Raw genomic sequence first — 53,177 nt, 5'->3', positions numbered from 1 at the left:
GCAGGGGAAAAGGTGGAGATAATATCAAATCCTTACCTATTGCTATAGATTTTAAGAAGCACCGGGGAGATGCTTAAAAACAACGGTTATAATGTTAAGGTCATCAATCTTATAGATATGGAACAGTCGGACTGTTACAATCCGTTTTCATATATCAGGGAAGAAACAGATGTGATAAAACTGATAACAAATCTTATTGCAAACACAACGCCAAAAGGAACATCCTCGGCAGATCCGTTCTGGGAAAAAGCTGAGGGAATGTTTTTACAGGCATTGTTTTATTATGTATGGCTTGAGGTACCGAAGAATGAGAGGAATTTTGAAACAGTGCTTAAACTTATGGGAAAAGCTGAGGTAAAGGAGCAGGGAAAACCGTCACAACTTGATGCCATAATGAGTGTGCTTGAAGAAACAAGTCCGTTAGGTGCAAACCATCCTGCCGTAAAGCAGTACAAAAAATGTATGAGGGGTGCAGGAGATACGGTGCGTTCCATTATTATTAGTGCCAATTCAAGACTTGCATTTCTTGAAAACAGGAAAATATTAAGGATTTTGTCAAAGGATGAAATGAATCTTGCAGATATAGGAATCGGTGTAAACGGAGACTGTGAAACAAAAACAGCATTGTTCTGTGTAATTCCTGACTCAGATAAATCTTACAATTTCATTATTGGTATGTTGTATACTCAGATTTTTCAGGAACTTTATTATCAGGCAGATTTTAATTTCGGTGGAAGACTACCAATACACGTTACATTTATGCTTGATGAGTTTGCAAATGTGGCACTTCCGGATGATTTCTGTTCCTTGTTATCAACAATGCGAAGCAGGGAAATAAGTTCTGTTATTATTATACAGAATCTTGCGCAGATTAAAGCATTGTTTAAAGACACATGGGAGACAATTCCGGGGAATTGTGACAGCCTTATATATCTTGGCGGAAACGAACAAAGTACGCACAAATATATTTCAGAGCTTCTTGGAAAAGGAACAATTGACAAAAAATCAAGCGGTGAAACAAGAGGCAGACAGGGAAGCAGTTCAAGAAACTTCGATGTTCTTGGCAGAGAACTTATGACACCTGATGAGGCAAGAAAGTTAGACAATAAAAAATGCCTGATATTTATAAGGGGATTTGATCCCATTGTGGATAATAAATTTATTCCGTTTAAACATCCTGCATTTGCATGGACTGCCGATGGTAAAGGAAAAGCATATATACACACCAAAAAGGAGGATTCGGTCGTTATCGGTCCTCCTTTTGAAATCCTGAACACACAGTCGCTTGCATATTTTGAAAGGTTAAAAGATAAGGGAGAAAATGTCTACATTGACAAACTTGATTATGACGAATTGATGATGATTGAAGATAATGAGCTTGGAAAAAGATTTACAATGCTTGATGAAAAAGAGCAGAAAGCAAAATTCAATATGGAGCAGCAAAAAGAACTTGAGTATGCAGATGATGAAGAACAAAGCAGTTCAACTGATGGAAATGGTGGCAACAATATGGTAATAATCAAAGACAGGAAGAAACCAGATTGGGAGGACACAATTGCAAACCGTGTTCTGCATTGGAATTATTCTGAGGAGCATAAGGCAGAAATGAAGAAGGCAATGGCTGACGGTATACCAAGAGAAAGAATCATGGAATATTTTTATCCGGAGATGTCGGCGGAACAGTTTAGAAAGATAATAAGAAGGCAGTAAAAAGCAATCGTATAAGCACATTTGGTATGATATAATGTGCTTATGTGAAATAAAGATTTAGAATTTATTAAAATGTACTAAATCGCGTATTTAGGAAGGAAGAGAATTTGATTAATTGCTATTTTACGAATTTAGAAAGTATTGCTATATGTGAACTAAGAAAAGCTGAAATAAGCATTAAAGCAGCAGTAGCGTGGATTATTTAATCATTATGGGTATGTTTTAGAAGAATTACTCAATCGAGGTGTGAAAATAGAAATCTTGTTAAATAATGATTGTAATAATTTACGTTATATAAAGCATATAGAGCATTTGAATGAGAGAGGTGCTGATATAAGGTTAGTTAGCTTTGCTGGAATCATGCATCATAAATTTTGCGTTATAGATAAACATTTATGTATGTTTGGTTCATTTAATTGGACTCAAAATGCCAATATTAGAAATATTGAGGATTTAAATATATGTGATGAGGTATCCTTTGTAAATAATTATTTACTCGAATTCAAGGCACTTTGGAATTTGAGTAAAACTGATATCCAATTACTTCTCCATCCGTCATATTGTAGTATTTGCAAGAATCCAATTATAAATATTTTATTTATGGAAGTAGAGGGTAATTATCAAACAAAAATTGATATAGTACAACAATGTGGTTGTCAGCAAAAAATAGTTTATACGGACTATTATGATGCTAGTGTTTATAACGAATATGTAGGAAGTATTCATCAATTTGAAGATGATATTTGGGCAGCTAAAGAAAGTGGTGATGAAACTACATATTATCAACTGATAGCACAACAAGATTTTGTGGTTGCAAATTATTTATCACTTGTTAGAAACAATAGAATGGGAATGCCAATTATTCATGCTGTTGGTGTGAAAGAATGGAAGTGGTTCAATAAACATGACGGAGAATTTATTTATAAGGTTATTTGGAAAGAAAGGGGAACCAATTCATATGTTCAGGATGAATATGAAATTATGTGACAGACTAAAGGAACCAACTTAATTGACTGAATTATATAGTGGAAAGAACTTTTGTTGGAAAGAAAGACGATGGGGATTAGCCATTCGATAATTGTGATAAAAGTATTGATGAATATTTAGTATCAGATTTTTTGTTAGAAGATACTTCAATATCTAAATTTTTTAAAAAGCATAACGTAACATTTGAAAAAGGAGAGGGTCATATTAATATGTTTTATAAGGGGGAGTTACAACCATTAGATAATGAATTTAAGTATGATGGTGGTAACATATATTATGTAAGATCTAGGCTAGGATATAATACTGCTCAGGATTATTGTGTAAATGGATTTGCTTTTAGGTCATATTTAGAAAAAAACAATTATTATAATGTATTATCCAGTGGTCCTGAAATAATGCAAAACATTGAATGGCTTCTTGGTATTAATGGAATGATTTCTGATTATTGTAATAATAGTAAATATTATTGTATGGAGTATTTAATTCCTTTGTCAGAAGTGATTTTTGATATAAATAATCCACCAAAAACTGATTGCGAAAAGACAGTAGAATTTTTGAAGCAGGTAATATTAAGATTATATGATGAATGGATTGAAAGTAGTTTTATATGTGATGAGAATCTCATATTAAGACTTTCGGATGATGCACACATTAAGTCGGAGTGGTTTGTGGAGATAGAAGAGCTATAATGAAAACATAATGATATTGAAAAAAATTTTTTAATGAAAAAAATAAAGGTATAATGATAATGTTTATTTAAAAGATTTTTTAGTGATATCAAATTTGAATTAGTGAGGGCGAGAATATGAGAAATAATATAGATTTTACAACAATTACTGCTTGTGGAGAATGCTGTGTAGGGTGTAAGAAAAAAGAAAATGGCAGTTGTCAAGGTTGTATAGAGTCTGATGGGCATTGTATGGAATGGACATTATCCGACGGCTGTCCAATACATAAATGTGCAAGAGAACATAATGTCCAATTCTGTGGATTATGTGAAGAATTTCCTTGTGAGTGGCTTATTCAAAAAGTAATTTGGAGGGAAAATATGGTAGAAGAATTAACTGAATTGGCAAACTTATATTCTAAAAAGAAATAGACAAATTTCGGTTTGTGATTAATTTCATTTAAAAGTAGATAAAGATATTCAAGAGCACTTTAGCCATAGGGTTGAGGTGCTTTTTTCGTGCCATAAAGAGGGGGTGGTTACAGCATAAACACATCGGGGAAAGCCCTACTAATCAATACAACAGGCATTGCCTGATTATTATATATTTACTACTAACAGCCGGTATGAGGGAGACCTTGTATCGGCTTATTTTATGAAGAAGGAGCAAAATGATATGGAAAAAGAAAATATTTTAACACCAGATAACAGAGTGGTGGAGAAGAACAGAATGAAAAGATTTATAAACAGAGTAAGGAAGAACATCATACCTGCAGTATCGGGTGTGATAACAATGACAGCGATTGAATGTACAAATGTAATGGCAGCAGACACAAGTTCCGTTACAAAACCGCTTGATAACCTGAAAACACTTGTCATCGCGATTATTGGGGCGATAGGTGTAATTATTCTTGCAAAAAATGTAATGGAGTTTGCACAGGCTTATCAGCAGCAGGATTCCTCCACAATGAACTCGGCACTGAAAGGAATTGTGGCAGGAGTAATGATGGCAGGTATATCATCCGTTCTTGGAATTTTGGGATTTTAGTATGGAAATGTCGGAGAAAGAGAGGTGATGAAAGTTGGACATATTTAAACTTGGACAGCAGATACTTGATCTTTTGGAGATGGTATTTGGGTTCTGGAACAATCAGGTATCACTAGTGTTCTCACTTTTAGGTCAGTCACCTGAATCGTTTAAGGGCGGAGGACCGTGGAGTGCAGTGGAGAGCATTGAGCCGATATTTGTCGGGGTAGGTTCTTCACTTGTGGTTCTTTTCTTTGTTATCGGTTTCTGTTCGGAAAGTGTGGACATTAAAGAGGACATGAGATTTGAAGTGATATTAAGAATGCTTATGAGAGTAGGAATTGCTGAGTGGCTGGTTGCCAATAACGTAACCATCATGAAAGCATTTTTCAGTTCAGCAGGTAATCTGGTAAAGCTGCTCAGTGCAGGAAACATGACTGAACTTACGATAAACAGCACGCAGGCAGAAGTAATTAAGAATCTTGGATTTGGTGCCAGCCTTGTAATGCTGATACTCGCATCAATACTGTCAATCGTTATTATTGTCTGCGGTTTTTTCCTGATATACACGGTATATTTCAGATTTTTAAAAATACTGATAATTGTTCCGTTTGGAGCAATTGCATTTTCCACTGTAAGCGGAAATAGAATGGTAAGCCATACGGCAGCATCTTATGCAAGGTATTTTCTGTCTGTGGTTTTTGAAGCAGTCACAATGGCACTTGCAATTATTGTATGCAATGCAGTCATTAATTCGGGACTGCCATCGTTTACGGGAGAATATGCAGACTGGACGCAGACACTTATTTATCTGTGCGAAATGACGTTTTCCATTGCACTTACGGTAGGAACGGTCAAAGGAGCACAGGGATTAACAGGCAAAGCATTAGGATTATAAGAGGAGGAAGCAGATAATGGCAAAACAGATGATATATGAATCAAAATGGGGAGAAGAAACAGTAGAGCTTACAATGAGTCAATATGCGGATAATGGCAATATATTTCTTGAACTGATAAATACACAGGGAGAATATCCAGAACCGTATGGAAACGTAACCGTAAATCTGGTTGATGTTCCAAAATACTGCGGTTATGTTGATACCAACAATATGCCGGAGATGGAAAAATTCATAAAGGATAATGATTTAGGGGAGTTTACAGGGCTTACACTTAGAAGCGGCTTTTGTGAATATCCCCTTTATGTTTTTAATGTGGATAAATTGAGGGAACTCTGTCCCAAGCAGATGGAGAAATATGAGAGCGGCATAGACGCTAACAGAGAAAAACAGGAAGAAAAGACAAGGTAGGTGATTAACGTGTCAGTAGAAATAAACAGGGACATAGATAAGTTTCAGGAATCGGTAGTTTTAGGTCTTACCGCAAAACAGCTGATTGATTCGGTGTTAAGTGTACTGGTTGGAGGTGCAATCGTTTTGATTTCTTATAAAAAAGTGGGACTTACGGTATCAGCATATATTGCAATACCTGTCGTTGCCCCGATTGCACTCAGCGGATTTTATTCGTTTAACGGAATGAGCTTTATGCAGATGATGAAAAAAAGAATACATTTCATGTTTAAGGTAAAACCGTTAATATACAGGTCAACGGAAAACGTATCGGAGTTAAAAGATGTGGCGTTGGAGATGGAGGCAGAAAAGAAGAAAACCGAAATAGGAACAGAAGGAAAAAGCACCGGAACTGAAACAGATAAAAAGGACAGTTTTGAAAAATCAAAAAAGAAAATGATAAAAGTGCTGATATTAAGCACAGCAGTAGTGATTGCAGCCATAGGCATTGCCTGTGGCTGTAAATTTTTATAGAAGAGGAGGATAAGAATGGGCATATTTTCAGATGGCTTCAGGGAACTAAAAAAAGCATCAGAACCGCTTTACAAAAGCCCGAAGTCCATACAGGAAACAATAGAAATAATGGAAGTATCGGAAAACGGTATTTTTAAGGTTTTGGATAATAAGTATTCAAAGACATATAAGTTTATGGATATCAATTATACGACAGCAACCTATGATGAGCAGGAAGACATTTTGCAGAGATACTGTAAGTTTTTAAATTCATTTGACTGTTGCTTTAAGATAACAATTAACAATAAAAACAAGGATATGCAGGATTTGAGAAGATATATACTGCTTCCTTACTTAAATGATGAATTTGATGATTTCAGAAAGATTTACAATGACATTATCGAGGAAAAGATTAAGGAGGGCAGACAGGGAATTGAGCAGGAAAAGTATCTGACAATTACTGTGGAAAGAAAGACTTTTGAAGAAGCAAAGGCACAGTTTGCAACGATTGAGGTAAATGTCAGAAAGGCATTTAATGAACTTGGAACAGATATTCAGCCTTTAAGCGGAAATGAAAGACTCCGTATTCTTCATGATTTTTATAATCTTGGAAAGGAAGATGAATTTGACTTTGACATCAGGAAGGCAAAACGTATCGGAAGGGATTTCAGAAATGATTTGTGCAATGGAATGATAAAGTTTCATCAGGATTATTTCGAGGATGAAAACAAAGTGTGCAGGGCACTTTTCTTTAAGAAATATCCAAAGAGTCTTTCAGAGGAGTTACTTAATACGATAACAATGCTTCCGGTGCACATGATTACAAGCATAGATGTTGTACCGGTTCCAAAGGACATGACAATAAGGTTATTACAGAAGAAATATCTTGGAGTTGAATCGGATATTATAAAACAGCAGAGGGTAAGAAACAAAAATAATGACTTTTCCACGGAGATTTCATATACAAAGAGAATGGAGAAAAAGGACATTGAGGATATGATGACCAATGTCAGGGAAAATGATGAGAGCATGTTTTATACCGCAGTAAATATTATTGTAATGGCAGATGATAAGGCAGAGCTTGACAGTATATGCGAAACTATTGTAACAATCGGAAAAAGTAACGGAATTGCTATTGATACACATCAGTTTATGCAGAGGGAGGCATTAAATACGGTGCTTCCGATTGGTGTAAGACAGGTGGAAACAATGAGAACAATGCTTACAAATTCCCTTGCAGGTCTTGTACCTTTTAACGTACAGGAATTAAGGGATGATGGAGGTAATTATTACGGTATCAATCAGGTTTCAAAGAACATAAATGTGGGAAACAGAAAGAAGCTGATAAACGGAAACGGATTCGTATTCGGTGTTCCGGGTTCAGGAAAATCATTTTTCAGCAAGATGGAAATGGGTAGTGTATTCCTAAAAGGTGAAGATGATGTAATTGTTATCGATCCGATGATGGAATATTTTGACATTGCAAAAACATATGGGGGTACGGTTGTAAATCTGTCCACATATACTGATAACTATGTAAATCCTTTGGATATGGATGTGTGGAATCTTGATGCAAGGGATTCTAAGGGATGGATAAGGGAAAAATGTTCTTTTATGTTCGGACTGTGTGAGCAGTGTCTGAATCAGCCTTTAACACCACAGCAGCGTTCCATCATTGACAGATGTTTGACGGAAATGTATCTGGAGATTGCAAGAAGCAGGGAGAAGTATATTCCGGTAATGTCAGATTTTTATGAACAGCTGTTAATACAGAGTGATGCAGAGGAGAAGAAAATAGCAAAGGATATTGCATTATCGCTTGAGATATTTGTAAAAGGCTCCCTTAATATTTTTAACCATCAGACAAACGTGGATATGGATAACAGATTTACGGTATACGGTATCAGGGATTTAGGACAGGACCTGGCACCGATATCAATGCTTATTATGATGGAGGCAATACAGCAGAGAATTGTTGAGAACGGTCAGAAAGGCAGGGCAACTTGGCTTTATATTGATGAAATACATGTGCTGCTCAATTCAGAATACAGTGCAAAGTATTTACAGCAGTTGTGGAAGAAAGTAAGAAAACAGGGCGGTCTTTGTACTGGAATTACTCAGAATGTGGTTGACCTTTTGCAGAACTATACTGTTACAACGATGCTTGCAAACAGTGAGTTCATTGCAATATTAAAACAGGCAAATACAGACGCAGAAAAAATAGCAGATGTAGTCGGGGTATCGGAATCGCAACTTGAATTTGTAAGCAATGTTCCGTCGGGGATGGGACTAATAAAGTGCGGAAATGTGATAATACCTTTTGATAATACGATTAGGAAAGATACAGGATTATATAAGTTATACAATACAAATATTCATGAGAAATGAAGGATAAAGAACAGATATCTGTAGGATACTGTGTGTGGATAAATATTAAATCATATGTTAATATTTAATCAAACAGTATAATAGTAAATGCAATACTATAATTATCTTATTTTAGTTAGTATTTTTTTTAAGGATTCCAGAGCATATGTAATGAAATATTATGCATATTATTTTATGTTTGTTATTGTGTGATTAGTGCAAAGATAATAAAATTATGTCTAATTATTGAAAGATACAAATATGAAAACTACAATGAGGAGGATGATAAAATGCCTAGATTACTTTCTATAGAAGAAACAATAAATATAATTAGAGAATATATTGAAGATGATAGAAAAAAACAAGCAATACTTTTAAATGGTGAATGGGGATGTGGGAAAACATTTTTTATTAATAATAAATTGATTCCTCAAATCAATAAAAATAAATTTCAGATATATCAAATATCTTTATATGGTGTTTCTGACATAGAAAAAATACAAGATTTAATTTATGAAAAATGGATAGAAAAAGTAGTAGAAGATAAAACAGAAAAATTTGACATAGTAAGTGATGCACTAATAAAGAGGATCGAATTATTGGGAAAAAATGCCATTAAATTTTTGGAAAACAAGATGGGAACAGATGGTAATGTTGCTGATATGGCAAAAAATATGCTTGAACAGAGCATCGGTAAGGACAAAAAACCACTTCTTATTTTTGATGATATTGAAAGATGTCAAATTGATATTATTGAGTTGATGGGATTTCTTAATAATTTGTCTGAGAATAAGGAATATAAAATTATATTAGTCGCAAATGAACAAGAAATAAATAGAGATGAAGATGAAATTGCAATGGCATTAAAATATGAAATTGCATTGAACAGCAGACTTGATGTAGAAAACTTAATAGAAAGAAAAAATAGAAATGTCATAAATGAAAGTCAAAAAGAATCCGATAATAAAATAAATCGTGAAGAATTAGCCAAGATAACTCGTCATTATTTTGGCAGGAAAACAACATACGAAAGAACTAGAGAAAAATTAATTGGATTAACGGTACCATATAGTATTTCAATTAAGGAGTCATTTGATGAGATAATATCAGAATATATTAAGGATAAAAATGTACAAAAAATAGTTGAAGAAAGCAGCCAAGATATTTTTGATTTATTTGAGCAAGAAGGAAATCGAAATTTAAGAACATTAATTGTTTCATTTATTGCAATTGAGGATATTATTTCCTCAATTGAACAAGACAGAATATCAGATAAAGTAATTCTAAGGGATGAACTAAAAACGATTGTGTTGTATACAGTATATTCTGCTATAAGAAGAACAAATGGGATAGATGAGTACAATTGGCCTAAAAATACTCGTTATGGATGCGTGAACAACAGATTGTTTGCAATACAGCGTACAAAAATATATGGATATGCATTTGTGAATGAGTATTGGAAAACACAATGTATTGATAAGGAAGTAGTCTATGCAGATATTCAAAAAGTTATAAATCAAAAGGTTGAGTCAAAAAAAGCATTAGAACAAACAAATGAACATCGATTATTAGCACTTAACAGTCTATATGAGTGGTATTTATTACAAGATGATGAGGTAAAACAACTTATTTTACAAATGAAGAAAGAGTTAGAACACAAAAAATATTATCCACAAGAATTTAAAGATATAATCCTTACACTGATGCGCATAAACAATCCTAATTTTGGGTTAATTACTAGTGAAAATCAAAAACAAAAAGGCAGACTTTATGATTCTACAGAAAGTGGTCAGTTTGTAGGAATGTCTTTGGGTAAACAAAAGGAAGTCGTAAGGCATCAATATGAAGATTGGGAAATATATGATATTTCAGAATTTATTGATTTAATGGTTGAATATCTTAATGAAAGTGAAAATAAACTTACGAAAGAAATGATATGTGTTTTGTCAGAAGATAAAGAGTTTGCTTATGAGTATAGATGCTTAACAATGCCATTAATTGAAATGATTGAACGAGATGAATTGGATGATGCAATCGTAGATGAAAATGGCACAAAAATATTTGATATGCAATGGAATGAACAATTAGAAGTGTTTTGTAAAAACAATAGCTTAGAGTTTCAGAAACAAGGAAAGTTTTTATCTTTGTTTGAGTATAATAAGTTAATTGAGAAATTTAAACTTGCAAGTCCAAAAGAGATAAGTTTTTTTTGTGATGCTGTAGAAAATGTTTATTCATTTTCAAATCTTGTAGATTTTTATTCTGTAGACTATGAAATAGTAAAAGCTATATGTAAATATAAAATGGAATCACTTAATGAAAATAAAAGTAGAACTAAAGAAATAGCATTAAGAAGATTACAAGCTGATATGTGTAAATATGCGAATTTGCTTAAAAGGAAAGATATAGCGGAGTAAATAATATCTTAAAAATAGACACCTTGATAATTCAAGTATAATAAAAAGTAAGTGAATGAAATAATTGAATAATATCACGAAAAAATTTTAAGCCATTACAAAGCAAAATGTGTAGTGGCTTTCTTTATTTCAGGAGGAAAAATGAAAAAGAAAAATAAGAAGCAGGAAAGGCATATTCACAGCCGTGACATGCCAAATTTCAGAAGAAATGACACCGATAAAAGAAAGGTAATTAAGGATAAGAAAAGCATTTTAAAAACCGGTGTGGAAGTGACAACAAGGAAAGGTGTCAAAGCTACACTTAACCAGTTAGAAGGCAGTGAGGAAGCGGAAAGTGCTTTAATGACCGCAGCAGTTATTACAAGTCCGGTAACAAAAACTGCAAAAAAGACCGGAAAGACTGTAAGGGAACAAATAAAGAAAAGGCATATAAAAGAGACACAGGTAAAAAGTATAAGAGAAAAGAAAAAGCCAGATAAAAAGAAAATCCACAGCGATGACTCAAAAAAATCTGAAAGTCAGGTTAAGGAGAGAAAAATTCATTATCAAAATGGCGGTGTAAAATCCGAATCAAACAGAACAGGAAAGGATAAACCGAAAAGCCATAAAAATAGTGGAAGCAGCAGTAAAGACAAAAACGTAAAAAAAAGAAAACTTGCCCTTGTTATAGAAAAGTTAAAGAGTGCAGGAACAGGAATATCAGGCAAAGCAGGCATAGAGGATACCGGAAGTGGTGTGGGAGATGTTGTAAAAATGATTGCAGTAAAAGTGGGGTTGTTGCTTCTTCCGATTGTATTAGGACTACTTCTGATAATCGGTGTGGCTGCAATAATCATATCACTTGTAGTGGCACTTATATATAACTCACCGTTTTCTATATTTTTCCCACCATTAGAAAGTGGAGATACGGTAATGACGGTCACAAGCCAGTATATGGCTGAATTTAACAGGGACATCAATATTCTTGTGACGGAGCATAAGGACTGTGACATTGGAAAAATCGTATATGTTGACTATGAAGGAACATTATCAGCACCGTCAAATTATTATGATGTCATGAGTGTCTATATGGTGAAGTACGGTGTGGGAAATACTGCGACGGTTATGGATGAAACAGGAAAGGCTAACTTAAAATCCGTATTTGACGATATGTGTACATACACCATATCCACAGGGGAAGAAAAAATCAAAAATGATGAGGGAAAGAAAGTAAAAAAGAAGGTACTGTATGTAAATGTGACGTTCAAAACTTATTATCAGATGGAAACAGAGTACAGTATGAGCGAGGATGAAATAAATCTTCTTAATTCCCTGATGAGTCAGGAAAGCATGGCGGCTCTTGGGATTGCCGGTGGAAATACAGGTACACAGAGCGGAGGCAATAAGAAATCTTCCCTGTCACAGAGTGAAATTGATGCAATTACAGAAAAAATAGCGGATGGAAAAGCAAGGACGGCAGTAACCTTTGCTTTGTCAAAGGTAGGTTATCCATACAGCCAGCCACTTAGAAATTCGGGTACACATTTTGACTGTTCATCTCTTGCCTACTATGCATGGAACAGCGCAGGTATTTCCATAATGACGGGTGGTTCCAATACTGCGGCAGCAGAGGCACAGTGGTGCAGTAATAACAAATGTACCGTAAAAGAGAAAAATCTGAAACCCGGAGATTTAATATTTTACAGTTATTCCAATAATGGAAGATATAAAAATATCAGTCACGTTGGAATTTATGTCGGTGACGGAAAGATAGTGGAAGCGGTTGATGAAGCAACAGGTGTTGTCATTCAGGACTATCATAATGGAGGTCTTGTGATGATTGGAAGACCAGATAAAAAGAAATAGAAACAGTAAAAGAGCAGAGCCAAAAAGGTTCTGCTTTTTGGATTGGAGGAAAGATGAAAGAAACATATATAAAAGACATGGAGTTTTTAATAAGGGAACTTCATAAAGAATGGGGCAGAAGCAAATCTGAAAGAAAGAGTGTTGCACTGTCTTTAAATGATGCAGAGGTATTAAGAAAAAAGATTGCAGAAAGCATAGAAAAGCAGCAGAAGATAATTGACGGTGATAATGATATTGAATTTAAACAAAGCATTAAGATGTCAAAGGATAACTTTGTGATGCTCCGTATTGCAAAAAAGCTGTCAAAGAAAATGAAGAGAGGCGGAAATACATTTATCATTGACCTTGATAATGAGGAATACAGAAAATATACAAATCTTTTAGAACCGGAAGAAGGTGATTAAGATGGGAAAGAAATATAAGATTATTTATGCTGATCCTCCGTGGCAGTACCGTGTTTATTCTAAAAAGGGGAAGAGCAGAAGCGCAGAAAATCATTACCACACGATGAACATTGATGACATACGTTCCCTTCCGGTAGGTGAGATTGCAGATGATGACTGTGTGCTGTTTTTGTGGATTACGTTTCCGTGTCTTAAAGAGGGAATATCCGTTATGGAAAGCTGGGGCTTTACCTATAAGACATGCGGTTTTAACTGGGTAAAAAGAAATAAGAAAAAAGACACATATTTCATGGGACTTGGTTTTTGGACACGTTCTAATTCGGAAGTGTGTCTTATCGGAACCAAAGGACATCCAAAGCGTGTGTCAAAGGCAGTTCCGCAGGTATGCGATGCAAGAGTAATGGAACACAGCAGAAAGCCTTCTGAAATACGAGATCGTATAGTGGAACTTTGCGGTGATGTGCCACGCATTGAACTTTTTGCAAGGGAAACAGTAAAAGGCTGGGACTGTCTTGGAGATGAGATTGATGGAGAGGACATAAGGGATGCTTTAGTGGAGGTAATTAATGATGAGTGCTGATTACAAGGTTCAGAGGCTCTATGATGAATTTATCCGTGATGTTACAAAAAGTGCAGATAACTGGAAGAACTTTCTAAGGATAACCGGGAGAATATACAGGTATGAGTTTGACAATGTTCTTATGGTGTATGCACAAAGACCAAATGCAACACTTGTGGGAGATTATGATTCATGGAAAAAGGTAGGAAGATATGTAAAAAGAGGAAGCAGAGGTATTGCAATTTTTCCGTCAAAGATTTTAAAACCGCATATGCGTTATGTTTTTGACATATCGGATACCGCAGGAAAGAATGTGAAGCTTACATGGGATTTGAATTCTGATAATCTGAAAAGTCTTGTGGATGAGTTGGCAAGTGAAAAAAAAATAGAGCCTTATACCGATAGTGGAAGAAATAATTTAATGAATCTCTTAAAGAACTATACAAAATCGAACATACGATCTATAATGAAAGAGGAATCCCAAATAAGGATTTCTGAACTTAACCGGATTACAGGTGGTGTGATTAAAGGTGAAGATAATGAAACGCAGGGGCTTACGGCAGAAGAAATGTTATATAAGAGCATTTTATATGCAGTAGGTACAAGATGCGGTTTTGACCTGTCCTCTGAAGAACAGGACATGGGTTTTATAACAAATATATCCGATGAAGATGATATTTACCGTTTTGGTTCCCTTGTATGTGACGTATCCTGTAGTGTTCTTAAAGAGTTTAATTACAAAGTTAGGCGGATTGAAAACGAAAGGAGAGTTACAGATGGAAGAAAAGAAATTGACTTATCACGAGGGAGCGGACGGAATGATGTATCCGAATCTGGAAATGCCACAGGAAAAAGTGAGCATGACGCAGGTGGGCAGATACGGAATGATGGCAGCGGAGTATCTGAAAGAAAACGAGAGGATGAGATACAACACACTGTACCGTCTGGGAAGACTGGCGGAGAAAATGAAAGAAGTGGATACGGAGGCGAACAGCCTGATGGACAAACTGATGAAAGATTACCTGAAAAAGCACAAGCCGGAGAACCCGTTCTCCACAATGGAAATGTGGAAGATAAGGGAGCAGGCAAAGATGATGGCAGAGGAAGTGGTACTTCATCAGGTAGTGTACAGATTCCACTAGAAAAATCATCCGGAGAGCCTGATGGGCAGACTGATGAAGAATTTAATAAAGAAATGGATGAAATAAATTCATTTGGAAAATCAGAGGAAGCAGGTTTTGAACAGGCTTCCTTTTTCTTTGACCAAAATACAAATGAAATAGGTTTTGCTGATGATAATAAACTGTCTGACACAAAACTTAAGAATACAGAAAAAGTTAAAGGAAAATACACTTATATAGCACCCAAAATAGAAAAAATCGTGCCGCATGATTATATTGTGAATGTTCTGTTAAGAGGAACGGGTTTTCAAAATGGGAAGAAAAGAGTGTATGACATTTATAAAAGCGTGGACAGTGCGACAGAGCGTGCAAAACTTGTAAAGAAAGAGTTTGGTCTTGGCGGTGCAGGCTGGCCGGTTGAAGGGTACGGACTGCACGGATATGACACATTTAAACCTCAGGGGATGAGATTTCAGTGGAGAGATGCAGAGGGCGAAAAGGAAGGATATATAAGCTGGAAAGCAGTTGAGGAAGAAATAAGAGTTCTGATAAACAAAGGAATTTATTATCAGGAAGTTATAGAAGAAGAAAAGACCATCGGTGATTATGACATTCCGGACGAAGTTCTTGCAATGGATCAAAAGCCTGTTCCTGATATGGAGAAACTAAAGAGCGCCTATGAGGAAGAAAGAGAGCTTACCGATGAAGAAGCTGCAATAGAAGATATGATGGTGACTATGGCAGAGTATGGTGATGAAATAGCAGCAGAGTCACAAAATACCAAACCACATATTACGGATAACAAAAAAGATGGAAAGGAACAGAGTAACATTGAAACTTTCCCAAAGCATAACTTTCATTATAATCTGTGGGAGCTTGAAACCGGAGGTGCGAAGACAAGATATCAGTGGAACGTGGATGCCATAAGGACATTGAAACAGATTGAAGAAGAAAACAGACTTGCCACAATGGCTGAGCAGAAAATTTTGGCTAGATATGCAGGGTGGGGTGGAATCCCGGAAGTATTTGATGAAAAAAATAGTTCATGGGAGAAGCAGTATAAAGAATTAAAGGAACTGCTTTCCCCTTTAGAATATGAGAACGCAAGAGCAAGCGTAAATAATGCTTTTTATACTTCTCCTGAAATTGCCATGTGCATCAATCAGAAACTTGCAGATTTCGGAGTGACAAAGGGAAACATTCTTGAACCGTCTATGGGCATTGGAAACTTTTTTGGAAGTATGCCGATACCCATGCAGAGATGCAGACTGTACGGTGTTGAAATGGATGATGTAACCGGAAGAATTGCAAAGCAGCTATATCAGAGAGCAGATATTACAATATCGGGGTTTGAAGATACAAAGTACCCTGATAACTTTTTTGATGCAGCTGTCGGAAATGTTCCTTTCGGAGATTATAAAATATATGATCCAAAATACAACAAGCTGAATTTCCGTGTGCATGACTATTTTCTAGCAAAGGCACTTGACCAGATAAGACCGGGCGGAGTTGCAGCATTTATTACAACAAAAGGAACAATGGATAAGGCAAATCCAAATGTCAGAAGATATCTTGCACAGAGAGCAGAACTTATCGGTGCGGTAAGACTTCCTAATACAGCATTTAAGGATAATGCAGGAACAGAGGTTACATCGGACATTCTGTTTTTAAAAAAAAGAGAAAGGCAGACAGACATTGAGCCTGACTGGGTTCATCTTGGATATACAAATGATGGGATTCCCATTAATTCTTATTTCGCAGAACACCCGGAAATGATGCTTGGAAAGATGGAATACGATACGGGAAGATATGGAGAAAACAGCAGATATACGGTATGCGTAAATGATGCTAAGGATTTCAATATGTATGAAAGCCTTAGCAGTGCACTGAAAAATCTCGAAGCTTCCATATCAGATTTTGCTGCACCGGAAATAGAAGAAAATTTAGAAGTCATAGCTGCCAGTCCTGACATCAGAAACTATACTTATTCCTTTGTGGATGGAAAACTTTATTACAGGCAGAATTCCCAGATGTATTTAAAAGAATACTCCAAAACGGCAGAAGAAAGAATAAAGGGACTTGATGAGATAAGAAAAATTACAAGGTATATCATAGACATTCAGACAGAAGGATGCAGTGAACAGGAATTAAAAGAAAGCCAGAAGGTACTGAATGAAAAGTATGATGTGTTTGTAAAAAAATATGGTGGGATAACTTCAAAAGGCAATGACAGGGCTTTTCGTGATGATGCAGATTATCCGCTTTTATGCTCTCTTGAAAATGTGGATGAAGAGGGTAAGGTCACAAAGGCAGATATGTTTTATAAGCAGACAATCAAACCGGATATCAGACCTGAAAATGTTGTTACTGCAATAGAGGCTTTAAATATTTCAATCAATGAGTTTGGTTCTGTAAATATTCCGTTTATGCTTTCAATCTATGAGCCGGATATCAGTAAAAAGATAAAGGAACTGGAAGAACAGGCAGGTGAAAGAGTAACCTTATCGGAACAGGCAAGAGCAGAAGTTAAGGGAGCAGCCATATGTGAAGAATTATCGGGAATTATTTTCCTGAATCCTGTTTTATACAATGAAGAAGATTTAAGTGCAGGATGGGAAACAGCGGATGAGTACCTATCAGGAAATGTGCGAAGAAAGTTACAGGAAGCACAGGAATATGCAGAACAATATCCAGAATTGTTTGCAGGAAATGTTGAAGCACTTTTAAAGGTACAGCCAAAAGACCTTGACGCATCGGAGATTGATGTAAGGGTTGGAACAACATGGATTGAGGAGCAGGACTATGAAGAATTTATATATGAGCTTTTAGGAACACCGAGAAGAGCGAGAGCGGTAAGAAGCACATTTTATTCATCAGGCATTATGGTACATCTTAATAAATACAGCATGGAATGGTTTATAGAGAATAAATCAATGGATAAGCATTCTGTGGCAGCTTCCAAAACATATGGAACGGGCCGCATGGATGCTTATTCTATTTTTGAAGCATCACTGAATCTGAAAACGGTGACGGTAAGGGACAGAATTGATGATGGAGATGGCAAATACCATTATGTTGTAAATAAGAACGAAACAATGCTTGCAAGGGAAAAGCAGAATCTTATAAAAGATAAATTCAGGGAATGGATATTTGTAGAGCCGGAGAGAAGAAAAAAATATGTTGATTATTATAACCATACATTTAATAATACAAGACTTCGTGAATATGACGGTTCAGCACTTTCCTTTCCGGGAATGAATCCTGAAATAGAACTCCGACCGCATCAGAAAAATGCCATCGCAAGAATACTGCTTGGAGGTAATACACTTCTTGCCCACTGTGTAGGTGCCGGGAAGTCATTTGAAATGATGGCGGCGTGCATGGAACAGAAAAGATTAGGTCTTGCTAATAAGACGGTAATGGTTGTTCCTAAGCCCTTAATAAATCAGACAGCATCGGAATTTTTAAGACTTTATCCGTCAGCAGATATCCTTGTGGCTACGGAGCGTGACTTTGAAAAGAGCAGAAGACAGCAGTTCATATCAAGAATTGCAACAGGTGATTATGACTGTATTATAATGTCACATTCACAGTTTGAAAAAATTCCGATTTCAGCAGAGAGAAGGGAGAGGATGCTTAACGAACAGATAGAGCAGATATCCTATGCCATAGAGGAAACAAAAGATAAGAACGGTGAACGCTGGACTGTAAAACAGATGGAAGCACAGAAGAAAAAACTGAGTGAGCAGTTAAAAAGTCTTGCCGATGAGGAGAGAAAAGATGACCTCATTACATTTGAAGAACTTGGTATTGACTGTCTTATGGTTGACGAAGCACATAATTACAAGAATCTTGCAATATTTTCAAAGATTAATAATGTATCAGGTATCAGTAATTCAGGTGCAAAAAAGTCAACAGATATGCAGCTAAAATGCCAGTATATCAATGAAATAAATCCAGGAAGGGGAATTATCTTTGCAACTGGAACACCAATCAGCAATACAATGTGTGAAATGTATGTTATGCAGAGTTACCTGCAACAGGATACGTTGGAGCAGATGGGAATATACCATTTTGATTCATGGGCAGCAAACTTCGGTGAAGTTACAACGGCTTTGGAACTGACTGTTGAGGGCAGTGGATTTCGTATGAAAAGCAGATTTAATAAATTTACTAATTTGCCGGAACTTATGAATATGTTTAAGCAGGTGGCAGATGTACAGACGCAGGATATGTTAGACCTTGATGTGCCAAAGTTAAGAGGTGGAAATTACATTATCGTAGAGTCAGAGCCCGACTGGTATGTAAGACAGGTCATGGAAGATTTTGTTGTGAGGGCAGAGCGTATCAGAAATGGCGGTGTGGATTCCAGTGTTGACAATTTCTTGAAAATTACCCATGAGGCAAGACTGCTTGGAACGGATGCGAGACTTCTTGATAAGGATGCACCAAATAATCCTGATGGAAAGCTAAATAAAGTAGTGGATAACGTGGCATTTGAATATGAAAAGGCAGAAGGTGAGGGAAAAATCGGTTGTCAGCTTATATTTTCAGACATAGGAACACCCGGAGGAAAAGATTTTGATGTGTATAATTATGTGAAATCTGAACTGATAAAAAGGGGAATACCTGAGAATGAAATAGCATTTATTCACGATGCCAAGACGGATGCACAAAGAGAAGTATTATTTAAGGAGATGAGGACAGGAAGAAAGAAGGTTCTTATCGGATCAACCGACAAGTGCGGTACCGGTGTAAATGTTCAATCGCACCTTGTGGCACTCCATCATATCGACTGTCCATGGAAGCCTTCAAGCATTGAACAGAGAGAAGGAAGAGGAATCAGACAGGGAAATGAAAATGAGGAAGTTGCAGTATACAGATATGTCACAAAAGAAACATTTGATGCATACTCATGGTCGCTTGTGGAAAACAAGCAGAGGTTTATAAGCCAGATAATGACGAGCCGGACTGTGTCAAGAACCTGTGAAGATATTGACGAGGCAACGTTGTCCTATGCAGAGATTAAGGCGGTTGCTACAGGAAATCCATTGATAAAAGAAAAGATGGAATTGGATAATGACTTGCAGAGATTAAAGTTATTAAAGGCATCTTATGACAGCCAGAGATATACATTTCAGGATGATTTTATGCTCAGATATCCGAAGCTCATTAAGGCAGCTGAAGAAAAGCTGAAATGCGTAAGAACTGATATTGAGGCAAGGGACAAGGAGCTTCTAAAGGGAGATGAATTTGCCATTAAGCTAGGCAATATGACCTATACCGAAAGAAGTGACGGTGGCACGGCAATGCTTGAGATGTTGAGTAGATGTAAGAGCGGAGATACTTATGGGCTGGGCAGTTTCAGAGGTTTTGAACTGTTGATTGAAAAGAATTATATGGGAGTAAATTATATGATTCTTCGTGGAAAAACAGAATATAAGGTTGAAATGTCAACTAGTCCTGTGGGAAATATGATAAAGCTCGATAATCTGTTCAACAGCCTGAATGAAAATGAAGAATTTTTAATAAAGAAGATTGAGCAGTACAAAAGGGATCTTGAATCTTCAAAAGCAGAGTACGAGAAACCGTTTGCTTATGAGAAAGAATTAAAGGATATGTTAAAAAGGCAGGCGGAATTAAATGCGATGCTTGATCTGGAAAAGAGTATCGATACGGATTCGGAAGTCATCTGCCCACCGGAAAATGAAAAGTCAGGAAAAGTGGCAGAAGATATTTCGGAGTATAGGGAAGATGAAAACAGGGGCAGGAGATAACTGCCTCTGAAAATTTTTAACAACTATGACAGGGAACAGAGGAACTGTTTCTAATATTTTAGTAAAAAAATAGCGGAGTATGACCGTAACATGCAGAAGGAGAATTGAAATGAAATATACAGTAAAAGTAAATAAGGTAAGAAAAAATGAGGGAAGTTTAAGAGGATTTGCAACAGTAGTATTTGAAGAATCATTTAAAGTAACAAATATAGCCATTCTTGAAAACAGTAATGGAAATATGTTTGTATCCATGCCAAGATACAGAAGCAGTGAAGTGGATGAGCAGAACAATCATATTTTTAAGGATGTCTGCAATCCAATCACAAAGGAGTTCAGAGAGGAACTTTACAATGCTATTCTTGATGGATATGAAAATGCAGGAAGAGAAGGTGTAAAGGAAGAAAAGATAGAGCAGGCAGTAGAAATGCCGTCATTTGCTGTAAAAGTGACACCATTTGAAAGAGATGGCAGCAATATCAAAGGGCTTGCAAGGATTTATCTTGATGACAGTTTTGTAATTAATAATGTATCTGTACTTCAGGGCAAGGATAATGTATTTGTGGCAATGCCGTCATATAAGACAAGGCAGACGGATGAGCAGGGAAAAGCAATTTATCAGGATGTATGTTATCCGGTGACAAAGGAGTTTCGTGAGAATCTTTATGGAGAGATTATTGAAACTTACAAAGAGGAAAAAGCAAAAGGAATGGATAGGTCTGCACCCATAAAGGAAGATGAGTTTATGAGAGTGGATGACAGGGATGTAGGATTGTCGATAAGATAGTAAATTTAGAAAGATTATGTAATTACAAAGGAATTTAAGGAAAAATGAGGTTAGAGAATTTCTCTAGCCTCATTTTTCTTATGAGAATAGCTAGTTTTCTCCATTGAAATAAAGACTATTTTAATGCATGCGTATGTAGAAAAATGTAAAATAAGGTAGGGAGTTTCATTGACACAGTGTACGATGTAACGCCATATTTATTAGTTCGATAGTATTCTATCTTCTTCATTAAATATACATTAACATTTTTTTTGAAAAATTTAGATTAATATTTATATAAAAATTTTTATTTCCTATTCATTAGATTTTAAGTCTTGTGCCATAGGAAATTCTCCTATTAAGGAGAAAATGGAGATAGACAATGATGTGCAGAGATTATAGTTGTTGAAAGCATCATATGACAGTCAGAGATACAGCCTTCTGAATAATTTTATGATTAGGTATCTAAAATCTATAAAAGTAGCGAGTCAAAAACTGGCCTACATAAATGAGAATGCAAAATCCATGAAGGAAGAACAGACAGAAAAACAGAGTTCACTATTATAATTTTTAGAATAACCTATACTGAGCGAGCAGATGTAGGCATCTCAATAAGTTAAGATAAAACATTTGACGAATCATTGGTGCTTATAAAAAGTTTGATATTGTTGCAAGAAGATATAAAAACAGGTGTTATTAAGAGTAAAGACGGATTATGAAATGTGGAAATTAAATTTTGTTGGAAATATGGGAGGGCAAGAAAATCAATTTAATAGTAGTCTCTAAAATTGTTGTATTATTGGAAATTTAATTATTAAAAATAAGTGAAAAACAGGAAAGAGATTATAGATAAAAGAGAAATGCATTATTATTCTAAAAATACAAATTTAGTACTGAGTGATATATGCAGAGCGTTTTATTAAAATATGCAATATAAGTATGATGAATATGAATAATGGGTAATTTTACTTTATCCAAATTTATAATAGGATAATGATATAAAGTAAATTTAGGTGAATAAATTCTAGCATTTATAAGAAAAATTTAGAAATAAAAAAATTGTAATGAATAAGCCGCTAAATAATAAAGAAATGATTCATCCAATATATAATAAAAAATTTGAAAATGGAGGAGGAAAATGTTCTTAATTACATCAATTAGTGATTTGAAAAGTGTAAAAATTTCTTATAAGAACTCAAATAGTATAATTGGTACAGCAAGAATAAAAGGAAAAAAATGTTTCTTTTATTGTGAAAATCTAAATATAAAGAGTGTGTGTTTTGGAAAAGAACAAGCAACACAAATAAATAAATTATTAGTTGAATCAAAAGATAAAAACTATCCATTGATATATTTTATTAATTGTTGTGGGGCCGACATAAAAGAAGGAACTAGGTCGTTGGATGCCTATGCAGATGTATTTAGAACGTTTGTACGAGAACACAATAATCAGTTACATATTGCAGTTATTTGTGGAAATTGTGTAGGAGGAAGTGCATTTTTAGCAACTATGTGTGATTTTGTTTTGTTTGACAAAAACAGTGGTAATTTATGTTTGACAGGACCTAAAGTGGTGAAGAGTGTATTAGGAGAGAGATGCACAAAACAAGAGCTTGGTGGAAGTCATATACAATCTATAAATGGAACAATTAATATTATGTATGAAACTATAGAGGAATGTCGTTACCAATTGGGTTATATTCTAGACATTTACTATAATGTTGCAAATAAGGTTAAGAATCCTATATATGAGTTGCAGAATAATATCTTACCTCTAAAAAATCAGCCGTATGATATTTTAAAAGTCATCAAGGGAATTGTGGATGCAGATTCAATATTAGAAATATCTTCGTCGTACGCGCAAAATCTTGTTACAAGTTTTGCGCGAATTAACGGAAAAAGTATTGGAATAGTTGCAAATCAACCTAAGGTACTTGCAGGGGCAATTGACTGTATGGCAGCAGAGAAGGGAAAAAATTTTTTGGAAAAATGTCGTAAACTTAAGTTACCATTATTAGTTATAGTTGATGTGCCTTCTTTTTTACCGGGAAAAGAACAAGAAAGAGCTGGAATTGAAAAAAAAGGAGGCCAATTTATTAAAGAGATGATTTGTTTAGATACAGTTAAAATCTCTTTGATTTTACATAAAAGTTATGGTGGTGCTTATATAGCTATGAACTGTATTGCCTTAGGGGCTGACAAGGTATATAGTTGGCCAAAAAGTAGTATAGGAATAATGGGACAAAGTGCTGAAGAAGAAGTATGCTTCGATTCTTCGGCAAGACAAAACACGTCGGAATATGGGAAATATATTGAGCAAGGATGTGTTTCAGAGATTGTTGAACCAGAGGAGACAAGAGATAAATTAATTAAGGAATTTTGCAGTATATGATTGTACTATGGTGTAACATCAGAAAAATGACGTTTTCTAATAAGCAAGTATCTTATATAGAATTATTATCAAACATGAAAACAAGAAAATATTTTTATGAGAAAGATTCTGTTCGACATTTAACAGGATTACTATTGGCAGAATATGCTTGGAATTATGTTACAGGAATGGGTTCAATAGGCATAGTTCAAGAGAAAGGTAATAAACCCTATTATGTAAATCTGTATAAAAAACATAATATTCAATTTAGCATATCGCATGCAGGAGATATAGTGATCTGTGCAGTCTCATCAAATTTAGTTGGTATTGATATAGAAAAAGTAAAAACGTTTCCACAAGAAATAATTAATCATTATTATACTAAAGATGAAATAGACTACTGTAAACAAGGACAAGAATTTCCGTATAAGATTTGGACACGAAAAGAATGTTATCTCAAAGCAATAGGAGTAGGAATTGGGGGACTAAAAAGAACTATGCCTATGGTAGAGAATGGAAAGATTAAGAAGCAGTTTTGTGGATTTATATTTAAGGAATTGCAATTAGACTCTGAGTATGAAACAGTAGTATGCACAACAGAAGAAAAAGAAACAGTTAAAGTACGAGAGATTAGTAGCGAATGTTTAATAAAATATTTAGAAGTAAGTTTATAACATTGTGATAAGGAATTGAAAATAAATTTTGGGAGTAAATCTTCATATTAGTATTAATTTGTTGATATTTAAAGAGGATGATAAACTTTACCAGTAAATGTAGATAAGAATATGTAGGAGGGAGGAGGTATATGAATGTTACAGTAATTGGTGTGGGCTATGTAGGTATTGTAACGGGCATAGTTCATGCTTATTTAGGCAATGATGTAGTGTGCATTGATAGTGATAAACAAAAGATAGCTAAATTGAATCAAGGGATTTTACCCATCTATGAACCAGGATTGGAAGAATTATTTTATAAAATTAGAGATAACATTACATTTACAGAAGATTATGCACTGGCACTAAAGAATAGTGAAATAGTATTTGTTGCAGTAGGAACTCCTTCTAAAGAAGATGGTTCTCCAAGTGATAAAAATATACGCGAAGTGGTTAATTATCTTGTACAGCATTTAATTAAGGAAGATGTTATTATCGTGAATAAATCTACTGTACCAATCGGAAGTGGGAATTGGATGCAATCCAGAATCGACGAAGAACTTAAAAAAAAATATGGAACTAAAAAATTGTTTCATATTGTATCCAATCCTGAATTCCTGAGGGAGGGCTCTGCTATTTATGATATGTTGTATCCTGATAGAATTATATTAGGAGCAGATAATGAGTATGCAAAAAAAAAGTTACTATCACTTTATGAGCCAATTGTGAAGAGAACTTTTATTCCGCCATCACACATAGAGGAAGTGCAGTATGAAAGTAAGCCTGTTATTTTTGAAACAAATATTGTTACGGCAGAACTTATTAAGTATTCGGCAAATGCTTTTTTGGCATTAAAGATTAGTTTTATAAATGAAATTGCATGTTTGTCTGAAAGAATAGGTGCAGATATCATTGATGTTGCAAATGGGATAGGACTGGATAAGAGAATAGGTAAAAGTTTTTTAGAAGCAGGAATTGGTTGGGGAGGAAGTTGTTTTGGAAAAGATACAGATGCACTCATGCATATAGCAAAAGAATATGATATAAATTTGAACATTGTTAATGAATGTAGAAAATTAAATTATGATATGAGAAAGCTTGCGGTCAAAAAAATTCAATCGGAATTAAAAATTGTAGCTGGAAAGACTATAGGTATTATGGGATTAACATTTAAACCTGGTACAGATGATTTAAGGGATTCACCTGCTATTGATATAGCACAAGAACTTTTAAAATTGAATGCGAAGGTAAGAGCATATGATCCAGTAGCTATGGAAAGAGCAAAAATACAATTTGAAGGAATGGAAATAGAATATGTGAAATCATTAGAAGATTTGTTTGAGCAGGCAGATGGAGTCGTGTTAGCAACATCTTGGTCGATGTTCCAAAAAATTGACTGGAATGCTATTAAAGAAAAGATGAGATTTCCACTATTATTTGATGGAAGGAATTGCTTGGATCAAGAAAAAATGAAAAGTATAGGATTTAGAATTATAGGAGTAGGACGATGAGAATTTTAATCACCGGTGTTGCAGGATTTATAGGAAGTAATCTTGCACAACGATTTTTAGAAGAAAAACACGAAGTAATAGGAATAGATAATTATATTACAGGAAGTGAATCAAATATTAATCACTTAATAAAATATCAGGGATTTAATTTTGTAGAGTGGGATGTTATTAAACCAATTGATTTTATCGAAGGAGAGTTAGATTGGATTATGCACTTTGCAAGTCCAGCTAGTCCACCTAAGTATATGAAGAAGTCAATTGAAACGCTTAGGGTTAATGGTGAAGGAACATTTCACTTACTTGAGTTATGTATTAAAAAAAAGGCGAAATTTTTCTATGCATCAACGAGTGAAGTATATGGAGATTCACTTATCTCCCCACAACCAGAAGAGTATTGGGGGAATGTTAATTCGTTTGGTGAGAGAAGTTGTTATGATGAATCCAAAAGGTATGCGGAAGCAATGATATATGCAATGCATAAAAAATATGAAATTCCAATCAGAGTGATTCGTATTTTTAACACATATGGGCCAAGAATGAATTTAAACGACGGACGAGTTATTACAAATTTTATTAAACAAATAATAGAAGGCGATTCGCTTAGCGTATATGGAGATGGAACACATAGTAGGAGTTTTATGTACATAGATGACTTGATAGAGGGAATATTAAGGTTAATGGAAGTAGATTATCAATTACCAGTTAATTTAGGCAATCAACAGGAGTATAAAATTATTGACTTAGTAGATATTTTTAGTGAAATAGTAGGAGAAAAGCTTTCAGTGAAATTTATGCCTATCCTAAAAGATGATCCCAAAAGGAGAAATCCAGATATTACTACAGCGAAGAAATATCTAAAATGGGAACCGGTAACCGATATTCGACAAGGCATTACAAAGACATTAGCATTTTTTAATTATGAAAAAATAGACTTATAATGGCGAGGAGTGATATTACAATTTATTTGAAAATTAATTAAATTTTTTCGTATCTCTAATCGTCCAGTGAGTCATGATTGTCAATGATATTGTATAGAAAGATAGGAAAAAGGGTAAAATAGTTCATCATTGAGAATTTGAAAGAATACCAGACCAAAAGCATCATGATGTAGCTTTTTGTGAAAAATTGAATGTAATACTTTGTTTAACGATAAAGATGAGCCTATCATAAATAAAGTCACATAGGCATTCAACTTTGCACTTCGAAAAGGAATTCGTATTATTTATGTAAATGGAAACAGAGTTTAACTTTGTAATCATAATATATATAAGGAAGATAAACCACTCGAAAGAGACGACAAAAACTATGGAATTGATAACTTATTATCAAAATGGAATCTGCAGAAATGCATATTTATAAAATTAATGAAGTATTGCACAATTTTAATCTCATATTGATAAAAGATGTAGGTATTAAAAAAGATATTTAAAAACATAGTTATTATCTTATGTGGCAACTATTTAATCTAAAGTTTTATTCAATAGTATGGATTGCATTTTACACATGAATAATAAAAGTTGGATATATTCAATTTTTCTATTTATTCAATACAAAAGTAGGTTTGACGTAAATAGAAAAAATGATCGGAGGTAGTTTACAAGATGAGACCTTGTATTTAGTTAATGGGGATTGTTGTACTTTTCTATAGAAGGGAGATGAAATTAGAAAGTGTTATCATTAGAATCTACGGATGAGAAAACTTCAGATTGTTTATATAGTGCAATAGAATCAGTGGCAAAAAGTATATGCAATTTTGATAGTGAAATAATAGGTGCCGGTTCTTGGTGGTTTGACATTAGAGAAATAATGCCTGGACAAGAAAATCTGTTATGGAATAAAATTCATGCATTTCGTTTTGATGCTTGGAAATGTATGGAAGATTATTATGGGATAAAAATAACCTGGCATAATGAAACTATAGCAGAGAAATTATTAGCAGTTATTTATAAAGAACTTGAAGAGAAACGGCCAGTATTAGTATATATTAATTCGCATTTTTGTCCTTGGCATCCACGTAAACATGAATATAATGCACATTTTTGTCTAGTGGTAGGGTTCGAAAAAAAAAGTCGGAGTTTCATTTGTATGGATGTGAATCTTAACAGGTTTGAAGAAAGATTATCAGTAGAATTATTTTTAAAGGGATGTGGTCCATACATTACTTTTTCAAAAACAAATAAGCTATATAAAAGCATAAACTGGAAAGCAATAATAGGTAGTACAATAAATCATTTGGGAATAAATACCAAACACAACTCTTTCATTTTAATGAGAAAATTAGCTTATGAACTTGAGCGTGAGATAGATGATTTGAAAGATGGTGTACCAAGCTGGATTGAAAATCCAATACCTTTAGTTTCAAAGGTAGGATTGCTTCAAAAAGGACGTAATTATTTTTCAATTACGTTGGAATTTTTGGCAAAACAATACAATGTTAAGAAATTAATTTCTATATCAAATCGTCTGAAACAAGCAGCGCGACAATGGAGAGTAGTTTCCTTTTTGGCAATAAAATGTCAGTTAAATAGAGATGACAGGAATTCTTTGATACGAATACCTGAAAAAATAATTGAAATTGCTGATTTTGAAGAGCATATTGCACTAGACTTAATTAAGTTATTGGAGGAACATGGCTAAATTAGAGCAAAAACTTGTTTATAGAAGAGGATTCCTTAAGATACTGTAATTTGAACATTTGTGTGAGATTGATTATACATAAATTAGCATAGGAAACTAATTATGTGTAAAAAATATATAGAATTAATAGATGTTTGTAATTTTTATTGTAAATATGTGATAATTGGACAAATTCTTCTAAATTTGAGTTTGATGATATTAAAGTTAATTTTACAGAGTGAAAGTTCAAAGAATGTTCAACAATTATTTCTTAATGGAAGAGAATTATTATTACATTGAAATATTTATAACATAATATCGTATGTACATAATTTTGAGTTGTAACGAAACACTTATTAACGATAAAGTCGTAGAAAAAATTGTCACAATCTAAGTTGAATAATATTTTATTAGCTGGTTTAAAATCGAGTTGAATAATTTATTGGAATATTATGACAATTAAAATATATTGTGGATAAATTGAATGTATAAAACTTTAGATGTTTATTTACACGTTATTGATACTAAAAACATTCTTGCAAAAAATAATATTAATTAATGAGCGTGACATATTGTCTAATAAAAGTTATGAAAAATGAGTAGTTTTTAGATTATCTATTTTGAAAATAAAGCATAGGAGGCAAAAGAAATGTCAAAATTGGCAATAAAAGGGGGGGTGCCTATTAGAAGTAGACCTTTTCCGCGGTGGCCACGTATTAGTGAATATGACTTGAAGTTTATTGCGGAAGCACTAAAAAACAGTTCATGGTATCGTGGAATGGGAAATACTCGTAATGAAGTAGATGAATTTGAAGAGTTATTTATAAAAAGACACAGTCTAGGATATGGTATTGGCGTGGTTAATGGAACAGCAGCTTTGAATCTAGCAATGCAAGTTTTGGATTTAGAACCAGGATCAGAAATACTAGTTACTCCGTATACATATGTTGCTAGTGCATTTTGTATTTTAAAAGCTGGTCTTAAGCCAATATTTGTAGATATAGATGAAGATACTTATAACATTGATTCTATACAAATAGAAAAAGCAATCACATCACAAACAAGAGGGGTGGTGTTGGTACACTTTGGAGGACAGCCAGTTGATTTTGATCGTATTATGCCAATTGTTCAAAAAAACAATTTAAAGGTGATTGAAGATTGTGCGCATGCACATGGCGCAGAGTGGAGAGGAAAACCAGTAGGTAGTTGGGGTGACATTGCATGTTTTAGTTTCCATGCAGCTAAAAATTTGACATGTGGGGAAGGTGGATTTATTGGTACAACAGACTTAAAGTTATATAAAAAGTGTTGGTCACAGCACAATATGGGACGTGAAAAAGGAGGCGATTGGGATAAATATTACGAATTAGGAGAAAATCTACGTTTTTCACCTATATCAGCTTCATTGTTGTTATCTCAGTATCAAAATTTTGAACAATTACAGAATTTACGTAATCAAAATATAACATATTTTAGAAAATTACTAAAAGAAATACCTTTTTTAAAACCGTTAGTTGAAGATGATAGGGTTACAAAGCATGGACTTCATATATTTATCTGTCGTTATTATTCTGAAAAATTTTATGGTATTCCAAGGCATCGTTTTCTTGCAGCCATTCAAGCAGAAGGAATTCATTGCTATGCAGGATATAAAAAACCATTATATTATAGTAGTCCGTTAAAAGAATTTTATCGAGAGTGTCCTGTTGCAGAAAAGGCATGTGCAAAAGAAGCTATTTGGTTTGAACAGTCCTTTTTTTTGGGTACGAAGGAAGATATTGATGACATATTTAATGCTATTTGTAAAATACAAAATAATTATAAAGAGATAGTGGCGAATTATAATTTCGAATTATAGTTAGAAGATATAGTTAGCAATAGAAAAAAATAATTAAAAGAGAGTGGCAAAATGATAGATGAGTTAAAAGATGGTTATTATTTAACAATTTATTCGGAAATTGATCCAATTTTTCATATTTTTAATAGTTCAGTGAGACATGATCATAATATGACCCTATTTAGAAAGACAGAAAAATATGTGGAAATAGTTCATCATTGGGAATTTGAAAGAATATCTGGCATAAAGCATCATGATGTAGCTTTTTATGAAAAATCGGATGCTGTTGAATTCATTGATATTCTACTGAGTGAAGTTTCTTTAACATTAAATGATATGCAAGAGGTTATTGGACTTCCAGAATTGTCAACTTGTGATGACTATCATAGTGTGAAAGATATAGTAAATATCACATATCACTCCGTATGTCATCTATTTTCATCTATGGTGATGGATACAGACATATTTCATAATCAAAATATTATTGCACTATCATTTGATGCAGGTTCAGATTATTTAGTTGATAAAAATGCATATAAAAAAAATGAATTTTGTGGTGCGATATCTATAAAGGGAGATGTTGAATTTTTTCCAATTCCGTCACCTGGTCCATATTGGTATTATCTTGCACAACGATATCATATACCAGAGGGAACATTGATGGCACTTGCTTATGCAACTACAGCAAGGATAAAGATAGAGTCACCTGTATTGGCAGATGTGTATAATTTAACAGATATAATTGAAAATATAAACACATTGCTTGATTTTTCAAATTATATATTATCGTATCCAAAAGAGAAAATAGATGAAATCTGTAGCGGGTATGATGAACGTTTTACAGAAAAAGAAAATAAAATTAGTATGATGATGAAATTTGTACAAGAAGCATCTTTGGAATGTGTTAATAAAGTAGTTGGAAAAATTTTGGATAATTATAATCTAGACCCAAAAGACACATACATATCACTTTCAGGTGGATATGCACTAAATTGTCCGACAAATACAAATATTGTTCATAAATTTGGTTTTAAAGGTCAACTATGTTGCCCATGTGTTAATGATAGTGGAATTGCCATTGGAATGGGACTTTACTATTTTTTTAAAAAGTGTCAAAGTTTTGAGTTTCAATTTAATACAGCATATTATGGTAATGCAGATAACAATTTAAAAGAAGCTATTGAAAAATTTAATTTATTTGTGAAGAATGTTCATTTTGGAACCGATTATGCGGTAGATGACATTATTAATGAACCTGTAGTCTGGTTCGATGATAGAAGTGAAGTTGGACCACGTGCTCTTGGTCACAGGAGTATATTAGCAAATCCTACAAAAATAGAGTCAAAGAATTTACTAAATATATATAAAAAACGCGAATGGTGGAGACCTGTTGCACCAATTGTATTGGAAGAAGAAAGAGAAGAATGGTTTAAAGACTCTTTTCCGTCAGCTTATATGCTTAATAATTTTCAAATAAAAGAGGACAAGAAAGCTAAAGTAGAGGCAATATTGCATTTAGATGGTAGTGCGCGAGTCCAGACCGTTACAGAAAATGATGATAAAAGAATTTATTCCATTTTGAAAGGAATTTATGAAAAGACAGGAATTCCTATTATATGTAATACTTCGCTTAACGATAAAGGTGAGCCTATAATAAATAAAATCACAGAGGCTTTCAACTTTGCCCTTCGAAAAGGAATTAGGATCGTTTATGTAAATGGAAACAGAGTTGAACTTTGTAATCATAATATATATAAGGAAGATAAACCACTCGAAAGAGAGCGCAAATACTTTAAAAAAAACTATGGAAATGACAGATTATTATCAAAATGGAATCCATATCAGTTAGATATTGCAGAAATGTATATTTATAAAATTAATGAAGTATTACACAACTTTGATATTACGTTGGAAAAAGATGTGAAAGCATTAAGAAAGATAATTAGTAAGTATAGGAACAATTATGACCTGTATGGCAATACTAATATAGAATACAAAGAAGAAGGGGTTAATATATGAAATATATAAGAATTGTTATGTACTATACTAGGATGTGTATTATGCGTGAAATGTTATTTAGAACAAATTTTATTATACGTATTATTACTGATTTGTCGTGGCTATTGGGTACGTTGGTGTTTCTCAATATTGTTACAAGCCATTATGAAACAATTGCTGGTTGGGAAACTGATTCTTTATATATTTTGTTTGGCACCCATTATATAGTTAATTATCTATTTACAGCGTTTTTACTTATTAATGGATTAAATTTAGGGATGAATATTAATAGCGGAGAACTAGATCAGATATTGTTAAAGCCATTACCAGCAGGTTTTTCTGTAAGTTTTAAAACGGTGGATTTAAGTGGAATAGTTCAAGTTTTGATTGGAATAGGAATAGTGTGGTGGGGATGTAAAAAAACAGCCTGTACCATTACAATATTATCATTTGTAGTTTACTTAATACAAATTATATGTGGAGTCTTAATTGTTTATGGAATGTTTTTTTCGCTGATGTATACAGCATTTTGGTTCAAAAAAACACAGGGATTGGAATCTATTCACTATTCGACTTATGATTTTCGTTCTTTTCCAGCGGAGATTTATCCACTCAAGATTCGATTTGTATTTACGCTAATTATTCCTTTAACTTTAGTAGCAAATCCCGCTGCTAAAACATTGATTTTTGGAACGACTATTATAGAGGTAACATCTTCAATTGCCACAGCATTTGTATGGATAGGAATTAGCAGTATTATCCTTTTGAGGGGATTACAAAGATATAGAGGTTCTGGGGGTTAAAGGAGGATAAAATGTCAAGATATGTGCGAATTATTAGAATGTCCATACAAAATTCATTACAATTTAGAGGAAACTACTTAATAAATTTGTTTAATACAATAGGACTCATACCGTTACTGATCTTCTGGCAAATTATTTTGCAGACAGGTGATATAGGAAGTTACGATAGCAATTTAATGCTTACATATGTAACAATGAGTTCCATAATCACAATGTTTTTTAGTGTTTCAGTAGGAGCTGACATTTGTGCTGAGATACGACAGGGGTTGTTAACAAGTTATTTGGTAGAACCAATCAATCATTTGACAAGGCATTTTTGTATATTTATAGGAAAATTGATAGGAGAATCATTGCCTAAATGCATTTTTCAATTATTGGTTGTGATTACTGTTGCTGAATTAGTGGGATTTGATATGGGACTGCAAGCAGGTTCAGTTATGCTATTTATGGTACTAATAGTAGAAGGCATTTTAATATCTTTTTTAGTAAATTTGATATTGGGGTTGATTGGATTCTGGTTAACAGAAAGCTCAACTTTTTTTATGCTAATTGAAGCTATAACAAGTGTTTTGGCTGGAAGTGGAATTCCGTTAGATATATTACCATGGGGATTGGATCGATTTTTGATTCATACGCCATTTGCTTATATGGTATATTATCCTATCAAAGCCGGAATTGGACAGCTAGGGTGTCCGTTAGTAGCGGTGGGGCAAGGTATGCTATGGATTAGCATTCTTTTGGTCATTGTTATTATTACATGGAAAAAAGGGTTATGTAGATACTCTGCACCGGGTGGTTGATAAAGAATTATTCATAGTGAAAAGAATATAAATGAGTGTTTCAATATTAATGAATAAAAAACAGTATTGAAAGCAAAAAATAATTTGTAAAAGGAGAATTATATATGAAAGAGTTATTTGACGAAGTAAAAACAACAATAGTGGAAGAATTAAATTTAAGCATTAAACCTTCTGAAATTGGAGATGATGTGTTGCTATTTGAAGGGGGTATAGGATTGGATTCAGTTGATGGCTTAGAATTATTAGTAGCAATCGAAAGAAAATTCGATATCGAAATTGATGATAGTGATTTAGGCGGAGATGTATTAAAAAGTGTACATAGTCTCGTTGATTTTATTGAAAAAAAGAGAGTTGAAAAATAGAAATTAGAGTTAAGTATAAAAAAATGTACTGGAAAATAGTTATTTTATGAGAAGGAGAGATGACATGAAATATGAAACTCTGATAACTGAGCTCCTGTTTGTGGAACGTGCCTGCAATTTTCATTGTCAATACTGTACAGCACCATTGAAGCAAATTACATCACGAAATGGAGTTCTTACATTAGAAGAAAGAAATGGAGAAGTGATTGAACTTGATGCGGGAAAAGATAAAAGACTTGGAATTAAAATGAGAGAACATTGCAAAAAGGCATTAGAGATATTTCCTTCGCCAATATTAAGCTTAATAGGTGGGGAATTAACTCTAATACGTGGACTTACAGATTATATAGAGGAAATATCGTCTAATTATGAGCTGGTTATTTTAACAACAAATGGTTCGCTTTTAGACAAGAAAATGATAGAAGAATTGAGCAAATGTAAAAAACTGCTGCTGTATTTTTCAATAGATGGATATAACTATGAGATGAATAGTTATCGAGTTTCAAATGAGAAGATGAGTAATCGAATATTAGATAATTTGCGATGTTGCTTAGAGAATGGAATTAAAGTGGAAGTTCAAATGGTACTTCATGATCGTAATATTGAACACATAAAAGAGTATGCAGATTATTTGTTTCAATATTCTAAAGAGGGGTATTATATTAAGTTGATGCCTTTTCCTGTTCGTTGGACTCAGGGAAAATATTCTCCGTATCAAAGTAAATTAAGTCAATTATATCAGTTGTTTGATGAATATGAGAACTATCAGGATGTTCTTCCACCAAAAGCATATTTAGCATATTTACTAGAAGCATTAGAAAATAAGCATCGTACAACAAGTTGTTATGCACCATATTATATAAACGGAATTGACAGCAGGGGAAGGATAAAGGGATGTACTTGTATGCCGATAATTTATAGTGATATTTTTGCAGATACAAAAAAAGCAAGGTTAGACATTGAAGAATCAAAAGAAGCATATAAGTTGCGAAAAATTAATAGTGGTTTTTGTAATACCTGTTATGAAGGCTCATGGGAAATGTTGAACGCTTATTTGCGAGGGGATATTACTAAATATGAATTACAGAGAATGCAAATTGGAAGAACAGAAGGTGTAATTGAGGTTCTAGATCAGATTAAGGATCATTATTTCATAATATAAATGATAAATAAGGAGAGCTTGAATGTGGGTTGATGTTATTATTGCTACAAATCGTCCAGTTTTGAATCTTATTCCTGTTCTAGAATCATATAAAGAACAGAGTTATAAAGATTTTTCTATAATAATAGTGACAGAAGGAGAGAAAGATTCTTTAATTGATATATGTAGTGAATTAGAAATGGGAAATGTGCATATATATTCTATTCCAAAAGGAACTAGTAATGCAGGCATATCTAGAAACAAGGGAATAGGATATGCATCAGGTGATATAATTTTGTTCAGTGATGATGATATGGTAGTTTCACCTGATTTTATAGAAGAACATGTTAAATCACATAAAAAACATAAAAATGCAATTATACGAGGTTTGCGATATCAAAAACGAGAGGATGGAAGTTTTTATGTGACTCGTTGGGAAAAAGAAGCAATAAAATACTGGATATCAGAAAAGAAGCATATTGCTTGGGTATATTTTGTGACGAGTAATGTATCTATTCAAAGAAATTTGCTAAACAAAGTTGGCGGGTTTGATACGAATTTCAAATGGAGTGGTTGTGAAGATACAGACATTGCATATCGACTGATTGAAGCCGGTGGTGAGCTAATTGTAAATGAGAATGCGATAAATTATCATCTTGGAATTGATGATGTCCAATCTAAATTTGAAAAGAGATGCGATAATTTTAAATATTTTCAGTCAAAATTTCCAGATGATCCATTTGTAAAATTGTTTGTTTGTTTAACGTTACGGGCCATCGAACAAGATAAAATTATTCAGATATTTACGGAGGAATAGGTTGAGGGAGGAACTATATTGGATATAAAGAATTTATATATCAAATTAACTAATGTATGTAATTTGCACTGTCAAACGTGTGATGGTTTTATCAATTCAAGCAAACTTTCATTCGAAGAGGTGAAAAATATTTTAGATGCTGCAAAAGAGAGAGGCGTGCGTCAGGTGTTTTTGACGGGTGGAGAACCGCTTACCCATGAAAATATATATGAAATAATTGTATATGCACATAAACTTAGATTTCACATAAATATGAGTTGCAATGCTACATTGGTTACAAAAAAAGTCGTGGACAAGTTAATTAATTCAGGGCTTAATAATATTTCAATTTCTTTAGATGGAACACGAGAAATTAATGATTACATACGAGGAGAAGGGGTATACGATAAAGTATTGAGTACATTGCAATTTTTTCAAAATATTAAATTATCAAGAATGGTAAATGTTCTTTTTACGATTTCGAGTGTTAATTATATAACTTTACCTTCTGTTATAAGTATCATACGAAAATATGGAGTTCGACGATTATTTTTGAATGCATTTGATCCTTCTTTTCTAGTAAATAATAAACAGGAAAAAACAAAGCAGTTATGGATATCTAAGGATGAACTTGTAACTCTTGAGGAAATATTAGAATATTCTAGATGCCTTGCAAATGATATAGGAGTAAATTTTCCATCTAAGGACTATTTAAAGAGTATTATCAGATACTTTAATAAGGAAACTATTATACCAAAAAGCGGATGTGATATTCCAAATACAAGTTCATCAATTGAAGTGACGGGTCAAGTATCTGCATGTTGGAAGCTTGAGACTAGTTATTCAATAAAAAGTAACAAATTGGTGGAAATTTGGGACTCAAACGAATATAAGGAGATTACAGAGCAGGCATTACAAGGAAAATGTTCTGGTTGCTTATTTGCGTGTTATTCTGAGGAAAGTATATGAAAATAGTTTATATTGGTACAAGATTACAGGTTAATGGGGCTACAAAGGTAGTAATTAATCATTGTAATATTTTATACAATCTTGGTCATGAAATTAGACTTGTAGTACTTGGAGCAAATTTATTTGGGTGGGAACCAATAGTGAGTGTGGAATATGTGACAAGTTTTCGCAAAGTAAAAATTGATGACCAAGAATTAATTGTAGCACTAGATTGTTTCAGTGCAAATTGGTTTACAGGTAAATACGGAGAAAAAAGAGTTGTTAGTTTTATACAGGCTAATGAACCACAATTGTATACAGATGTGAAATTAGTTAGTGCAGCAGAGAAGTCATTCAGATTATCAAATCCTAAAATTGTTGTATCAAAATATTTACAAGATGTATTGTATGAATATGGAAGAACTTCGCATATTATACCACCCGCCGCAGATGAAATGGTCTTTTATCCGGAGATAAGGAAGGCACCAGAAAAAGGAAAACCATTTAGAGTGCTTGTTGTAGGAAGTTATGAACATCCGTTAAAGCAAATTCCACAGGCCTATGCGGCTTTGGAATACTTAAAAAGATTGGGGGTGGACATTCGGTTAGTACGTTTGGTTCGAAAAGCAGAAAAAGAGACACCTAAAGATATAAAAACAAAGTGGTATGTGAATCCCACACAAGAGGAGGTGGGAAATATTTATCGTTCTGTGGATGTTTTATTAGTAACGTCAAGTTCAGAAGGTTTCGGATTACCAATTTTAGAGGCAATGATGTCTGGAATACCATTTGTTGCAACAGATAATGGTGGAAGCCGTGACCTTGTGCCAGAAACTGTAAAAGATAATCTTATTAATGTTGGAGATATCAAAGCAATGGGAGATGCACTTTATCATTTGGCCATAGATAAAGCACATTGGGAGAAATTTAGTAGATTAGGATTAACTAAGGCAAAACAGTGGTCATGGAAAAAGGTAGCTGTAGATTTAGAGAAGTTTTTACATTCAATATATAAAACAGCGTTCTAGGGTGAAGGAGATATAGAAAATGTTAAGTGTAACAGCATGGTGTTTGATTGGAGTTCCAGTACAGCAGTGGGCACGATATTTGAAAATGATACATAATTCTGGATATGAAGGCATTGAATTGCATGTAGACTTACAGCCATGGCCTATATCAATCAAAACAAAAAAAGATGAATTACTATGGCTTATAGATGCAGTTAATATAGCAGGTTTAAAGGTAACTGGGCTTAGTACAATGTTACATATGGATTACCCAATAACATCAAAGGATAGAATTTCAAAAACGATGGCATTGGAAGTTGTAGATAAGATGTTTGATATTGCAAAATTAATGGGAGGAAAGCATGTTTCGATTGCACCAGGTGGAATTGAGACCAATTGGCAAGATGCTATTCACATTATAAAAGCCATAAACGATAAAGCAAGAAACGATGGAATATTATTAATGTTGGAAAACGTCTGGTATAGCTTTAGTAGAGACATCATTAAATTAGAGCACTTAATGGACGCTCTAGAGGATACTAATATTGGAGTATGTCTTGACATTGGAAATGCATTTCCTTTTGGAAATATAGAGGAATGGTTGTTACGGTTTGAAGGAAAAATTAAGAAAATTCATATTTCGGATTCTAGAATTGGAGATCCACCTCAAATTTGCCCAATCGGACAAGGGCATGTAGATTGGAAAAATGTCGGAAGAATTGTAAAAAATATGCATTATGATGGGGATATAACTTTAGAATTATTTCCAAGACGAGGAATGAGTTTATCATTGGAATTAATGAGAATATCAAGATTTATAAAAAAGCAGTTTGATATAAGGGAGGGTATAATTTGATAGAACTAAATTTGCAGATTTACAGTAATAAAATATTCTTGGTTGATTCAAATGTTGATAGGACATATAAGGAGTTGTTAGAGAACACAAATAGAATGTATGAGGCTTTACAGACATATATGGAAAATAGTATTATTCTTGTTCAAATAAAGGATCGCTTTAAATTGGCATGTACAATACTTGCATTAGGAAGGTTGGAATCAACCTATTTGTTGGTCAATCCTCAGTGGTCAAACTGTGAAATTGAGACTGTACTAAAGCATACATCTTCGAAAATAGTAATTACAGATAATGAAGAATTGTTATCATTGAATAATAAGAGAATAAAAATTTTATCTCCCTCTGAATTGCTTAAGGCAAAAGCAAAACAAATGAGTCCTAGTTTGATAAAACTAATGGGAAAGGTATTAATGTGTACAACTGGTACAACAGGAGAACCTAAAATAGTTGCCCGTACTTGGGAATCGTTATTTTGCGAGGTTGATGCTGTAATAGAGAGGTTGCACTATACGGAGCAGGATCACATTTTTTGTTTGGCACAGTGGACCCATTCATTGGGATTTGTATTACATCTTTTATCAGGAATTAGAGTGGGAGCAAGACTTATAACTTCTTCAAGACTATGTTCGCCATCAAAGTGGGTGCATATAATGAAAAGAGAAGAGGTTACAATTGTAGTGGGTGTTCCTACCTTTTACTCGTTTTTAGTACAGGTATCGGGTGCAAAACTAAACATTAAAATGGGAATAAGTGCGGGAGCAACATTGCCACGAGATATTTATGAAAAATTTAGAATCAATTTTTCAGCACCACTTCTTCAATTTTATGGTTGTACAGAATTAGGAGCGATAACTATGCAATTGCCAGAATGTGAAACAAAATTTCCAAGCTTGGGAAGACCATTGAACAATATGCAAATTCATATTGTGGATGAACAAGGAATTCCTGTAAAACAAGGTGAGCAAGGACTTATCTGTATTAAAGGTGATGGACTTACACATGAAATTCTAAATAAGGGAAACTTTATTTCTGTAGAATATGAATATAAAACAGGAGACCAAGGAATTTTGACTGAAGAGGATAGTTTAATTGTTATAGGTAGAAATTCACAGCGTATTAAGATAAATGGTCTAGGATTACATCCAGGTGAAGTTGAAAAAGTATTACAGCAACATCCTAATATTATGGAGGCGGTTGTTACTGCAGAGGAAGATATAAGAAGAGGAACTATATTAGTAGCTTATCTTAGAAAAAAAGACAAATTACCAAGCGAATTAGAAATTAGAAATTTTTGCAAACAATATTTATCACCTTACAAAATTCCTCATAGATATATTTTTGTAAAGAACTTTGAACGAGATGAGAAAGGTCAGGTTAAATTGTGATGTCAATAAGAAATATGGATGCGTTAATTAATGTAACTAACTTGTGTGTTAATTATAAAGCTCTTGAAAAGGAAGAAGGACTCAAGGGTTCTTTTTCAAACTTCTTTAATCGTAAATATGTAGAAATTCCAGCAGTGAAAGAACTTAATCTTCATGTTATGCCAGGAGAAATTTTATGTCTTATAGGACCAAATGGTGCAGGAAAATCAACAACTTTGAAAACATTAAGTGGTATTATTCGACCAAATAAGGGAGAAATTAAAGTTGCAGGTTTTACGCCTCATAAGAGAAATAAGAATTTTTTAAAGAATATTGCATTGGTAGCAGGACAACGTACACAATTATGGTTAGATTTACCTGCTATAGAAACGTTCAGGTTACATCAATCTATTTATGATATTTCAGAACCACAATTTAAGCAACAAATAGAGCAAATGGTAGATATGTTAAATGTAGGTAATCGTATCAAAGTTCCGGTTCGTCAATTATCATTAGGAGAGCGCTTAAAAATGGAGTTGATATTAGCATTTTTGCATAAACCAAAGGTGTTGTTTTTAGATGAGCCAACAATTGGTTTGGATTTTATATCTCAAAATCAGATTATAGATTTTTTAAAAGTATATAGCAAGAATTCAGAATGTGGAATTATATTAACCAGTCATTATATGAAGGACATTGAAAAATTGGCAGATCGTATTCAATTGATTAATAAGGGAAGTACTGTCGTAACTGGAACATTGGATGAGATAAAATCAAAATTTAGACAAGTCCGAATAGTAAAAGTACGTCTAGCAGAGCCACTTAATGGAAAAGTTGAGTGGGGAGATATGGTTCCAGAAATAAAAGATTCATATACCCTTATTTGGAGAGTTGAGCCTATATACATGCAAAGGCTTTTAGATATGGTATTATCGCATTTTAAAGTTTTAGATATTTCTATGTCTGAAACTGATTTAGAGGATATTCTGACGCATTTTTATTAAAAATATTTTGAGTAATATTAGTTTGTATACGCTAAAGGAAGGATTTAAATAAATATGGTAAAAATTTCAGTAATTATACCAACATATAATAAAGGAGGAAGGCTTGCATTAACATTAAAATCATTTTGTTGTCAGACAACATCAATACCTTATGAAATTATTTTAGTTGATGGAGGAGAAATTCCAGACAATGAAGTAGAACGTTTCATGTCGCAAATACCATTAAGGATTATAAGGGTTAAAAATCATGGACGAAGTGCGACTAGAAATGCGGGAATATGGGCGTCAAAGGGAGAACTGTTGATTTTTTGTGATGCTGATTTAATTGTGGAGCCAGAATATATTGATGCTCATTGGATGGCACATAAATCCAAATCTAAGACTTTAATTCATGGACGAAAGAAAGAAATTCCGTATGTTCGTTTTTTTGAAGATCCACGTAATCCACATAAAGGTTTACTAAAAGAGTATAAAGACTATACATTATCAAATAAAATAATGAATTTTAATATAACAGAGGAAGATATTTCAAATAATATGGATAAAATAAGGAGGTTGGGACATGCACAAGATAGACTAGAAAGAACAGTACAGCATATGTTTGAGAAAGGTATTGAAAGATATAAAGTGCCTTGGCTCGCTGCAGATACAGCAAATATGTCATTGATGCGAGCTTTTGCTATTGAAATTGGATTGTTTAGAGAGGATTTTGGTTTAGATTGGGCTCCAGAGGACTTAGAGTTTGGATATCGACTTTATAAAGCTGGGGGGAGTTTTGAGCAGACTTGTTATAGGACTGATGCTTATCATTTAGCACATGCAAGAATTAATTGGAAAGAAATTGCAAAAAAAGGATATCAGTTATTTCAAAAAATGTATCCAGAAGAAAGTTTAATCTCTGAGATAGCAGAGGTGTTAGTTGAACAAAAGGGAACTATTGATTCATTATTGAAATAGTAAAATAGGGGATAAAAATGCTTAATTGTATTGTAACAGGAAGTAATAATTATAATTTAGTTAAGTGTACATTGGATATATTGATAAAATTTGATGTGACACACATTATTGTAGCGACCAATGTACCGTGTACTAATGATATATGCACAAAATATAAATCCGATAAAATATTTTTTTCAAATAAGTCATTTTTGAATGGAAATGAAGCCCGTAATTTTGCATTAGAACAAATTACTTCGGGGAGAGTTCTTTTTTTAGAATCAGGTTCTGTATTAACAAGAAAATCAATAGATATCCATATTAGTGCAAAAGAATCACAAGTGATTTGCGGATTATATAATCGATTATATGATATTGAATGTGATTTTAAGGATGGATTTGCAAACAAAGAATATTATAAAAGAAAGGACAATCGTTTGCATTTGAGTAATCATAATACAGGTCCTTGGACTATTTGGAGAAATAATAATATATCAGTAGATGTAAAAAAAATACGTTATGCAGGGAATTTTAATACTGTGTTCTGTGTTGATGGAGTGACAGAGAATGCATTGTTGGCATTTGATTTATACAACTCAGGACTTGAATTCATTGTTAGTCAAGAAGCACAAATAGAAGTGTATACGCAACTTGCAGAGACATTTTTACAACAGACGAAATTAGAAAGAATATTTGTTTGGTTTACAGATAAATGTAATTATCAGTGTAGGATGTGTCGAATAGGTCAGAAAGCATATCTTCCATTAAGATACTCTGAACCGACTATTGAGAGCATAAAAGAGTTGATTTTGGTAGCAAAAGAAATTGGCATTTCTAAGATTGAATTATATGGAGGGGAAATGTTAATGCGAAAAGACTTATTTGATGCAATTGAACTATGTAATGAATATAATATTGAAACCAGTTTCGTATCGAATGGAAGTTTGATTACAGAAGATGTGGCAAAAAGGTTTGTAAAGTTACATGTAAAAGATATTCCAATATCTATAGATGCACCATATGAAGAATTAAATAATTGGATACGTGGTGAAAATGCTTGGAATAGGACACTAGAAGGAATTAGACAACTCAAAAAATATGGAAATACATTTTCTATATTTACAGTAGTATTAAAGCAAAATTTTCATTATATGAGTGACATGATTCGTTTGGCAAGGAAATTAGGAGCAGAATCTATATCGTTTCAGCCCATTAGCTCACGACAAGGAGGAAAAAAGTATGTGGATTTTGCATTAGATTATTCGGATATTCCTGAATTGAAGGAAGAGATTATCAATGCATTTGAAACAGCGGACCAACTTAAATTACCAATAAGAAGTAGGGCAATGATGAAAACAATTCCGGAATATATTCTTCGAAGTGAACAATTATCTTTGCAGAAAGGGTGTATTTTACCGTTGCATGATGCACTTTTTACTAAAACTGGAAAATTACAATTTTGTTTTACAGACTTTGGATTAAGAAAGTTATATCAGAAATCTGAATGGTTAAAGTTTCCGGATGTTTGGAAATCTCCATCTTATCAAACATTGCAAAAATTGGCTATAACAGGTCAATGTCCCGGTTGTTTAGCAAACTGTGCTGATTACAAATATATGTATAATGATTATCTATAGGATAATAGAAAAATTAAATATATAAATTTATTATCATAAAATGAATAAAAGTTGAATTAAATCTGATTTATAAAAAAGAAATAATATGAAAAAGTATTTGAGGTAATATAGGAGGTTTCTTGCTACAAAAATATTTTTTAAAATTACCACATTATTCGTGTAAAAAAAATCAACTTTATTTTCTGAATAAAAAACTTTGTATACTCTCAGATAAGGCTGCTTTTATGTATAAAAATATGCCATATGAGTTAAATTATTTAAAAAAATATTCAGAAGAGGTTGTAGAAGAATTACTACAGACACAATCTATCATAACATGTAACATTTCAAATGAATGTAATTTAGAGCGACCATTGATAGTTGTAATATCACCTCATTTAGATGATGCTGTCTTTTCTATTGGAGGATTATTAACGCGTTTATCGATGCATTATAGAATTCATATTATTACATTGTTTTCGATTGATCCCTATAGTATATATAAGGATTTGAGAAAAGATTTTGAGCGATTACAACAATTAAGATTAAAGGAAGAGATGGCATCAATGAGTCTTATTCGTGCTACAACTTTGCAAATGGGGTGGAAAGACGCAATGCTAAGGGGGTATAAAAACATTTATGAGCCGATAAATCCGGAAGAACCGCTTGAGTGGTATATAAATAGTATTCGGGATAAAATACCAGAATCACCACATCTAATATTATGTCCTTTGGGAATCACGCATGTAGATCACAGATTGACACGTATTTTAGTTGATAGGATTAATGTAACTAAAGTTGGATTAAAAACTCCTATTATATATTATGAAGATTTGCCTTATGCGTGTGATGGATTTAAACAAAAAAAATTTTACGAATCTTGTTGTTTTAAATTAAATGATTTTGAAGTAAATAATAAAAAGAAGATGGCAAAAATATACATTAGTCAATTAGCTCCCGGATTGATAACAAAAATATTAAATCATAGGAAAGGACAAGAATGTCTCTGGTATCGAGATGATAATTGTACGATTGATTGGAAATGTAATTTGGGGTCATCAATATTTAACGGATAGGTAAAATTATGAAAGGAGAAGAGATGGTATGAAACGGCAAGACAAAGTGGATTTAATACGAGATGTTTACAATAATTTTGAACCAACAGTTTATCTATTTCCTACAATGAAATGTAATTTAAATTGTTGCATGTGTTACTCAGGTTCAGCAATGCATAAATCTGTAAAAGACGAGTTGTCTGATGAGGAGTATTTGAATTTGATAGACAATCTTGTTGAGCAAGGGTACGCTAGATTTGATATATCAGGTGGAGAACCTTTTTTGAGAGATTATTTGCTTTATAAACTTGCAAAAAAAATTAAGCAACTAGGGGCGAGACTTCAAGTAGTCACTAATGGCACGTTTTTAGTAAGTACATTAAAAAAGTATCCTTTTGAGGCAGATGACTTTGATTTTATTGCAGTATCGTTAGATTCACCAGATGAAATGACTCATAATAAGATTCGAGGTAATGATAAAGCTTATAGTATGGCTATTGAAGGAATTAAGGAACTTGTAGCAAAAGGGTTTACGGTAGGCATTAATGCAGTATATATGTCTGAAAATAGTGGACAACTTAGTGAACTATTGCAACTTGCCAAGAGACTGGGAGTGACATTTGTACATATATTGAGAAACAGATATGTTTCTCCATTGCTCGTGTCAATTAATAGTTTTGATGGTTTAGATTGGTATAACGTTTACGAAAGAATAGAGGAGAGCTTGAATTCTATGCCTGAAGAACTATTTGTTATTGTAACATTGCCACAATATATTCACCTGAACTTGACAAAGCGATTAAGAGGGCGTTTTAGGGATAAAAACAATATACTAATTAGAACTGATTGTGTTCAAGGTTGTGGAGCATTTAATCGAAATATTGTTATTACAGCTGATGGATTTGTAACTGGTTGCGTAGCTATGATTAATGAGTCAAAATTTAGAGTAGGAAATATAAGAGAAACATCTATATCCGACTTACTCAGTAAATTTCAAGACTGGATTGAACAATTTAATATGCGTAATTTAAATTTATATGAAAAAAGTGTGTGTGGACATTGTGAAACATTTTATTTTTGTAAAGGAGGATGTCCAATGGTGGCTGAAAAATTTTTAGCTAATTGGAATAAGAGTGATCCGAGTTGTAACAAGGCATATAAAGAGAGTTACGTAAATGATAAGATTCCTTAATTGTTTGATTTGTTATTATAGGAGATATCGATGTGAGAAATAGAAAACAAATAAGAAAGTTATTAAAAGTTGGAGAGCATTTTTGTATTATGCCATGGATTCATTTACATGTATCTACAAGTGCGAATATGCTGCCTTGTTGTCAACAAGTTGCTGGTTCGGAATATATATTGGGCAACTTAAATGAAAATTCTTTTAGTGATTTATGGCAAGGTAATGCAATAAGAGAGTTTCGTTTAAGAATGTTAAATGACGAGGAATGTGAGTGCTGTAAAAACTGTTATATGCATGAAGCAGCGAATGTAAGGAGCTTGAGAAAACTATCCAATTCAAAATATCAGAAGTATTTAGATTGGATAGTTGAAACTGATGACTTGGGCTATGCCCTGAATGCGAAGCCAATATATTGGGATATCAGATTTTCGAATGCATGCAATTTGAAATGTCGTACGTGTGATGAAAATAACAGCTCAAGTTGGTACAAAGATAAGGAAATATTATTGGGAAAGAAATTTTTTTTGATGAAGAAAGAACAAGGTGTCATCAATTCGGATAGTCTGTTAAGAGATTTAGACGCGGAGATTTTATCAGTAAAGGAGATTTACTTTGCCGGTGGAGAACCGTTATTATTTCAAGAAAACTTATGTATTCTACAAATGTTGGATTTGCAAAAAAGATATGATGTTAATTTGATTTACAATACGAACGCAACATTGTTGAATAATAAGTCTTTTTTACAGTTATGGAAAAAATTCAAAAATGTGACAGTTTTACTTAGTTTGGACGGAAGTTATGAAATTGGAGAATATCTTAGGACAGGAATTAGATGGAGTAATATAGAAAGCAATTTACGGTTATTAGTGAAAGAATGCCCACATATAAAAATGATAATTAATTTTACTGTTAGTGTATTTAATATTTTCCATTTACCTGACTTTCATAAGGAAATGGTAAAGAATGGATTTATTAGTGTAGATGAACTGAATTTAAATATATTAAATGAACCTAAGTATTATAATATAAAAATTCTTCCAGAACTATTAAAGCAACACGTAATGCGAAATCTATTAAAACACATTGAATGGATAAAAGAGCAGAAACCTTTTAATAAGAGTTATACAGATGCTTTGATTAAGAGAAAATATTATGTTAGCAAGTGGGTTTCGTGTATTAACTATATGAATGATGAGGACTGGCAAAATCTTATTCCTCAATTTGTAGAATATACTACAAAAATAGATGACATTAGAGGCGAAAATTGTTTACAGGTAGTTCCAGAATTAGGCATTATTTTTAAAGAAGATTATATACAATAACGTGATAGAGTTGGCATATTATACTTAGTTGTTACTAATTAAGAATAGTAAAATTTACATAAAATTATATGAGGTAAATACTATGAATAGAGAAGAAATTTATTCTAAATTACAAAAAATTATTGAAGAAACATTTAATGAAAGAGGAAGAAATGTGAAAATAACTGAAAATACAAATTTAATTGATGCACTAGAATTAGATTCGATGGAAGTTGTAACTATTATGGTAAAGGCTGAACTTACATTTGATTTTGAGATAAGAGAAGAGGATGTAAATGATACTTTATTAAATCCTATTTTAAATTTGGTAGAATATATTGAAAAAAATAATGCATAAAAAGTGAATGTGTGCGAGGAGGTATTTCAATTATGATAAGTATAATTCCCATATATAATGAAAACTATAATTGTATTGAAAATATACTGGCTTCTCTAGCAGCATTTTGGAAATGTGATTGTTATATGATATCTTCAGAAGTATGGGGATTTTCATACAAGACAATAGAGTGTTCAAGTAATAAGTCTGTATTAATTGGTAATAAATTAAATTCGAATTCAGGGGATTATTTTAAATTGTTTGGACAATATCATAATGTAGAAATAAATATATATGATTTAAATTTATATAATATAACGGATTTAAAAAATATTATAACAAGTGAAATAGATATTAATAATCCTGTAATATTGATGATAAATCTGTTTTGGTGTCCTTGGACAAAATTCTACAAGATTTTTGAGGCAATACATTATTGTATGATTATTGGTGTAAATGAAGAGAATCAATTATTATATTGTATTGATCCTTTCTATACGCTAGAAGTAATTGAATTACCAATGAGTGATTTTGAACAAGGAAGCATGTCTTGTATTACATTACACAAATTAAATAAGAAAGATAACAACATTGAATGGTGTTCTGTCATTAAGAATGCAGCTTTGCATTATTTAGGAGATGTAAATATACAAAGCACATATTTAGAAATGTGTAATTTTGCTCAGGATGTTAGAGATAAATATAATGCGGCAGAAGAATATTTTCAAATGGGTGATAAAAAATTTTCATTTATTTCGAATGAAATAAATCACATTCGGCTTGCTCGCTTAAGTTTTTCTGATTTTCTTAAAAATTTTGCGACAAAATATAAAGTTAATTCGTTATATGAGTATTCAAAAAGAATGTTAGAACTGGGAAAGTCTTGGTATAACATAAATATTATGTTTATAAAAACCAGTTATATGGGAGAAAAAGATTTATTAATAAAAAGAATATCGAAAACTATTTTAGACTTAGCAGAGAAAGAAAAGAACGTAGCAATGGGATTATTGAGATTATCTGAAGGAGATACGGTTGAATTAGAGAATTTAGAAATTGAAAAAAATCGATATAAATATAGAGCGGGTAAAAAAAATGATTTGTTTTGTTTATGCTCAGAGTGCCAGCAAGATGTAATGATAATAGAAAAAAAACTGATAGATATATGGCAAGAGGTGTTAGAAAGAAAAGCTGTTGGTGTTAATGAGAATTTTTTTGAATTAGGTGGAAATTCTTTAACACTAGTTATGATGCATAACAAAATAGATGAATTATATCCAGATAAAATTGATGTTACCGATATCTTTGCTTATCCAACAGTTTCAAAATTAGCAGAATATATTAAGAATACAGATGAGAAAAATAAGACTATTAATAGTTTATCAACTTTGATGGAATTACCAAAAGATTTTTTCGAAGATGTAATCGAAGAAAAAATCCATATATTTTCATCAAACATTGAATTGGAGGCGTCAAAAAAAATAAAGAAAATATCAAATAAATATAATGTTAAAGTTTCTAGCATTTTTTTGGCGATATATATATATCTAATCTATGATATTGCAAAAAAACAGAACGTTATAGTACATTTTTCAGTAAGTGGAAAATTTTTACAGTTAATAGATGTGAATTTAGAAAAGATGGAAGATATATCGGAATTAATTAAAAAAGTAGATGATATGATGGAACTAGGCAGAACAATGGTTCACTCAATTGTTAATCAGATAGAACCTTCAAATAGAGCATTGATGGTATTTTGTGAAAACAATTCTATTTATGAAATACCGTATGTGAAAAATAAACTTGTACTCACTGTATCAGAATCGTATAAAGGATATAATTTAAAGGTGAAATTTGCAAATTTAAATAAAAAAAGAGTAAAAGATATGTTTTATCACTATATAAGAATTATAAAATACATAACTCAAAACGACAGTTTTATGAAGGGAGGATTTACATGAAAGTTAGTGCTTTTTTATTTCCAGGTCAAGGTTCACAATATATAGGAATGGGAAAAGATTTATATGAACAAAGTTTGGTTGTTCGCCATATTTTTGAGAAAGCTAATGATGTATTAGGATTTGATTTGACAAAATTGTGTTTTCAAGGAGATGAGGCAGAACTAAAAAAGACTGAAAATGCACAACCAGCATTACTAACAGTTAGTTATGCTATGTTTCAATATTGTATGCAGGAGTTTGGTCTTTCTCCAAAGTATTTAGCAGGACATAGTTTAGGAGAACTATCGGCACTTACTTGTGCAGGAGCAATTAAATTTGAAGACGCAATTAAAATTGTTAAACAGCGTGGAAAGTTTATGCAAGAATCAGTTGTTTCAGAGGCAAGTTCTATGGCAGCTATTATTGGACTTGAGTATGACATAGTACAACATGTATGCAATTTGAATTCAAGTGAAAAAGAAATCGTTGTGATCTCTAATTATAATTCACGAGACAGACTTGTGATATCTGGTCATAAATATGCAGTTGAACAAGCATGTGAATATTTGAAAAGCATGGGGGCAGACATTGTATTTTTGCAAGTAAGTGCACCGTTTCATAGCCCTCTTATGGAATCAGCAGCACAAAAATTTGAATTAGAATTACAAAAGTATACATTTCATGATTTGACATGGCCGGTTGTATCAAATGTAAATGGGGTGATATATAAAGAGGCCAGAGATATAGTACCAAATCTAACACAACAAATAGTAAGTCAAGTACAGTGGAAATCTACAATGGAGTATTTAGAAAGTCAAGGTGTTACAGTGGCAATAGAGTGTGGACCAAGGATGATTTTACGCAATTTAGTAAAACAAAATCATCCAAAGATTGAGAGTTATTCATTTGATGATAGAGAAGATTTATTATATATGACTAGTCATTTCAGAAAAGAAGTATTAAGTCGGGCAAATAAAATGAAGGTGTTAAATCGCTGCTTGGCAATTGCAGTATGTACACGCAACTTAAATGACAATAATGAAGAGTATCAAAACAATGTAGTAGCTAACTATAGAAAGATCGAAGATATGGTTGAAGAATTAGAAAATAAAAAATGTGAACCTACAATAGAACAGTTACATACGGCACTAGAAATGCTCCGAACTATTTTTTGTACGAAACATGCACCGTTAGAAGAGCAAAGACAACGTTTTAATCAAATTTTTGATGAAACAGATACTCGGGAGTTGTTTGAAGATTTTATTATGCCATAAGAATAATAGAAAGGAATGAGTTAAGTTGAAAGAAATTAATTTGGATAATATTAGTCTTATACAAGCAGATATAATTGATGAAGAATATAAGGTAAACAAAAAAGATATCGCAATTATAGGAATGTCGGGAAGAATAGGTTCTTGTCAAAAACTAGAAAGGTTTTGGGAAGAACTTGTTCAGGGGAAATACCAGATTAACAAACTTTCAAAAGAGAGAGCTTCAGATAATGTGGATATTTTAAAGGTTCAAGGGGGAACAGGTGATGAGTGCAAATTTTATGAGGCTGCCTTCATGGATGATATTGATAAGTTTGATTATGAGTTTTTTGGATTTTCGCCGAAGGAAGCAAGTTTATTAAATCCACATCAACGCCTTATTTTAGAAAATGTATGGAGCACAATTGAAGATGCTGGATATGGAGGGGGACAACTGAGAGGTTCAAACACAGGAGTGTTTTTAGGTTTGATGAGCGATGCAGGAGATGATTATAGAGATTATGCCTTAAAAACAAATGAAACAATGGTAGGAATAACATCAGTTGGAAATATGAATTCTATTGCTTCAGGGAGAATTTCATATCAATTTGATTTAAAAGGTCCAAGTATGACTATTGATACAGCTTGCTCATCAGGATTAACAGCAGTGCATCTTGCTTGCCGTGCAATCAGGTTTGGAGACTGTGATTTGGCGGTTGTGGGAAGCGTAAAAATTGATATAGTGCCGGTTGATAATGGAAATACAGATATTGATATTATGTCTTCTGACAGTAGAACAAGAACATTTGATGATAATGCAGATGGTACAAGTCGTGGAGAAGGTGTCTGCTCTATTTTATTGAAGTCTTATGCAAAAGCATTGGAAGATGGAGACCAAATATATGCAATCATAAAAGGATCTGCACTAAACCAAGATGGTTCTTCTATCGGACTTACTGCACCAAATTCAATTGCCCAAGAAGAAGTTATTACAAGGGCATGGGCGGACGCAGGAATAGCACCAGATACAATCGCGTACATAGAAGCTCATGGAACTGGAACAAAATTGGGAGATTCAGTTGAGATAAGTGCTATTGATAAGGCGTTCAGTAGATATACAAATAAAAAACAGTTTTGTGCAATTGCATCTTTAAAATCAAATATTGGTCATTTGAATCAAGCATCTGGTGTTGCTAGTTTGATTAAGGTTGTTTTAGCAATGAAGCACCAAATGATTCCACCTACGATTAATTTTAATCGACCAAATAGAAAAATTGATTTTATAAATTCTCCTGTGTATGTTAATGATTGTTGTTTGAAATGGAAAACAGAAGGTTGTCCAAGAAGGGCCGGAGTAAGTGCTTTTGGACTAAGTGGAACAAATTGTCATCTTATTATAGAGGAAGCACCTAAAAAAATAAAAGAAACATTAAAATATAATGATGAAAATTATATATTGGTTTTGTCTGCTCAATATGAAAAAGGCATTAGAGTATTAGTGAGGGAATATATTGAGTTACTCAATTATCATGCAGAGATAGATTTAGCTAATATGTGTATAACAGCAAATACAGGAAGAGGGCACTATACTTTTCGTTTGGCAATTCTATTTACAGATGTAGATGATTTAAAATGTAAATTGAGTAATATAGTGTGGAAAAGTGATTTGGAAGATATTACGATAAAAGGTATCTATTATGGAATTCATAAGTCGAGTTATAAAGAGAATGAAAACGATGAAAAATACTCTAAGGACACAATTAAAGCAACAAGTAATCTAATTCAAAAAAAGATTAATCAAAACAGGGAAGTGGATTGGAATCTGCTTGAGGAAATCGCAATTGCATATGTTGGTGGTGCGGATATAAATTGGAGTGAGTTATACCGAGGTAAACAATATCAGAGGATAAGTTTACCAACATATCCGTTTCAAAAGAATAGATGTTGGGTTGAAAGTGCAGAAGAAGAGAAAGAAGAATACAGGATGAGAGAAAGCAATCATCCCCTTTTAGATTACTGTGTAGTAGATTCTATATATAACACAAT

At 33.0% G+C, this 53,177-nt stretch carries 40 protein-coding genes and 1 pseudogene; all 41 read left to right on the top strand.

Features of this window, described 5'->3' with window-relative positions; all coding sequences use genetic code 11:
* Positions 1-69 precede the first annotated feature (69 nt).
* Complete coding sequence (locus tag DW006_RS11745; protein ID WP_118000853.1) at positions 70-1,710, top strand: VirD4-like conjugal transfer protein, CD1115 family; 1,641 nt, start codon at positions 70-72, stop codon at positions 1,708-1,710.
* Between the two features lie 234 nt (positions 1,711-1,944).
* Positions 1,945-2,697 (top strand): annotated as a pseudogene (locus DW006_RS11740) (phospholipase D-like domain-containing protein); the annotation flags it as partial.
* Positions 2,698-2,906: 209 nt separating this feature from the next.
* Positions 2,907-3,386: a hypothetical protein gene (locus DW006_RS11735; RefSeq protein ID WP_118000850.1), complete on the top strand. Its 480-nt coding sequence runs from the start codon at positions 2,907-2,909 to the stop codon at positions 3,384-3,386.
* Positions 3,387-3,502: 116 nt separating this feature from the next.
* Positions 3,503-3,796 (top strand): DUF3795 domain-containing protein, encoded by a 294-nt coding sequence (locus DW006_RS11730; protein ID WP_118000848.1) that lies wholly within the window; start codon positions 3,503-3,505, stop codon positions 3,794-3,796.
* A 244-nt stretch (positions 3,797-4,040) separates the two neighbouring features.
* The gene (locus DW006_RS11725) at positions 4,041-4,412 is read left to right on the top strand and encodes a hypothetical protein (RefSeq protein WP_118000860.1); all 372 of its coding nucleotides are present in this window, start codon (positions 4,041-4,043) and stop codon (positions 4,410-4,412) included.
* A gap of 34 nt (positions 4,413-4,446) precedes the next feature.
* Positions 4,447-5,289, top strand: coding sequence for a hypothetical protein (locus tag DW006_RS11720; protein WP_118000846.1), 843 nt, complete (start codon positions 4,447-4,449; stop codon positions 5,287-5,289).
* 16 nt (positions 5,290-5,305) lie between these two features.
* Positions 5,306-5,698: a DUF4313 domain-containing protein gene (locus DW006_RS11715; RefSeq protein ID WP_118000844.1), complete on the top strand. Its 393-nt coding sequence runs from the start codon at positions 5,306-5,308 to the stop codon at positions 5,696-5,698.
* A 9-nt stretch (positions 5,699-5,707) separates the two neighbouring features.
* Positions 5,708-6,211 carry a PrgI family protein gene (locus DW006_RS11710; RefSeq protein ID WP_118000858.1) on the top strand — a complete coding sequence of 168 codons (504 nt, stop codon included), beginning with the start codon at positions 5,708-5,710 and terminating at the stop codon, positions 6,209-6,211.
* A gap of 15 nt (positions 6,212-6,226) precedes the next feature.
* Positions 6,227-8,578: a VirB4-like conjugal transfer ATPase, CD1110 family gene (locus DW006_RS11705; RefSeq protein ID WP_118000842.1), complete on the top strand. Its 2,352-nt coding sequence runs from the start codon at positions 6,227-6,229 to the stop codon at positions 8,576-8,578.
* A 269-nt stretch (positions 8,579-8,847) separates the two neighbouring features.
* A complete protein-coding gene (locus DW006_RS11700) occupies positions 8,848-10,974 on the top strand; it encodes a P-loop NTPase fold protein (RefSeq protein WP_118000840.1) in 2,127 nt (708 codons plus the stop codon).
* A gap of 141 nt (positions 10,975-11,115) precedes the next feature.
* Positions 11,116-12,819 (top strand): NlpC/P60 family protein, encoded by a 1,704-nt coding sequence (locus DW006_RS11695; protein ID WP_118000838.1) that lies wholly within the window; start codon positions 11,116-11,118, stop codon positions 12,817-12,819.
* Positions 12,820-12,872: 53 nt separating this feature from the next.
* Complete coding sequence (locus DW006_RS11690) at positions 12,873-13,223, top strand: hypothetical protein (protein WP_118000835.1); 351 nt, start codon at positions 12,873-12,875, stop codon at positions 13,221-13,223.
* Between the two features lies 1 nt (position 13,224).
* Positions 13,225-13,803 (top strand): MT-A70 family methyltransferase, encoded by a 579-nt coding sequence (locus DW006_RS11685; protein WP_118000833.1) that lies wholly within the window; start codon positions 13,225-13,227, stop codon positions 13,801-13,803.
* Positions 13,790-20,680, top strand: coding sequence for a helicase-related protein (locus DW006_RS12465; RefSeq protein ID WP_347475143.1), 6,891 nt, complete (start codon positions 13,790-13,792; stop codon positions 20,678-20,680). Before DW006_RS11685 ends, DW006_RS12465 begins: the two co-directional genes overlap by 14 nt.
* A 109-nt stretch (positions 20,681-20,789) precedes the next feature.
* The gene (locus DW006_RS11675) at positions 20,790-21,464 is read left to right on the top strand and encodes a SpoVG family protein (RefSeq protein ID WP_118000830.1); all 675 of its coding nucleotides are present in this window, start codon (positions 20,790-20,792) and stop codon (positions 21,462-21,464) included.
* A gap of 1,117 nt (positions 21,465-22,581) precedes the next feature.
* The gene (locus DW006_RS11670; RefSeq protein ID WP_118000828.1) at positions 22,582-23,835 is read left to right on the top strand and encodes a carboxyl transferase domain-containing protein; all 1,254 of its coding nucleotides are present in this window, start codon (positions 22,582-22,584) and stop codon (positions 23,833-23,835) included.
* Between the two features lie 134 nt (positions 23,836-23,969).
* Positions 23,970-24,488, top strand: a complete 519-nt coding sequence (locus DW006_RS11665) for a 4'-phosphopantetheinyl transferase superfamily protein (RefSeq protein ID WP_158561138.1) — start codon at positions 23,970-23,972, stop codon at positions 24,486-24,488.
* Between the two features lie 131 nt (positions 24,489-24,619).
* On the top strand, positions 24,620-25,978 hold the full coding sequence (locus DW006_RS11660) for a UDP-glucose/GDP-mannose dehydrogenase family protein (RefSeq protein ID WP_118000824.1): 1,359 nt from the start codon (positions 24,620-24,622) through the stop codon (positions 25,976-25,978).
* Complete coding sequence (locus DW006_RS11655) at positions 25,975-26,916, top strand: NAD-dependent epimerase/dehydratase family protein (protein ID WP_118000822.1); 942 nt, start codon at positions 25,975-25,977, stop codon at positions 26,914-26,916. The genes DW006_RS11660 and DW006_RS11655 overlap by 4 nt, the downstream gene beginning before the upstream one ends.
* 730 nt (positions 26,917-27,646) lie before the next feature.
* On the top strand, positions 27,647-28,615 hold the full coding sequence (locus DW006_RS11650; RefSeq protein WP_118000820.1) for a BtrH N-terminal domain-containing protein: 969 nt from the start codon (positions 27,647-27,649) through the stop codon (positions 28,613-28,615).
* Between the two features lie 628 nt (positions 28,616-29,243).
* Positions 29,244-30,452, top strand: coding sequence for a DegT/DnrJ/EryC1/StrS family aminotransferase (locus DW006_RS11645; RefSeq protein WP_118000818.1), 1,209 nt, complete (start codon positions 29,244-29,246; stop codon positions 30,450-30,452).
* A gap of 51 nt (positions 30,453-30,503) precedes the next feature.
* Positions 30,504-32,450, top strand: coding sequence for a carbamoyltransferase C-terminal domain-containing protein (locus DW006_RS11640; protein WP_118000816.1), 1,947 nt, complete (start codon positions 30,504-30,506; stop codon positions 32,448-32,450).
* Between the two features lie 41 nt (positions 32,451-32,491).
* On the top strand, positions 32,492-33,232 hold the full coding sequence (locus DW006_RS11635) for an ABC-2 family transporter protein (protein WP_158561137.1): 741 nt from the start codon (positions 32,492-32,494) through the stop codon (positions 33,230-33,232).
* Positions 33,233-33,243: 11 nt separating this feature from the next.
* On the top strand, positions 33,244-34,032 hold the full coding sequence (locus tag DW006_RS11630; RefSeq protein ID WP_118000812.1) for an ABC-2 family transporter protein: 789 nt from the start codon (positions 33,244-33,246) through the stop codon (positions 34,030-34,032).
* Positions 34,033-34,136: 104 nt separating this feature from the next.
* A complete protein-coding gene (locus tag DW006_RS11625) occupies positions 34,137-34,394 on the top strand; it encodes a phosphopantetheine-binding protein (RefSeq protein WP_118000809.1) in 258 nt (85 codons plus the stop codon).
* A gap of 64 nt (positions 34,395-34,458) precedes the next feature.
* A complete protein-coding gene (locus DW006_RS11620; RefSeq protein ID WP_158561136.1) occupies positions 34,459-35,556 on the top strand; it encodes a radical SAM protein in 1,098 nt (365 codons plus the stop codon).
* A gap of 22 nt (positions 35,557-35,578) precedes the next feature.
* The gene (locus tag DW006_RS11615) at positions 35,579-36,352 is read left to right on the top strand and encodes a glycosyltransferase (RefSeq protein ID WP_118000805.1); all 774 of its coding nucleotides are present in this window, start codon (positions 35,579-35,581) and stop codon (positions 36,350-36,352) included.
* 18 nt (positions 36,353-36,370) lie between these two features.
* Positions 36,371-37,300 carry a radical SAM protein gene (locus DW006_RS11610; protein ID WP_118000803.1) on the top strand — a complete coding sequence of 310 codons (930 nt, stop codon included), beginning with the start codon at positions 36,371-36,373 and terminating at the stop codon, positions 37,298-37,300.
* Positions 37,297-38,307 (top strand): glycosyltransferase family 4 protein, encoded by a 1,011-nt coding sequence (locus tag DW006_RS11605; protein WP_118000801.1) that lies wholly within the window; start codon positions 37,297-37,299, stop codon positions 38,305-38,307. The genes DW006_RS11610 and DW006_RS11605 overlap by 4 nt, the downstream gene beginning before the upstream one ends.
* Before the next feature lie 19 nt (positions 38,308-38,326).
* Positions 38,327-39,142, top strand: coding sequence for a sugar phosphate isomerase/epimerase family protein (locus DW006_RS11600; protein WP_118000799.1), 816 nt, complete (start codon positions 38,327-38,329; stop codon positions 39,140-39,142).
* The gene (locus DW006_RS11595; protein WP_118000797.1) at positions 39,139-40,527 is read left to right on the top strand and encodes a class I adenylate-forming enzyme family protein; all 1,389 of its coding nucleotides are present in this window, start codon (positions 39,139-39,141) and stop codon (positions 40,525-40,527) included. Before DW006_RS11600 ends, DW006_RS11595 begins: the two co-directional genes overlap by 4 nt.
* Positions 40,527-41,510, top strand: coding sequence for an ATP-binding cassette domain-containing protein (locus tag DW006_RS11590; RefSeq protein WP_118000795.1), 984 nt, complete (start codon positions 40,527-40,529; stop codon positions 41,508-41,510). Before DW006_RS11595 ends, DW006_RS11590 begins: the two co-directional genes overlap by 1 nt.
* Positions 41,511-41,564: 54 nt before the next feature.
* Positions 41,565-42,467: a glycosyltransferase gene (locus DW006_RS11585; RefSeq protein ID WP_118000792.1), complete on the top strand. Its 903-nt coding sequence runs from the start codon at positions 41,565-41,567 to the stop codon at positions 42,465-42,467.
* Positions 42,468-42,484: 17 nt separating this feature from the next.
* Positions 42,485-44,083 (top strand): radical SAM protein, encoded by a 1,599-nt coding sequence (locus DW006_RS11580; RefSeq protein WP_118000790.1) that lies wholly within the window; start codon positions 42,485-42,487, stop codon positions 44,081-44,083.
* Between the two features lie 119 nt (positions 44,084-44,202).
* Positions 44,203-45,138: a PIG-L family deacetylase gene (locus tag DW006_RS11575; RefSeq protein ID WP_118000788.1), complete on the top strand. Its 936-nt coding sequence runs from the start codon at positions 44,203-44,205 to the stop codon at positions 45,136-45,138.
* Positions 45,139-45,166: 28 nt separating this feature from the next.
* On the top strand, positions 45,167-46,309 hold the full coding sequence (locus tag DW006_RS11570) for a radical SAM protein (RefSeq protein ID WP_118000786.1): 1,143 nt from the start codon (positions 45,167-45,169) through the stop codon (positions 46,307-46,309).
* A 32-nt stretch (positions 46,310-46,341) separates the two neighbouring features.
* Positions 46,342-47,625 carry a twitch domain-containing radical SAM protein gene (locus DW006_RS11565; RefSeq protein ID WP_118000784.1) on the top strand — a complete coding sequence of 428 codons (1,284 nt, stop codon included), beginning with the start codon at positions 46,342-46,344 and terminating at the stop codon, positions 47,623-47,625.
* A gap of 82 nt (positions 47,626-47,707) precedes the next feature.
* Entirely contained in the window at positions 47,708-47,962 is a 255-nt protein-coding gene (locus tag DW006_RS11560; protein WP_118000782.1) for a phosphopantetheine-binding protein, read from the top strand.
* Positions 47,963-47,994: 32 nt separating this feature from the next.
* Positions 47,995-49,902, top strand: coding sequence for a phosphopantetheine-binding protein (locus DW006_RS11555; protein WP_118000780.1), 1,908 nt, complete (start codon positions 47,995-47,997; stop codon positions 49,900-49,902).
* Entirely contained in the window at positions 49,899-51,155 is a 1,257-nt protein-coding gene (gene fabD, locus DW006_RS11550; RefSeq protein WP_118000778.1) for an ACP S-malonyltransferase, read from the top strand. The genes DW006_RS11555 and fabD overlap by 4 nt, the downstream gene beginning before the upstream one ends.
* A gap of 25 nt (positions 51,156-51,180) precedes the next feature.
* Positions 51,181-53,177: beta-ketoacyl synthase N-terminal-like domain-containing protein (locus tag DW006_RS11545; protein ID WP_278286644.1), on the top strand; the 1,997-nt coding region annotated here is incomplete at its 3' end.

The sequence above is a fragment of the Eubacterium sp. AF36-5BH genome, assembly GCF_003460505.1.
Lineage (GTDB): Bacteria > Bacillota > Clostridia > Lachnospirales > Lachnospiraceae > Eubacterium_G.
This window is presented reverse-complemented; position numbering and strand designations above follow the sequence as displayed.

Coding starts and splice junctions, on each gene's coding strand:
- DW006_RS11745 (WP_118000853.1), top strand. CDS start 70: ATGCTTAAAAACAACGGTTATAATGTTAAGGTCATCAATCTTATAGAT.
- DW006_RS11735 (WP_118000850.1), top strand. CDS start 2,907: ATGTTTTATAAGGGGGAGTTACAACCATTAGATAATGAATTTAAGTAT.
- DW006_RS11730 (WP_118000848.1), top strand. CDS start 3,503: ATGAGAAATAATATAGATTTTACAACAATTACTGCTTGTGGAGAATGC.
- DW006_RS11725 (WP_118000860.1), top strand. CDS start 4,041: ATGGAAAAAGAAAATATTTTAACACCAGATAACAGAGTGGTGGAGAAG.
- DW006_RS11715 (WP_118000844.1), top strand. CDS start 5,306: ATGGCAAAACAGATGATATATGAATCAAAATGGGGAGAAGAAACAGTA.
- DW006_RS11705 (WP_118000842.1), top strand. CDS start 6,227: ATGGGCATATTTTCAGATGGCTTCAGGGAACTAAAAAAAGCATCAGAA.
- DW006_RS11700 (WP_118000840.1), top strand. CDS start 8,848: ATGCCTAGATTACTTTCTATAGAAGAAACAATAAATATAATTAGAGAA.
- DW006_RS11695 (WP_118000838.1), top strand. CDS start 11,116: ATGAAAAAGAAAAATAAGAAGCAGGAAAGGCATATTCACAGCCGTGAC.
- DW006_RS11690 (WP_118000835.1), top strand. CDS start 12,873: ATGAAAGAAACATATATAAAAGACATGGAGTTTTTAATAAGGGAACTT.
- DW006_RS11685 (WP_118000833.1), top strand. CDS start 13,225: ATGGGAAAGAAATATAAGATTATTTATGCTGATCCTCCGTGGCAGTAC.
- DW006_RS12465 (WP_347475143.1), top strand. CDS start 13,790: ATGATGAGTGCTGATTACAAGGTTCAGAGGCTCTATGATGAATTTATC.
- DW006_RS11675 (WP_118000830.1), top strand. CDS start 20,790: ATGAAATATACAGTAAAAGTAAATAAGGTAAGAAAAAATGAGGGAAGT.
- DW006_RS11670 (WP_118000828.1), top strand. CDS start 22,582: ATGTTCTTAATTACATCAATTAGTGATTTGAAAAGTGTAAAAATTTCT.
- DW006_RS11660 (WP_118000824.1), top strand. CDS start 24,620: ATGAATGTTACAGTAATTGGTGTGGGCTATGTAGGTATTGTAACGGGC.
- DW006_RS11655 (WP_118000822.1), top strand. CDS start 25,975: ATGAGAATTTTAATCACCGGTGTTGCAGGATTTATAGGAAGTAATCTT.
- DW006_RS11645 (WP_118000818.1), top strand. CDS start 29,244: ATGTCAAAATTGGCAATAAAAGGGGGGGTGCCTATTAGAAGTAGACCT.
- DW006_RS11640 (WP_118000816.1), top strand. CDS start 30,504: ATGATAGATGAGTTAAAAGATGGTTATTATTTAACAATTTATTCGGAA.
- DW006_RS11635 (WP_158561137.1), top strand. CDS start 32,492: ATGCGTGAAATGTTATTTAGAACAAATTTTATTATACGTATTATTACT.
- DW006_RS11630 (WP_118000812.1), top strand. CDS start 33,244: ATGTCAAGATATGTGCGAATTATTAGAATGTCCATACAAAATTCATTA.
- DW006_RS11625 (WP_118000809.1), top strand. CDS start 34,137: ATGAAAGAGTTATTTGACGAAGTAAAAACAACAATAGTGGAAGAATTA.
- DW006_RS11620 (WP_158561136.1), top strand. CDS start 34,459: ATGAAATATGAAACTCTGATAACTGAGCTCCTGTTTGTGGAACGTGCC.
- DW006_RS11615 (WP_118000805.1), top strand. CDS start 35,579: ATGTGGGTTGATGTTATTATTGCTACAAATCGTCCAGTTTTGAATCTT.
- DW006_RS11605 (WP_118000801.1), top strand. CDS start 37,297: ATGAAAATAGTTTATATTGGTACAAGATTACAGGTTAATGGGGCTACA.
- DW006_RS11600 (WP_118000799.1), top strand. CDS start 38,327: ATGTTAAGTGTAACAGCATGGTGTTTGATTGGAGTTCCAGTACAGCAG.
- DW006_RS11590 (WP_118000795.1), top strand. CDS start 40,527: ATGTCAATAAGAAATATGGATGCGTTAATTAATGTAACTAACTTGTGT.
- DW006_RS11585 (WP_118000792.1), top strand. CDS start 41,565: ATGGTAAAAATTTCAGTAATTATACCAACATATAATAAAGGAGGAAGG.
- DW006_RS11580 (WP_118000790.1), top strand. CDS start 42,485: ATGCTTAATTGTATTGTAACAGGAAGTAATAATTATAATTTAGTTAAG.
- DW006_RS11570 (WP_118000786.1), top strand. CDS start 45,167: ATGAAACGGCAAGACAAAGTGGATTTAATACGAGATGTTTACAATAAT.
- DW006_RS11560 (WP_118000782.1), top strand. CDS start 47,708: ATGAATAGAGAAGAAATTTATTCTAAATTACAAAAAATTATTGAAGAA.
- DW006_RS11555 (WP_118000780.1), top strand. CDS start 47,995: ATGATAAGTATAATTCCCATATATAATGAAAACTATAATTGTATTGAA.
- fabD (WP_118000778.1), top strand. CDS start 49,899: ATGAAAGTTAGTGCTTTTTTATTTCCAGGTCAAGGTTCACAATATATA.